The following is a 54,905-nucleotide window of genomic DNA, read 5'->3' as shown; positions in this document are numbered from 1 at the left end:
CGTGCGCCTGCGCGTGACGAGCTCGGGCTTGCGCACCATTGACAAAAAAGGCATCGACGTGGTGCTGGCCGAGCTGCGCGCGCGCGGCGAGATCTGATCGCCAAAATCCGATCGCATCTTCTTCCTCTCGCCCTTTTTCTTTATCTCCTGGAACTGCACGGAGCCCACTATGGCAACCAAAGGCGGACGCGAAAAAATCAAGCTGGAATCCTCTGCGGGCACCGGCCATTTCTACACCACCACCAAGAACAAGCGCACCACCCCGGAAAAGATCGAAATCATGAAATTCGATCCGGTCGCGCGCAAACACGTGAATTACAAGGAAGGCAAGATCAAATAAGTCGATCTGCCCCCTGGAAACGACGATCCGCCGTGCTGTCCGCAAACCTTCAGTGGGTACGGACAGCACGGCGGATTTTTCTTGGGTGCATCCCCCCAGACTGCCTCCCGGGTGCGTTCAGACCTCAGCCGGGGCATAACGCCGCATCCGCAGCGACAACTCCTTGAGCGCGGCCACGCCGCTGTCTTCGGCGCGATGGCACCAGTCTTGCAGCTTGAGGCGCAACTGCTCGGCATTCAGATTCGTCTGTTCCCACACGGCCTTGAGTTCCTCGCGCATGCGCAGCAGCTTACCCAGGTTCGGGCTGGCGTTGGCCGCGGCATCCACCAAAGCACGAGTGCGTTCACACAGAATCTCGCGCTCCACAGCGATCCAGCGCCTGGCTGCACGCAAGGCGGGCAGATTGCTGGCCGTGCCCTGCTCCGCCGCCCGCGCGAGTTCCACCTTGAGCGTGGATTTCAGCCCTGTCGCATAGCGCGCCATCACCTCGTAGCGATTGGCGATGACGGCCTGCAGGGTGAATTGATCGACCTCGGCACGCACCTCGCCCAGTCGGAACTGCGGAGGCAGCTTGCGCGGCTTGGCCAAACCGACCAAGGACAAAGCGCGGATATAGGCCCAGCCGATATCGAACTCCCACCATTTGACCGACAGTTTCGCCGAGGTGGGATAGGTGTGGTGGTTGTTGTGCAGCTCCTCGCCACCGATCAGCAGGCCCCAGGGCAGGATGTTATGGCTGCGATCCCGCACGGAAAAGTTGCGATAGCCCCACCAATGACCGAGGCCGTTGATCACTCCGGCCGCCCAGATCGGAATCCACAACATCTGCACGGCCCACACCGTGGCGCCTATGGCGCCAAACATCAGCACGTCGAGAATGAGCAACAGCCCGACGCCCTGCCAGGCAAACCGGGAATAAACGTTGCGCTCCAACCAGTCGTCGGGAGTGCCGCGGCCGAATTTGCTCAGGGTTTCGGCGTTTTTCGATTCGGTTCGATACAACTCGGCGCCGCGCAACAGCACCGTGTCGATGCCGCGAGTGACCGGACTGTGCGGGTCGTCGACCGTCTCGCACCTGGCGTGATGCTTGCGGTGAATCGCCACCCATTCCTTGGTGACCATGCCCGTGCTGAACCACAGCCAGAAACGGAAAAAGTGCGACGCTGCAGGATGCAATTCCAGCGCCCGGTGCGCCTGGGCGCGGTGCAGAAAAATGGTGACGGACGCAATGGTGATGTGCGTGGTGATAAGCGCAAACAGTACGATTTGCCACCACGATGCACGCAAAAAACCCTGTGCGGCCCAAGTCAAAAAAACATCAAACATCAGAAACTTTCAGATTGACACGAACCCGTTGGAACTTCGCCGCCGGCGAAAGTTGCATGGATTATCGACCCTGCTCGGCGCGGCGCGCTCAGGGCAAACGCGATGCCCTTGTCAACTCGCAGTTTTGTCAACCCGTCATAGCGACATCGACCTCACCCCCCCGAGGAAGAAGCGGGACGCCTCTGGAGCACGGCCGCGTAAAAGCCGTCGGTGGCATGGCGATTGGGCAGCAACTGTAAATCGCCCTGGGTCACCAGATTCTCGCCCTCTACGCCTTGCTGACGCAGCACTGCATCTGCGGGAATGCGTTCGAAATCGGGATGCGCGGACAGAAAGGCGTTGACGATGCCGCTGTTTTCTTCCGGCAGGATGCTGCAGGTGGCGTACACCAAGCGCCCGCCCGGCTTCAGCAGCGTTGCTGCAGATTGCAGGATATTGGCTTGTTTTGTCGTCAACTCGGAAATATCTTCCGGTTTCTGCCGCCATTTCATGTCTGGATTACGTCGCAAGGTGCCCAAGCCGGAACACGGCGCATCCACCAGTACCCGGTCCATCTTGCCCGCCAGACGCTTGACTCGCTCATCGCGTTCGTGCGCAATGGCCACCGGATAGACGTTGGACAGCCCGCTGCGAAGCAAGCGGGGTTTGAGCTTGGCCAGGCGGTAATCGGCGACGTCGAAGGCATAGAGTCGGCCCGTGCTGCGCATCATCGCCCCCAGCGCCAGCGTCTTGCCGCCCGCCCCGGCGCAGAAATCGACCACCATTTCGCCGCGCCGCGGCGCCAGCAGCACGGCGAGCAACTGACTGCCCTCGTCCTGCACTTCCACCCAGCCTTCGCGGAACACGGTGAGATCCTGCAAGGCGGGTTTGCCCTCCAGCCGGATGCCCCAGGGCGAGTAGGGCGTGACGCGCGCGGGCAGACCCAGACGGGCGAACACATCGAGCACGGCCTCGCGTCGCGCTTTGTGCACATTCACCCGCAAATCCAGCGGCGCGGGGCGCAACAGCGACTGTGCCAGCGCGGCGTATTCCGCGCCGTAGTGGGCCTGCAAGGCGACAGCCAGCCACTCCGGCAGACTCCAGCGCACCGCCTCGGGCAGCGCCATCGCATCCTGTGCCAGCAGACGTTTGCGCCATTCGAGCTGCTCGGGAGAAAGCGCGGCGTGCAGCGATTGCGCGTTGCCCGACCACCCCAGAATGGCCAGCCGCAGTTCCATGGCGCCGCCGATGCTCTCATCTGACGCGGCAAGCGTCTGAAACAGGCGCAGATGCCGCAGCACCTGATAGAGCGTGTCGGCCAGTACCTGGCGATCGGCCTTGCCCAGTTGCGGCCTGGCGCGAAACAGCCGCGCCAACACGGCATCGGCGGCAGCGTCGAAGCGCAGCATCTCGCGCAGCACGTCGCGTGCGGTGTAGAGCAGATCACGCGGTTTCATGGCGCTCTTTCAATCAAGGTGAAGAATCGGCGGCCGGATGGATGCGGGTGCGCAGGCCGTCGACCTGCACCCGCCCTTCGAGCAGTGCGCGCACGACGGCCGGGTAGATGCGATGCTCCTCGATCAACACCCGCGCGGCCAGCGTCTGCTCGGTATCCCCATCGAGCACCGGAACGACGGCCTGCTCCAGGATCGGCCCGTGATCGAGCGCATGGCTGACCAGATGTACGGTGGCGCCATGCCATTTCACCCCCTCTTCGAGAGCGCGGGCATGGGTGTGCAGGCCCGGGAAAGCCGGCAGCAGCGAAGGGTGGATATTCACCAGGCGGCCAGCAAAGCGCTCGACCAACTCCGCACCCAGCACCCGCATGAATCCGCACAGCGCAATCACATCGGGCTCCAGCGCGGCAAGGGCTTCGGCGAGCGCATGGTCGAACGCTTCACGGCTGGGAAAATCGGCGTGCGCGATCACCTGCGTGGGCACGCCGTAGGCGCGGGCGATCTCCAGGCCTTTGGCATCGGCCCGGTTGCTGATGACCGCGCGCACGTTCGCCCCCCAGCGCTGCTCGCGCTCGGCCTGAAGAATGGACTGCATATTGCTGCCGCGCCCGGAAATGAGAAGAACCAGATTTTTCATCGCCGGGCAGTGTAGCCGCCGCGTCGCCGGCCTTGCCACGCAGCAAACACCCGAAGAGGCGCGAAAACCCCGCACTGCGTGAATAATGGAGCGTTTATCCATTGCTCACGCCGCCATGAAATGCCCTTTTTGCCAAAGCGACGACACGCAGGTGATCGAAACCCGCGACGTGGAAGACGGCGCCGCGCTGCGCAGGCGGCGGCGCTGCGGCCATTGCGACAAGCGCTTCACCACGTATGAGCGCGCCGAGGTCAGCTTTCCGGTGATCGTGAAAAAGGATGGGCGGCGCACCGAATACGACCGCAACAAACTCCGCGCCTCCTTCCTGCTGGCCTTGCGCAAGCGGCCCGTCAGCGCCGAGGCGGTGGACACCGCCATCGGGCATGTCGAACAGCAACTGCTGCAAAGCGGAGCACGCGAACTGCCCTCGGCGCAGATCGGCATCTGGGTGATGGAGGAATTGCGCGCTCTCGACGGCATCGCCTATGTCCGCTTTGCCTCCGTCTATCACAGCTTCAAGGATCTGAGCCAGTTTCTCGACGTGCTGCAGGAGGTGCAGCCCGCGTCGCCTGCTTCCAGGCCACTGCGTGGCAAAAGCACGGCATGAGCGCCCCCGCCCGGCCGCCCGAAGGGAGCGTTCAACTCCCTTGGAGGGTCGAGCGTAGCGAGGAGGGTAGTCCAGTGAGCGCAACCGAGGTTTCATTCAGCGACGAGGATCGGCGCCACATGCGCCGGGCGCTCGATCTGGCGCGCGGCGCGATGTACCGTACCAGCCCCAATCCGCGCGTGGGCTGCGTGCTGGTGCGAGGCGGTCATGTGCTGGGCGAAGGCGCCACGCAGGCGGCGGGGCAGGACCACGCCGAAGTCCAGGCGGTGAAACAGGCCTGGGAGCGCGGCCACGACGTGCAGGGCGCCACCGCCTACGTCACGCTGGAGCCCTGCGCACACCATGGCCGCACGCCGCCCTGCGCCGATCTGCTGGCCACTCAGGGCGTGGCCCGGGTGGTCGCCGCGCTGGTCGATCCCAACCCGCTGGTGGCGGGCCAGGGATTGCAGCGTTTGCGCGAGGCCGGTGTCCAGGTCGATGTCGGCCTGTTCGCCGACGAGTCGCGCGAGATCAACCTCGGCTTCATCTCGCGCATGGTGCGCGGCACGCCCTGGGTGCGGCTGAAGGTGGCCGCCTCGCTCGACGGCGTCACCGCCCTGCCCAATGGGGCAAGCCAGTGGATCACCGGCGAGGCGGCGCGCGCCGACGGTCATCACTGGCGCGCTCGCGCCTGCGCCGTGCTCACCGGGCTGGGCACGGTGCGCGCCGACGATCCGCAGCTCGATGTGCGCTCGGTGTCCACGCCGCGCCAGCCCGTGCGCATCGTCATCGACAGCCGCCTGGAATGCCCGCCGACTGCGCGCCTGTTGCAAAACGCCGCTTCGCCGCTGTGGATCGTCCACGCCCTGCCGCCCGAGCTGGCCGCCCCGCGGCTGGCGGCATTGCGCGGCACAGCCAGCGCCGCGCTCGACCTGCAGGACATCGCCCTGCCCGCCGACCCGGACAAGCCGGGCAAGACCGATCTGCGCGCGCTGATGCGGGTTCTCGGCCGGCGCGGCATCAACGAATTGCACTGCGAGGCGGGGGAAAAGCTCAACGGCTCGCTGCTGCGCGCCGGCGTGGTCGACGAATTACTGCTGTATCTTGCGCCGCTGTTGCTCGGCCAGGGCGCGGGGCTGGCGGCGCTGGGGCCGTATCAGCACCTGACCGAAGGGCTCGCGCTGCGCTGGCATGCCGTCGACCCTGTCGGCGACGATCTGCGCATCCTCGCCCGCTTTTGCTCTTCCTCCTCCACCTTCTCACCCTGACCCGTCATGTTCACCGGACTCATCACCACAGTCGGCCGCATCGCCAGCGTCACCCCCCTCGGTCCCGAAGCAGGTCACGGCAGGCGCGTGCGCCTGCAGGTCGATCCCGCCTGGCTGCAGGGCATTCAACTCGGCGAGAGCATCGCCGTCAGCGGCGCCTGCATGACGGTAGTCGACCTTCGGCCTGACGGGTTCGCCTTCGACATCTCGGCAGAAAGCCTGGCGCGCACCACGGGGCTGGACACACCGGGGTCGCTGGTCAATCTGGAGCAGTCGGTCTCGCTGTCGACCAAGCTCGGTGGTCATCTGGTCACCGGGCATGTGGACGGCGTCGGTCGAGTAGCGACCTTCGAGCCCGTCGGCGAATCCTGGCTGCTGGAAGTGGACGCGCCGCCCGCTTTAGGCAAATTCTTCGCCTACAAGGGTTCCATCGTGGTCAACGGCGTCAGCCTGACGGTCAACCGCGTCGCAGACCTGCCGGGGCAATGCCGCGTCAGCATCAACCTCATTCCGCACACCCTGCAGCACACCAATCTGCACAAGCTGCATCAGGGTGCGGCGGTGAATCTCGAAATCGACCTCATCGCCCGTTATGTCGAGCGCATGCTGGGCGCGCCTGAGGACTACAAAGATGTGTGAGCTGTTCGCCTACTCCAGCCGCGTGCCCGCGCGGGTGCGGTTTGCCTTTCGTGAATTCGCCCGCCACGGCGGGCCGCACGCAGCCAATCCCGATGGCTGGGGCGCGGCGTATTACGAAGGGGAGGATGCCCATGTGCTGCGCGAAGCCCAACCCGCGCTGACCAGCGCCTTCGTCCCCGTGCTGGAAAGGCACGATTTTCACAGCCCCCTGGTCATCGCACACATCCGCCGCGCCTCGCGTGGCCCGGTGACGCTGGTCAACACCCAGCCTTTCGCCCGCGAACTGTTCGGCCGCCGCCACATCTTTGCGCACAACGGCGATCTGCCCGACATCGAGCAAAAGCTTCCACTGGCGCATGCGGCGCACCGCCCGATGGGCCAGACCGATTCGGAACATGCGTTCTATGCGCTGATGCAATCGCTGCAAGGGCTCGATGCAACGGGGGAAAGCGGCGACCTCAAGCGCCGCATCGAAGTGGTCCGGGATTTCGCCGCCCGTTTGCGCGCGCTCGGCCCGGCCAACTTCCTGTACACCGACGGTGATCTGCTGTTCGCCCACGCGCATCGGCGCCGCAGCCATCCGGACAACGCCTGGGTTCCAGGCCTGCACCTGCTCATGCGCGAAGCCGCGAGTGCGCATCAAATGCGCGCCTCTGGGGTGCACGTCCAAGGCCACGACGACAAGCCCGCGCCCGCCGTGATGCTGGCCAGCGTGCCCCTCACGCCGGAAGATTGGGAACCCCTGCCCGAAAACACCCTGCTCGTGCTGCAACAGGGCCGATTGATCGCCCGCGTCAGTGCACCGATCAGCCCATGAATCAGCCTTCTTCCCTTGCAAACGCTCACAGCCACGGTGCCTCCTGCTGCTGCATACTTTCAGGCTTCCCAGAGCACTTGCCGTATCGCGTAAACCTGTGGCGCGCATGAAACCGCTCCGATCCAGCCTGTTTCCCCTGATGGCTCTTGTCTGGCTGGCGCTGCTGCCCAGCCCGAGCTGGGCGCTCGGCCTGAACGACGTGTCGGCCTGGGCGCAAACCACCTGGAACGCCGCGGTCGATACCGCTCGCACCGGGCAGGACGACCTGTATTTCAGCGGCTACACCTGGCACGATCCCGGCACCTACACCGCAGCCAAGCGCGCAACGCTCAACAGCCATGCCTGGGGCGTCGGCTGGGGGCGGCACCGCGTCCACGCCGACGGCAATGAAGACATGGTGTACGCCATGGTCTTTTCCGACTCGCACTGGAATGCCGAGCCCGTGGTCGGCTATGCGTATCAATGGCGCTATTTCAACGACTCGCCGGTGGGCGTCGGGCTGGGCTACACCCTGGCCGTGACCTCGCGCGCCGACATTTTCAACAACATCCCCTTTCCCATCGCGCTGCCGCTGCTGTCGCTGCGCGTGGGGCGCTTCTCGATCTACGGCACCTTCATTCCCAAGGTGAACAACAAACTCAACAACGGCAACGTCGCATTTTTCTTCGGGCGCTACGAGTTCTGACAAGGCAGGTGGCACAGGCGCGCCGGGCGAGGCGCTTTTAGAATGGTGAGCTTTTCAGCAGCGTCGCCCATCATGCCCCTGTCCCCCGTTCCCGACATCATTGCCGAGCTCAAGGCCGGGCGCATGGTCATCCTGGTCGACGAGGAAGACCGCGAAAACGAAGGCGATCTGGTCATCGCCGCCGAGCACATCACCCCGCAGGCGATCAATTTCATGGCCACGCATGCGCGCGGTCTGATCTGCCTCACGCTCACCGCGCAGCGCTGCGCGCAACTCGGCCTCAGGCATATGGTCGAGCGCAACGGCGCATCGCACGGCACAGCGTTCACCGCGTCCATCGAGGCCGCCGAAGGCGTGACCACGGGGATCTCGGCGGCCGACCGTGCGCGCACCGTGCAGGCCGCCGTGGCGCGCAACGCCAAACCCAGCGACCTCGTGCAGCCGGGCCACGTCTTCCCGCTCATGGCTGCCGAAGGCGGCGTGCTCATGCGCGCCGGTCATACCGAGGCCGGATGCGACCTCGCGGCCCTGGCCGGACTGGAGCCCGCCGCCGTGATCTGCGAGGTGATGAACGCCGACGGCACCATGGCCCGGCTGCCCGATCTCGAACGCTTCGCCGCGCAGCACGATCTGAAAATCGGCGCCATCGCCGATCTCATCGAATACCGCAGCCGTACCGAATCGCTGGTGCAGCGAGTCGGCGAACAGGCGATGCAAACTCCTTTCGGACCCATGCGCTGCGTGGCCTATACCGATCGTGCCGGTCATGGCCTGCATCTCGCGCTGGTGCATGGCGCTCTGGCCGGCCAGAGCGCGCCGCTGGTGCGCGTGCACGAGCCGCTGTCCGTCCTCGACCTGCTCGACAGCGAATGCCAGCGCCATTCCTGGAATCTGCCGCAGGCTCTGCAGCGCATCGTCCAGGAAGGCAGTGGTGTGGCCGTGCTGCTCAACTGCGGCGAATCGGCGCAGCAACTGCAAATCCAGTTCGAACGTCTGCGCGAACCCGCGCCGACTCCACCGAAATCCGGCGTCTCAGCCTTGCGCGACTACGGCATCGGCGCCCAGATCCTGCGCGATCTGGGCGTGCGGCAGATGCGGCTGCTCGGGCCGGCGCGAAAAATGCCCAGCATGGCGGGCTATGGCCTGGAAATCCAGGGATTCGAGTCCGCGCCGCAAACTCGCTGCACCGCCACGCCCAGCGCGTAAGCTGTGTGCCCGGGTACCGCGTCGCGGCGCCCTTCCCGACCACCCCAAAGCTGCTTCACGCCCTCCACGCCATGCAAAACGTCCAGAATCGCATTCTTTCCGAACAACTCGACGGCCGCGATCTGCGCATTGGCGTGGTGCAGGCCCGCTTCAACACCGCGCTGACCGACCGGCTCACCCAGTCCTGCCTCGACGAACTCCAGCGACTGGGCGTGAACGAGGACGACATCGGGCTTTATACCGTCCCCGGTGCGCTGGAACTGCCGCTGATGCTGCAGGCACTGGCCGAGAGCGAGGCCTTCGATGCGCTCATTGCCATCGGCTGCGTCATCCGCGGCGACACCTATCACTTCGAAGTCGTCTGCAACACCAGCGCGGCCGGCATCGCTCAGGTGGCGCTCGACTACAACATGCCGGTGGCCAACGGCGTGCTCACCGTGGAAAACGAAGCGCAGGCCGAAGCCCGCATCGACAAGGGCGCCGAATGCGCCCGCGTCGCCGTGGAAATGGCCAATCTGTTCATCGACATCAGCGACAACGACGACGAAGACGCATGACCGCATCCACCGCCCCCAAAAGCGCGCGGCGCAAGTCGCGCGAACTCGCGTTCCAAGGCATTTACGAATGGCTGCTCGCCGGCAGCGATGCGGGCGCCATCGAAGCCTTTCTGCACGAGCGCTATCCCACCATCAAGCTCGATGACGACCACTTTCAGTCTTTGCTGCATGGCGCGCTGGCCGAGGCCGGTGCGCTCGACGGCCTGATCCAGCCGCACATCGACCGCCAGACCAGCGAGCTTTCGCCGGTAGAACACGCCCTGCTGCTGATGGGCGCTTTCGAGCTGCAGCGCCATCTCGACGTGCCCTACCGCGTGGTCATCAACGAAGCGGTCGAACTCGGCAAGGTGTACGGCGGCACCGACGGCTACAAATACGTCAACGGCGTGCTCGACCGCATCGCCGCCGATGTGCGCAAGTCCGAGGTCGAAGCGGTCAACCTGTCGCATCCGCAAGAGCCGTCCGCCGCCGACCTGAGCCCGCCGACCAACCCCTACGCGAATGTGCCCGTCAGCCACAAGGCCAGGGCCCCGGCGCAACGGAAAGGCGCTTCTTTCCCCCGGCGCGCCAGCGCCAGCCCGCGCCCGCCGCGCAAAGACTGATTTCCTTCGAATGGCCGCCATGCGCATAGCCCAACGCAATCAATCCATCGAACCCTTCTACGTCATGGACGTGGTGCGCGCCGCCGCCGAGCAACAGACGGTCTGGGAGGCGCAGGGCAGGCGCATGATCCACCTCAGCGTGGGCGAGCCCGACTTCACCGCGCCCGAGCCCGTCATCGAGGCCGCCACCCGCGCCCTGCGCGACGGGCGCACCGGCTACACCCTGGCGCCGGGTCTGCCCGCGCTGCGCGAACGCATCGCGCAGCACTATGCGCAGGCGCACGGCGTGACGATTGATCCCGCGCGCGTGTTCGTCACCGCAGGGGCCTCGGGCGCACTCACCCTGGCCAGCCTGCTGCTGTTCGACCCGGGCGACGAAGTGCTCATGCCCGACCCGAGCTATCCGTGCAACAAGAATTTCGTCGCCGCAGCCGGTGCCCGGGCACGCATGCTGCCCGCTCCCGCCGCGCAGCGCTTTCAGCTTACGGCCAGCGAAGTCGAAGCCGCGTGGACGCCGCAGACTGCCGGGGTGCTGCTGGCCTCGCCGTCCAACCCCACGGGCACGTCCATCGCGCCTGACGAGTTGCGCCGCATCGCCGACGTGGTGCGCGGGCGAGGTGGAGTCAGCATCGTCGATGAAATCTATCTGGGCCTGAGCTATGAAGCCGGTTATGGCCACACCGCGCTGGCCGCGGGCGACGACATCATCACCGTCAACAGCTTTTCCAAATACTTTCAGATGACCGGCTGGCGGCTGGGTTGGCTGGTCGTGCCGCCCGAGCTCGTCGCCCCGCTGGAGCGCATGGCCGGCAATCTGTTCATCTGCGCCAGCAGCGTGGCGCAGCATGCCGCGCTGGCCTGCTTCGAGCCCGACGCGCTGGCCGAATACGAACGCCGCCGCGCCGAATTCCAGCGCCGCCGCGACCTCATCGTGCCGGGCCTTGAAGCGCTGGGCCTGCGCGTGCCCGTGCGGCCCGATGGCGCCTTCTACGTCTACGCCGACTGCTCGGCCTACAGCGCCGACAGCTGGGACTTCTGCTTCGAGGTCATGCGCGACACCGGTGTGGTGCTCGTGCCCGGCAAGGACTTCGGCACCGCCGAACCGCAGCGCTACTTCCGCCTGAGCTACGCCAACAGCATCGCCAACCTGCAGCAAGCCCTCGACCGACTGCTCGGCCATCTGGAGCGCAAGGCGGCATGAAGGCAGACGCGACCGTTTTCCACTGGCCCGTGCGGGTGTACTGGGAAGACACCGACGCGGGTGGCATCGTTTATCACGCCAACTACCTCAAGTTTTTCGAGCGCGCGCGCACCGAGTGGCTGCGCAGCCTGGGGCTGGAGCAATCCGAACTGGCGGCGCAGGCCGGGTTGGCGTTCGTCGTGGCCGAGATGCACCTGCGCTACAGCGCCCCTGCAAAGCTCGACGATGCGCTGCAGGTCCGGCTTCGCTTGCAGGACATCGGCAGCGCCAGCCTCACCGTCGCGCAACAGGCCTGGCGCTGCGACGAGCGTGGCGCGCTCGCCGCGCTGCTGTGCGAAGCCACGGTGCGCGTGGGCTGCGTGGCCGCGTCCACCCTGCGGCCGTCACGCATGCCCAAGGACGTCCACGAACGTGTCACGCAATGGGCGGCAGCTTTAGGAGCCTGTCGGACTTGAGGAACGTCCTGAACCGCGGCCCGGCCCTGTCGTGAACCTTTCTCCCGCGACGCTGTCTTTCTGGGGCCACCCCCGTCCGTTGCGGGATTTGTTGTAATGCAGCTTTGCGCATGGACTTGCGCACTTTGCGCCGCTCCCTCCCACAACTCCTAGCCAAACCTCCCTATGGATCAAAACTTCTCCATCGTGTCCATGGTGCTCGGCGCCAGCATCGTGGTGCAGCTCGTGCTCGCGCTGCTGCTCTGCGTCTCACTGGCGAGCTGGACCGTGATCTTCCGCAAGTATTTCGTCATCAAGTCGGCGCGCATCAAGTCGGAAGATTTCGAGCAGGAATTCTGGTCGGGCACGGGGCTGAACGACCTGTACCAATCGGCACTGAGCATCGGCCGCCACGGTAGCCCGCTGCAGCGCATCTTCGCCTCGGGCATGCGTGAATACCTCAAGCTGCGCGAACGCCATGTGCTCGACGGCTCCACCCTGGTGGACGGCGCCCGCCGCGCCATGCGCGCCGCCTTCCAGCGCGAAATGGATGCGCTCGAAGCCAATCTTTCCTTCCTGGCCTCGGTCGGATCGGTCTCGCCCTATGTCGGCCTGTTCGGCACGGTGTGGGGCATCATGCACGCCTTCGTCGGCCTGTCCAACCTGCAGCAGGTGACGCTGGCCACGGTGGCCCCCGGCATTGCCGAAGCGCTGGTGGCCACCGCCATCGGCCTGTTCGCCGCCATTCCCGCGGTGATCGCCTACAACTTCTTCGCCCGCGACATCGACCGTCTGGCCAACCGCTTTGAATCGTTCACCGAGGAGTTCTCCAACATCCTGCAGCGCCAGAGCGCTCCATCCCCCACTGCGGCGCAAATGAATGCCGCGGCAAGCGCCGGACGCGCCGGGCCCGCTACCGGCTTTGGCGGAGCGCGCTGAGATGTTTGCCCCCACGCTCACTGTGTTCGCTGCCCCCCGAGGGGGCGCAGGCCTCCCTAGGGGCGGCCCGTCGGGAGTCCTGATGTTGCCCCTACGTTCACTGTGTTCGCTGTTTCCTGGAGCGTTCTGATATGCCCGCCATCCAATCCAGCAGTCGTGGACATCGCTCGCGCCGCGCGCTGGCCGACATCAATGTCGTGCCCTATATCGATGTCATGCTGGTGCTGCTGATCATTTTCATGGTCACCGCGCCGCTCATCACGCCCACCATGGTCAAGCTGCCCACCGTGGGCAATGCGCCGCAGGCGCCCAGCATCCTGGTGCAGGTCACCATCCAGAAGGACGACCTGCTCGAAGTCTCGCTGCGCGACCCCAAGAGCAAGACCGCCAATGCCGCACCGCAGCCCGTCGCCCTCAAGCAATTGCCGCAGACGGTGCAACAACTTGCGCAGCAGGCAGGTCAGACGCTGCAGACCATGCCGGTGCTGATCGCCGCCGACAAGAACGTGAAGTACGACGCGGTGATGCGCGCGCTCGATCTGCTCAAACAACACGGTGTGGAACGCGTGGGCCTGGCCGTGCAGTCGAATCCGTCCTGATGCTTTTTTTCACATGAACACCGCGCGCTTATCTCCGGGCGACCCTTCTGCGCTGCGGCCACCGCACGAGCGCGGCACGCTGCGCGCCTTTGGTCTGGCCGCCCTGTTTCACCTGCTGCTCATCGCCCTCATCGCTTTTGGCGTGCACTGGAAAAGCCATCCGCCCGAAGCGATAGAGGCCGAGCTGTGGTCACCCACGGTGCAGCGCGCCGCGCCCCGGCCCACCGCGCCGATGGAACGCAAGGCGCCGCAACCCCAGCCGCAACCCGCTCCGCCGCCCCCGCCGCCGCCCAAACCCGTCGCCGCGCCCAAGCCCGAGCCGCAGGCGCAACAGGCCGACATCGTCTTGAAGCAGGAGCGCGAGGCCGCGCTCAAAAAGCAGCAGGCCGAGCAACAGGCGCTGATCGAAAAGCGGCTCAAGGAAAAGCAGCAAAAGCTCGCCGCGGAACAACAGCGCCTGGCCGAGCAGCAGCGGCAAGAAAAACTCAAGCAACAACAGCTCGCCGAACAACGCCAACAGCAGCAGGAAGAAAAACTGCGCCAGGAAAAACTGGCCGAGCAGAAAAAACTCGCGGAACAAAAGCGGCTGGCCGAGTTGAAGCAGAAAAAGCTGGAACAGCAGCAGGCGCAATTGGCCGCTTCCTCGCGCGACGATTACATGAAGCAGTTGATGCAGCAGGCGGGCACCGGCGCGGCCACCAGCACGGGCACGGCGGCGCGCACCTCCGGGCCATCGGGCGCGTATGCGGCGCGCATCGCCAGCCTGGTGCGGGAGAACGTGACTTACCCTGAAATCAACCAGATCACCGGCGATCCGCGGGTGACGGTGCTGGTCAACCTGGCGCCGGATGGCACGGTGCTCACCGCCAAGATCGATCGCTCCAGTGGCGTGGCGAGCTGGGATCAGGCGGTGTTGCGCGCCATCGAGCGCGTGCACCGCTTCCCGCCAGACAGCAACGGCAAGATCTGGACGCCCATGTTGGTCAAGGCCGGGCCGCGCGATCCGGGCTGAACTCCGCGTCGGGAAGAAGAAAGGAAGAAAGCCGCCCTCAGCAGCTCATCGCGTGGACAGCAAGAGTCTGATGCCCAGGCAAGCCAGGACGAAACCCACCGTGCGATCGATTGCTGCCTTGGCCTTGAGATACGCGTCGCGCGGCCGGGACGAACTCAGCGCGAAGGCCACGAACAGATACCACGACACTTCCAGCAGGAACACGGCCGGCGGCAACAGCAGCGTCAACGCGAGAGACGGCGACTGCGGCAACATCGCAGCGAAGATCACTCCGTACTGCACTGCAGCCTTGGGGTTGCTCAGCATGGTGCCGGCTGCCAGCGCAAAATGCCTGCGCCGCCCAGGCTGTGACGACAACGCAGCCTCGGGCGGGACAAGCGGGGCCGCAGCGCCTCGCCAGGCCTTGAACGCCAAGTACAGCAAATAGCCGCCGCCGCCCACCTTCAGCGCCAGGTAGAGTTCCGGGATCTGGCTCAGCAGCGCATGCAGCCCCAGCAACGCGGCGACGCACAACACGGCTGCGCCGCTTGCCATACCGAACGCGGAGGTGATGGCCGCACGGCGCGAGTCGGCGACCGCCGTGCGTGCGACCATGACGAAGCTGGGGCCAGGACTGACCACGCCAATCGCAAGGACAGCGAGGATTCCGATCAGGGTCAACAGGGTGTGCATGCGAATGGCTCCAAGTATCGCGGTCATGTTGAAAACCCAGAAGCAGACAAGCCGACGCGCCTGCGATCAGGCTCCAACCCTGGAAATCTCCCTTCCGTTTTCATCATAAACGACCTGCACCCTGCCCTCCATAGCCAGTTCGCGCAGCGCCGCCAGTGTCTCGTCGTCGGGACGCAGACGCACGCGGTCCAGTCGCAGACTGACCTGCGCGCCGCCGCGTTCGATGTCGAGCAGCAGCGGCAAGCCGGTTTCACTGGCGTACTGCCGCGCGATTTCCGTCAGCGGTTCGGCAGTGCTGCTGCCGTTGAGCCGCAGGCGGATGGACTTGCCCAGGCGGGCGCGCGCCTCTTCGAGCGTCCACACCGCATCGGCGTTGAAGCGCAGCCCGCCGTTGAAGCGGTCGGTCTGCGCCTTGCCGCGCAGCACCAGCAGCGCGTCGTCGCGCAGGCGGTCGCGCACGGTGTCGAGCAGGCTTTCGCCGATGACGATCTCCATTGCGCCCGATCGATCTTCCAGGGTGAGGATGGCGATGCGCCCGCGCTGCGACTGCACCAGCCGCACCCCGCTCACGATGCCGGCGATCAGCACCGGGTCGCGCGAATCCACCAGATCCATCAGCGCAGTCGGGGCGAAGCGCCGCACCTCCTCGGCGCAGGCGTCGAACAGATGGCCGCTGAGGTAGTAGCCGATGGCGGTTTTCTCAAAGGAGAGCTTGGTGCGCAGATCCCAGGGCTCGACCTCGGGCAGCAACGGCTCGTGCGCCGGGTTGTGTCCGCCATCGGCGGCATCGGCGGCGAACAGGTCGAACAGCCCGGCTTGCTGGCGTGCAGCCTCGCGCTGCGCGGCGTAATCCATCGCCGTTTCCACCGCGGCCAGCACCGCGGCGCGCTCGGGATGCAGGGTATCGAAAGCGCCCGCCTTGGCCAGGGCCTCGAGCACGCGCTTGTTCAGGCGGGTGCGATCCACCCGCTCGGCAAAGTCGAACAGCGAGGTGAAGGGCCGTTCCCGGCGGGCCGCAATCATGGCTTCCACCGCACCCTGACCATTGCCCTTGATGGCCCCCAGCGCGTAGCGGATGGTCTTGCCGTCCACCGGATCGAAGCGCCACTGCGAGGCGTTCACATCGGGCGGCAGCACGGCAATGCCGCGCGCCTGCGCGTCTTCCACCAGCACCTTGAGCTTGTCGGTGTCGTCCAGCGCGATGCTCATGTTGGCCGCGAGGAATTCGGCGGGGTAATGCGCCTTCATCCAGGCGGTCTGCACGGCGAGCAAGGCGTAGGCGGCGGCGTGCGATTTGTTGAAGCCGTAGCCCGCGAACTTCTCCATCAGGTCGAAGATCTCGTTGGCCTTCTCCGGCTCGATGCCATTCCTGGCCGCGCCTTCGGCGAAGATGCCGCGGTGCTTGGCCATCTCCTCGGGTTTTTTCTTGCCCATGGCGCGGCGCAGCAGGTCGGCGCCGCCGAGCGAGTAGCCGCCGATGACCTGCGCCACCTGCATCACCTGCTCCTGATAGACCATGATGCCGTAGGTTTCCTCCAGCACCGGCGCCATGCGCGGGTCGGGGTAGACCACGTCTTCCTTGCCCGCCTTGCGCGCGCAGTAGGTGGGAATGAGGTCCATCGGGCCGGGGCGGTACAGCGCCACCAGGGCGATGATGTCCTCGAAGCGGTCGGGCTTCGCGTCGCGCAGCATGCCCTGCATGCCGCGCGATTCAAGCTGGAACACGGCCACGGTGTCGCCCTTGGCCATGAGCTGGTAGCTGGCCGCATCGTCCAGCGGTATGTCTTCGAGCTTGAAGCCGGCGCGCTCGGGGTGGTTGCGGCGGATCAGCTCGGCGCCGAGTTCGAGTATGGTCAGCGTGGCCAGTCCGAGAAAGTCGAATTTCACCAGCCCGGCGGCTTCGACATCGTCCTTGTCGTACTGCGAGACGGCGTCGGTGCTGCCCGGCTGCGCGTAGAGCGGGCAGAAGTCGGTGAGCTTGCCCGGCGCGATGAGCACCCCGCCGGCGTGCATGCCGATGTTGCGCGGCAACCCTTCGAGTTGCTGGGCGAGATCGAGCAACTGCCTGACCTCCTCTTCCTCCTCGTAGCGCTGCGCCAGCATGGGCTCCTGCTTGAGCGCATCGGCAATCGTGATGTGCTGACCCGGCTTGGCGGGAATGAGCTTGGCGATGCCGTCGCAGAAGGTGTAGCTCAGGTCGAGCACCCGCCCGACATCGCGCACCGCTGCGCGTGCGGCCATGGTGCCGAAGGTGGCGATCTGCGACACAGCGTCGACGCCGTATTTCTCCTTTACATAGTCGATGACGCGGTCGCGGTTCTCTTGGCAGAAGTCGATGTCGAAGTCGGGCATCGACACCCGCTCCGGGTTGAGAAAACGCTCGAACAGCAGCGCGTACTCCAGCGGATCGAGGTCGGTGATGCGCAGGCTGTACGCCACCAGCGAACCCGCGCCCGAACCCCGTCCCGGCCCCACCGGGCAGCCGTGGTTCTTCGCCCAGTTGATGAAGTCGGCGACGATGAGGAAGTAGCCCTCGAAGCCCATCCTGGCGATGATGCCCAGCTCGTACTCCAGCCGCTCCTGATAGCGCGCACGGGCGGCCTCGCGGCGGGTGGCATCGGGATAGAGCACGGCCAACCGCTGCTCCAGCCCGCCCTGCGCCTGCTGGCGGAAGTATTCGGTCGTCGTCATCCCCGCGGGAATGGGAAACAGCGGCAGTTGCGGCCTGCCTAGGTCGAGCACCAGATTGCAGCGCTGCGCAATCGCCACGGTGTTGGCCAGCGCCGTGGGCACATCGGCGAACAGCGCCTCCATCTCGGCCTGCGACTTGAAATACTGCTGGTCGGTGAACTTGCGCTGGCGGCGCGGGTTGCCCAGGGTTTCGCCCTCGGCAATGCAAACCCGTGCCTCGTGGGCGTCGAAATCGTCGCGCCGCAGGAACTGCACCGGATGCGTGGCCACGACCGGCAGCCCGAGTTCCGCGGCAAGCGGCACCGCCGCCTGTACATGCGGCTCGCAGGCGGCATGGCCGCTGCGCTGCAATTCGATGTAGAAGCGCCCGTCGAACACGGCGGCGTGCTGTCTGGCCAAGTCGCGCGCGGCGGCCGTATCGCCCTGCAGCAGCGCAGCGCCGATGGCGCCTTCATGCGCGCCCGAGAGCGCGATCAGCCCTTCGGCCAGCCCGCCTTCGAGCCATTCCCACTGCACCACGGCGCGTCCGCGCTGCTGATTTTGCAGCCAGGCCCGGCTGAGCAAATCACAGAGGTTGAGATACCCCGTTCGGTTCTGCACCAGCAGCAACAGGCGCGTGAACTGCCCCGGACGGCGGGCGCTGCCCAGCAGCACGTCGCAGCCGATGATCGGCTTGACCCCGGCATCCAGCGCGGCCTTGTAGAACCGCACGGCGGCAAACAGGTTGTTGAAATCGGTGATCGCCAGCGCCCCCTGCCCGTCGCAGACGGCCGCTGGCACCATATCGTCCACGCGCAGGGCGCCATCGACAATGGAGTACTCGGTATGGGTGCGGAGATGGGCGTAAGGCATCGGGGCATTTTAGGAGCCTGTCGGACCTGAGGAACGTCGGCTGCAAAACAGCGGTGCGGCGCCCTGCGGCAGCGGCTACGCCCCACAACTTGGGCCATGTGGCGGCAAATCCGCCGCCACATGGCATCCACACCGCCCTTTTTCGCTTTCCGCACCTCGAGTCCGACAGCCCCCCCCGCTTGCCGACGTCTGCCCTGACCCCCGCTAAGATGTCGCTTTTTACTGTCACCTTTTGCGCGCTACATTCCCGCACCGCCCAACAAGTAGGGCCGTTAGCTCAGTTGGTCAGAGCAGAGGACTCATAATCCTTTGGTCGCTGGTTCGAGCCCAGCACGGCCTACCAAACCTCACATTGGCACGGCGGATCGCACCACGCATCGCACTACCCATTGTCGCCATGCCCAGCGGGACGACTTACCTGCTCTTCATCAGCTTTGCGCTGGCCGCTGCGTTCACGCCAGGGCCGGCGGTCATGCTGTCCATCCATAACGCCATGCACCATGGCTGGCGGCATGCCATCCTGTCTTCGCTGGGCAATATCAGCGGATTGCTGGTGCTGTCGTCACTCAGCGCCTTGGGGCTGGATGCCGTCCTCCAATCCTCCGAATGGGCCTTCACTGCGGTGAAGGTCGCGGGGGCGGCCTATCTGATCTGGCTGGGCGTGCAGCAATGGCGAAATGCGGCGCAGCGTCCCGCGGCCACGCAGACTGCATCGAACCTGCACATGCAAACTGGACATGCGAACAAACCGCACAAGTTATACGTCAAGGGTTTGATGGTGGCGCTGAGCAATCCGAAGGCGATCGTGTTCATCGCAGCCTTGTTTCCGCAGTTTCTCACCGCCTCGCGCCCGCTCGGGCCGCAATATCTGGCCCTTACGCTGACCTTCATGGCGATTTCGTTGCTGGCGCTGAGCACCTACGCGGGACTGGCCGTGATGGCCCGCAGGCGGCTGAAGGTCTGGTTCGCCTCGGGCTGGCCGCAGCGGGTGTCGGGTTCGGTATTCTGCGCCTTCGGTCTGAGTCTGCTGCGTCTGCAGAGAGGCTGAACGCCTTTTCAGCGCGGCAAGCCGCGCACGATCAACCCGACCCAGACGGTATGTCGCCTGCGCTCGATCACGCCCAGCCGGGCGGCGCCCAACATTCCATCATGCGCAGCCGGGCGGCGTGCAAGCGTTCGGACATGAGCCCGGCGAAAATTTTCATCAGCGCATAGCCCAGGTCGGTGTCGTGCTCGCATTCCTTCAGGATGGCCTTGCCGTCGAAGCGCAGCAGCGTGACCGGAGTGAGCGCCTTGGCTTCGAAGGCCCAGCGGTAAGGCGCAATGAGCCAGGACCAGCCGATCACATCCCATTTGCCCAGAGTCTGGACGTCGACACCGGGACCATTGATCGCAGGCACCTGTATCTGTACCTTGCCCTCGAGCACGACGTAAAACGCATCGGCTTCTTGTTCCTGCAGAAAAATGACGCCATCCACCGGAATCTGCACCTCGGAGGCATGGGATAGCAGTCGTCCAAGCTGTTCAGGCTGCAGGGCCGACAAAATGGTGTGGGTCTGCAGGTCGTGCAGTAGGGAGGTCGATGGCATGGCTGGGCTCCTTGGGTTGCATCAATCCAATCATTGCATGCTTTCTCTCGGAAGGCGAGTTGACTTATCTCAATGCGTCGGGATAAGCATCAATCCCGATACGTCGGTTGCGCCTCAGGCAAACAATCGCAAACCGAGGAATGGAAATGGCTACATCCACGACAGGCTACAAAAAGGCCACCTTGAACAGGGTGGAAAACTTCGAGTGTGCAGAGAATACGCCACCGCTTCACCCGGCTCGGCTGAAAACCCGTTGCATCCACTGGCTGCGCATGACGACGCGGGCGATGCATCCTACCCTGCACAGTTTCTGGACTGGGCGCAGAACGTGTTGCCGCAAACTGATCTGCGTGCGGCCATCACCGCGGCCTGGAATCGGCCTGAGCCGGAATGTCTGCCCATGCTGATCGAGCTGGCGCAGATTCCAGACGCCACACAACGCGCGGCAGTACGCCAACTCGCCGGGCGACTGGTCGAAGGGGTGCGGGCGCGGCGCGAGATGGGCGCAGGGGAAGCGCTGCTGCGCATCCCCGACAACGCCACCCGCGATGCCCTCATGCGCGACAAGACCGGCGCGGCCACTGGCAGTCCCATCTCGGCCACTCGCCCTCGCTGTTTGTCAACGCCGCCGTCTGGGTGCTGATGTTGACTGGCAGGCTCACGGCGACCACCAGCGAGAAGGGTTTGGCCTATGCGCTGTCGCGAATCATCGGCAAAGGAGGCGAGCCGCTGATCCGCCAAGGCGTGCAGCGCGCCATGCGGCTGATGGGCGAGCAGTTCGTCACTTGGCAGACCATTGCCGAGGCGCTGCCCAACAGCCGCTCGCAGGAGAAAAAAGGCTTTCGCTACTCCTACGACATGCTGGGCGAGGCGGCGATCACCGAGGCCGATGCGCAGCGCTACTTCACCGCCTACGGGCAGGCGCTGCACGCCATCGGCAAGGCCTCGCACGGGCGCGGCATCTTCGAGGGCCCCGGGCTTTCGGTCAAACTCTCCGCCCTGCATCCACGCTACAGCCGCGCCCAGTATGCGCGGGTGATGGACGAGTTACTGCCGCGCCTGACCGCGCTGGTCGAACTCGCGCGGCGCGACGACTTAGGCATCCATATCGACGCCGAAGAAGCCGATCGGCTCGAACTCTCGCTCGACCTGCTCGAAGCCCTGTGCCTCAACCCAGCGCTCAAGGGCTGGAACGGCATCGGCTTCGTGGTGCAGGCCTATCAGAAGCGCGGCCCTTTGGTCATCGACCATCTCATCGACCTCGCCCGGCGCAGCGGACACCGGCTGATGGTGCGCCTGGTGAAGGGCGATTATTGGGATAGCGAAATCAAGCGCGCGCATCGACGGGCTCGACGGCTATCCGGTCTACACCCGCAAGGTGCGCACCGATGTGTCCTACCTGGCCTGCGCCCGCAAGCTACTGGCCGCGGCGATCAAACCGATCTACACGGCGACCAGTGCCGAGGCGGCGCAGGCCGAGCTCGACGCCTTCGAGCAGGGCCTCTGGGGCCAGAAGTTCCCCACGGTCGTGTCGGCGTGGCGCCGCGCCTGGGACCGCGTGATCCCGTTCTTCGCATTCCCGCCGGCGGTGCGCCGAGTGATCTACACCACAAACGCGATCGAGAGCATCAACGCGCGACTGCGCAAGATCATCAAGACCCGCGGGCACTTCCCCAGCGACGACGCAGCCGCCAAGCTGATCTGGCTGGCCCTGCGCAACATCACGGCCGACTGGGGCCGCGCGGCGCACAACTGGAAGGAGGCCATGAATCAATTCGCCATCCTCTACGCCGAACGATTCACCCGACCCATTGCGTAAGATGACCACCGACTTTCCCACCGCGTCGCTCGGTTCGTCGCAAGCGCCGACCGACGCCGTGGAAAAGTCTCCCAGCGCCTCGAACACAAAAATTCAGACACCCCCGGCCCTGGAGCGCTCATGAGACCCTGGGCCGATCGACCGACTCCGAACGCACGACAAGCTCCTATGCCCCATTCCCCTTGCGCCGCTGCACTCGGCACGCCCGTTCCCGGATTTACCGCCCCGCCCCCACCAACGAGAACCGCGTTGATCGGTGCGACCTGCACGCTGGAACACGCAGACCCGCAGCGCCACGCCGCCGACCTCTACGCCGCGCAGACCCTGGATGCCCGCGGCGACGGCTGGAACTATCTGCCTTACGGACCGTTCGCCTCGGCGCTCGACTACCAGGCCTGGATGCAGGCCAATTGTCTAGGCCAGGACCCGCTGTTCTTTGCCATCATCGACTCCAGCACCGCACGCGCCGCTGGACTGGCGAGTTATTTGCGCATCACCCCGGCGGCGGGCAGCATCGAGATCGGCCATCTCTATTTCTCGCCGCTGCTGCAACGCCAGCGCGCGGCAACCGAAGCCCTGTTCCTGCTGATGGATCAGGCTTTTGCGCTGGGCTACCGTCGGCTGGAATGGAAGTGCAATGCGCTCAACGCCGCCTCGCGTCAGGCGGCGCTGCGGCTCGGATTCAGCTTCGAGGGCGTCTTCCGCCAGGCCGCCGTGGTCAAGGGCCGCAACCGCGACACCGCCTGGTTCAGCATCATCGACAGCGAATGGCCCGCACTGCGCGCCGCCTTCACACGCTGGCTGGCTGCGGAAAACTTCGACGAAAAAGGGCGGCAGCGCGAGCGCCTGTCAGCGCTCACCGCCGCCGCCCTGGGACGCGTGACTGCCGCTCAGGCGGAATAGACCGGGAAGGCGTCGGTCAGCTTTTTCACCTCGGCGCGCACCCGCTCCAGCGTGGCCGCATCCTGCGGGTTGTCCAGCACGTCGGCGATCAGGTTGGCAGTCTTCTCGGCCTCGGCCTCCTTGAAGCCCCGGGTGGTCATGGCGGGCGAGCCCACACGGATGCCTGAAGTGACGAACGGCTTTTCCGGATCCTTCGGAATGGCATTCTTGTTGACCGTGAGGTGGGCCTCGCCCAGCACCTTCTCGGCATCCTTGCCGGTGATGTGCTTGGAGCGCAGATCCACCAGCATGAGATGCGATTCGGTGCGTCCGCTGACGATGCGCAGGCCGCGCCGCGTCAGCGTTTCGGCCAGCACGAGCGCATTGGTCAGCACCTGCTGCTGGTAAGCCTTGAACTCGGGGGCGAGCGCCTCCTTGAACGCCACCGCCTTGCCCGCGATCACATGCATCAGCGGCCCGCCCTGGATGCCCGGAAAGATGGCGCTGTTAATGGCTTTGGCATGCTGCTCTTTCATCAGAATCACCCCGCCGCGCGGGCCGCGCAGGCTCTTGTGCGTGGTGGTGGTCACGACGTCGGCATGGGGCACGGGATTGGGGTAGACGCCGGCGGCGATCAGCCCGGCGTAATGCGCCATGTCCACCATGAAGTAGGCGCCCACGGCCTTGGCCACTTTGGCGAAACGTTCGAAGTCGATGCGCAGACTGTAGGCGCTGGCGCCGGCGATGATGAGTTTGGGCCTGTGCTCGTGCGCCAGGCGTTCCATCGCGTCGTAGTCGATCTCTTCCTGCGCATTCAGGCCATAGCTCACCACCTTGAACCACTTGCCGCTCATGTTCAGCGCCATGCCGTGGGTCAGGTGGCCGCCCTCGGCCAGACTCATGCCCATGAGGGTGTCGCCGGGTTGCAGCAGGGCGAAAAACACGCCCTGATTGGCCTGCGAGCCGGAATTGGGCTGCACATTGGCTGCCTCGGCACCGAAGAGCTGCTTGACGCGGTCGATCGCCAATTGCTCGGCAATGTCGACGAACTCGCAGCCGCCGTAATAGCGTTTGCCGGGATAGCCCTCGGCGTATTTGTTGGTGAGTTGCGAACCCTGTGCCTGCATGACGGCGGGCGAGGTGTAGTTTTCCGAGGCAATCAGCTCGATATGGTCTTGCTGGCGCTGGTTTTCGGACTGAATGGCGGCCCAGAGCTCGGGATCGGTCTGGGCAAGGGTGATGCGGCGGTCGAACATGGCGAATTTCCGTCTGAACGGCCCGCGCCGGCTTCCTTCAAGCCGTGGAAGGGCGCAAGCCTGGGCTGATGAAGATCATTGACAGCGATGGCGCTGGCCCAGGCGAACGGCTTAAAGTCCAGCACTCCCCGGTGGTTCGTCCCACCTCGAAACCGCGGATGTTGCCGGTTTCTATCGCCAGTCGTGCAGGTGAAGATGGTAGCGCGTCGCGTCAGGTGAGTGAGGCGTGTTTTGGCTCAACCGTTGACGGCTCGGTGGCCACCGTCGATTTCGGTGCGGCCGGGGTCTCCTGCGGCGCCGCGATATGCCCCGCGCTGGCCGTCATTGGCGTGGCGACCTGCCTGGGCGACAGGCCCGCCACCCGTTCGAGCTGCGCCTGCTCGGCCAGCACCTTGCTGGCATAGCCGCCCTCGCTCGCATCGTTCGTGGCGCCGACGTAGTAGCGCAGGCCCGCGCGCACCGAGCCGCCACGATGAATCGCGTCCTTGAGTACCAGCGCGCCCACGCGCATATTGACCAGCGGATCGATGCTGGCCTGCGGGCCGCCGAAAGGCGCGAATTTGTCACGGTGCACATTGGCCATCACCTGCATGAGACCGGTGGCGCCCACGCCGCTGGCCGCGTAGGGGTTGAAGGAAGACTCGACCGCCATCACCGCCAGAATCAGCAGCGGATCGAGTTTCTCCTGCCCGCCCACGGTCCAGGCGGCGCTGACCAACTGCGCCATGGCATTGGGCGCAATGCTGTAGCGCCGTGCCAGCCAGTTGGAGACCGTGCGCTGTTGCGGCGTGAGCACTGGCAGGCCAGCGCCCGGCGTGGGCTCGGCCTGCGCCACAGACAGCAAAACACCGGCCGGTTTTTGCGCCAGCGCCCGCAGTTCGTCAGACGCCGTCTTGCGCGCCATGACCCACTGAGTGAGGCCGCGGTCCAGCGAGCTCATCGCCTGAGGCTGGAAGTACAGATACGCCCCCCCGGCCACCACAAACAAGCCCACCATCATCAAGGTCTGATGGGTCAATTCCCAAAAACCTCCCACCAGCCGACGCAAGCGCGGCAGGGAAGACTGCATGGCATTCAACATGGAACACTCCTGTGTCTAAGTGGAATGGAGAAGGCGTCTGAAGACAGCCAGCGCCCATTCCCAAGGGCACAGATCCGACAGCACAGGCTCACCAGGGGAGCCCGACGGCCTAAGATGCGGCCTTTGCAGCAGGCCTGCATCGACTGCCGCGTTCGATCTGTATCGTGTTCGCGGCAAGGCGTGCTTCGGGGCGAGTGTGTTGCCCGCCTGAATTCAGGATTAAGGAACTAGGGCAAACACGGAGCGGATTTTAGGAATGTCGTTATTCCAGGTCAACGCATAAGGTCTTATCTTTCAGTTCTATTGGTTATATGAAATACCGGGATCTGCGTGACTTTCTTTCCCAGCTTGAGGCGCTTTCGCTGCTGCGACGCACGGCCGAGCCCGTGTCCCCGCAGCTCGAAATGACGGTGGTGTGCGACGCCCTGCTTCGCGGCGGTGGCCCGGCCGTGTTGTTTGAAAACCCGACGGGCTATGCCATGCCGGTTCTGGGCAATCTGTTCGGCACCCCGCAGCGCGTGGCACTGGGCATGGGCGCGCAGGACGTGAGCGAACTGCGCCGCATCGGCGAAGTGCTCGCCCGGCTGAAGGAGCCTGAACCGCCGCGCGGCATGAAGGACGCGGGCGAGTTGATGCGTCTGGTCAAGGCGGTGTGGGACATGCGCCCGAGCACGGTGTCGCGCCCCGCCTGCCAGCAGGTCGTGCTCCAAGGCAGCGAGGTGGATCTGAACCGCCTGCCGCTGCAGACCTGCTGGCCGGGCGACGTGGCGCCGCTGCTCACCTGGGGGCTGGTGGTCACGCGAGGCCCGCAAGACGTGCCTCGGCCCCGCAAGCGGCAGAATCTGGGCATTTACCGCCAGCAGCGCATCGGCCGACGTCAGCTCATCATGCGCTGGCTCACCCATCGCGGCGGCGCCCTCGATTTCCGGGAATTCGCTCTGGCCAACCCGGGGCAACCCTTCCCCGTGGCCGTGGCGCTGGGCGCCGATCCGGCCACTACGCTGGGTGCGGTCACGCCTGTGCCCGACACGCTGAGCGAATACCAGTTTGCCGGCCTGCTGCGCGGAGCACGCACCGAGGTGGCTCGCTGCGTCGGGCTCGATCTGCAGGTTCCGGCCTCGGCGGAAATCGTGCTCGAAGGACATTTGCCACCCGCCGCAACCGGGTGGCAGGGCGAGAGCGAAACCGGCGTGCCGCTGAAGGAAAAAAACGGTTACCTCCATGCGCTCGAAGGTCCGTTCGGCGACCACACCGGTTATTACAACGAGCAGGACTGGTTTCCGGTGTTCGAGGTCGAGCGCATCACCCACCGCGAGCAGCCGATCTACCACTCCACCTATACCGGCAAGCCGCCCGACGAGCCCGCCGTGCTGGGGGTGGCGCTCAACGAGGTGTTTGTCCCCATCCTGCAAAAGCAATACCCCGAGATCACGGATTTTTACCTGCCGCCCGAAGGCTGCAGCTACCGGCTGGCGGTGGTGTCCATCCGCAAGGCGTATGCCGGCCACGCCAAGCGGGTGATGTTCGGCATCTGGGGTTTTTTGCGGCAGTTTCTCTACACCAAGTTCGTCATCGTCACCGACGACGATGTGAACATCCGCGACTGGAACGACGTGATCTGGGCCATCACCACCCGCATGGACCCGGTACGCGACACCGTGCTGGTGGACAACACGCCGATCGATTATCTGGACTTCGCTTCGCCGCAATCCGGACTGGGCGGCAAGATGGGGCTGGACGCCACCCACAAGTGGCCCGGCGAGACCCAGCGCGAATGGGGCCGCGCCATCGTCCCCGATGCCCAGGCGAAAACGCGTATGCAAGACCTGATCGACGCGCTGCTGGCACGTCCGGCAGCGAAATAAACTGACATGAATTCAAGATCTTGCGCAGAGGCTGTTGCGCCGATTCAACCATATCCCTTTGCGCCAGTCATGTTTCGTCTTGACGACGGCGGCGCAAGAGGCGTACCTTTGTTTCGCCGTTGCAGTTCGGCTGTTTCGGCAAACAGACCGGGCCAAACCCGGACTGTAGTTAGACCCCCCTCATGCATCCCTGCGTGAGCTTGACAGGCGGCAGCAAACCCGACTGTCGGACCCCGGGCCGCATTCCTTCAGGATTGCGGCCCGCTTCGTTTTGATACGTGTGTATCAATGCATGCCGCCGTGCATCCCCTTGCCGGGCAGCGGCGCGTCGTCCGCAATCTTGTCGCGCGGCTCGACCTCGAGCTGTAGTTCCATCTGCCCGCCGTTGGCGAATTTCACCGTCACCGGCACCATCTCGCCCACCTTGAGTGGAGCTTTCAGATCCATGAACATCAGGTGATAGCCGCTGCCTGGCTGCATGCGCAGGGTCTTGCCTGCGGGCACAGGAATATCGCCGACCTCGCGCATGCGCATGATGTTGTTTTCCATGCTCATGGTGTGCAGCTCGACATGGCCGCAGACGGGAGAGGCGGCGGCCACGATCTTGTCATCGGTCTTGCCGTGGTTGACAAGGGTCAGAAATCCGCCGCCATTGCGCGCACCGGGGATCGACGGCAGCGCCTGCGCCCGCGTCACTTCAATATCACCCGTGCGTTGCGCCAGGGCGGCCGGAGCGGTAGCCAGCATCAGCAGGGCGGAAGTCATCACCAGCACCTGGCGGCGGGTCAAAGCGCGACTATTCATCAAAGAACTCCTCATATTGCGAGCAACACAGCCGCTATGGTTTGTCGGCGAAAATCGCCATAGAAAAGTTGCGGATTTTGTCACCTTTGGACAATCTCCAGACCGCGGCAAATTGCCGCATGCCGGACTCTCGCACCATGACCGATTTCCATCTGCCTGCTTTGCCCCAGCGCATCACCCTCGCCGGCGGCTGTTTCTGGTGCCTCGACGCCGCCTATCGCCCGCTGCGCGGCGTGCTGAGCGTGGAATGCGGCTACAGCAACGGCACGACGCTGCACCCCAGTTACCGCGAGGTCTGCACCGGACAGACCGGCCACGCCGAAGTCATCCGCCTGGATTTCGACCCGGATGTGCTGAGTCTGGACACGGTGCTCGATGTGTTCTTCGCCCTGCACGACCCCACCACCCTGAATCGGCAGGGCAACGACATCGGCACGCAATACCGCTCGGGCATCTACACCCACGACGCGGCGCAACTCGCCACCGTGCAAGCCTTTGTGCAACGCCTGCGCGACCAGGCGCTGTTCGCCGACCCCATCGTCACCGAAATCGCGCCGGAATCGAATTACAGCCCCGCCGAACCCGAGCACCAGGACTATTTCACCCGCCACCCCTACCAGGGCTACTGCGCGATGGTGATCGCGCCGAAGGTCGACAAGCTCCGGCGCCAGTACGCCGCCCTGCTGCGTGCGCAAGGCGTATGAGAAATCACCCCTGACGCCTACTTGGCCTCTTTGAGCATGATTCGAATCTGCGCGTCAGAGGGCACGCCGATGATCATGTCGGCGCGGCCATCGGCCTTGCGCCAGACCACCACTGGCACGCCAAACAGCTTTTCGCTGTTGTAGAGCGCAAGGTTGGCCGCCAGTGCGGCGCGCACCTTGGGGGTGATGGCCGCAGCCGGTTCGATGCCGCCGCCGGGCTGGCCGTTGGCAGCGAAGTCATAGTCGTCCTCGTTCTTGTAAAACGCCTTCAGCGGGTCGGGCGATTGCAGAATGGCGGCCGCCTTGGGCAGGCTGCTGGGGGTCAACATGCCCAGCGCAATCCAGCGCAACTGCACCCCATCCCTGCCCACGAAGCCGCGCAGCTTCTTGTAGAGCTCATGGCAGAAAGGACAGTTGGGGTCGAAAAAAATATAGATCGCGCGCTGCCCCTTGCCTTCTGCGATGAACGTGGCCTTGCCGATATTCGCCAGAATGCCCTCGGCCTGCCGGGCGCTTTGCGCCTGGGCTGCAGGCCAAAGGGCGAGCAAGGGGGCAGCAGCCAAGGCCCGCAACAGATGGCGGCGATGGATGAAAGGCAACGAAAGCATGAAAGTTTCCCTGTTGTAAGAAGCGGTCAGCGGAATCAATAATGCCGCAAAACGACCCGATCAGCACACCGCCCGCGATGACACTCACCCTGCCCGCCGCACAAGATGCCTGGAAGCAGCCCGATTTCGGCGCCGTGCTGCTGGCCGAACTGCAACGGGCCGGGGCGCTGATCGGCCCGCTGCAGCGCGGCATCCGTCGCGGCAGCCACGCCCTGACCGACGACGTCAGCCTGATGGTGCTGCAGCGCAGTGAAAGTGCCGACGACCTGCGGGTGAAAGCGGGGCTGAGTTACTTCAGCATCATTCCGGGCTGCGCCTGCGAGGCCGACCCGACGCCGATGAGCGAGCTGCCCGAATATGTGGAATTGTGCATCGCCATTCGTCGCGCCGACAGTGCGGCCACGCTCGAACTTCTCGACGATTGACGCCGCCTGTTCAGGGCGCCAGTCGCTGGCGTTTCCAACTGCCGTCGGCCTGCAGCGCATACGCCAGCCGGTCGTGCAGACGCGAAGGCCGCCCCTGCCAGAACTCCCAGGCATCGGGTATCAGGCGATAACCGCCCCAGTGCGGCGGGCGGGGTGGGCTGATGCCGTAGCGCAGGCCGAATTCGGCGGCGCGCCTGAGCAAGACGCCGCGCCCGCCGATGGGCTCGCTCTGCGGCGAGGCCCAGGCGCCGATGCGCGAAGTCAGCGGCCGAGTGGCGAAATAAGCATCCGACTCTTGCGCGCTGACCTGTTCCACGCGCCCCTCGATGCGCACCACGCGCTCGAGCTCCACCCAGTGGAACTGCAGCGCCGCATAGGGGTGCACCGCCAGCTCGCGCCCCTTGCGGCTGTGATAATTGGTGTACCAGACGATGCCGCGCGCATCGACCTGCTTGATCAGCACCACCCGGGTCGAAGGCCGGCCGTTTTCGCCCACGGTGGCCAGGGTCATGGCGTTGGGCTCAGGCACCTGCGCATCCAGGGCCTGCTGCAGCCAGTGCTCGAACTGCTTGAACGGGTCTTGCTCGGCGTGGGCCTCGTCGAGTTCGGCACGGCTGTAGTCTTTGCGCAAATCGAAAAGGGATTTCATGGAGAGAGTATAGAAATGACGTCCGCTCGACATGGGATGTGACTACAGTCACAATCATGTATCAAAATTTTTCAATATTGCGTTCAATCAATATCGAGCTGTGAACGCAAGCCCACAATGCCGTACCGTTTTTCTCAACTATTTTCCCTTACCTGCCATGTCCACGACTCCCGCCCCGCATTCCGCCGAACCGGCGCACGCCAGCAGTTGGCTGGCGCACTTTCCCATCACCCTGTTCGCCACGATCATGGGTACGACCGGCCTGGCCATCGCCTGGCACAAATCGGCACAGGTGCTCGCCATGCCGCCTGGCGTGGGCATCGGCCTGAGCTACTTCGCACTGGCGCTGTTCATCGTGCTGCTGTTGGGCTACGGCGCCAAGATGGTGCGCTATCCCGGCGAATTCCTCGACGAATTCAACCATCCGGTGCGCATCAGCTTCTTTCCGGCCATCTCCATCAGCGCCATTCTGCTGTCCATCGCCTTTCTGCACATTCTGCCGAGCCTGTCGTGGGCGCTGTGGTGGGGTGGCGTGGCGCTGCATCTGGTGTTCACTCTGGTCATCATGTCCTCGTGGATTCACCACACGCATTACCAGATCCAGCATTCCACCCCGGCCTGGTTCATCCCCGTGGTGGGCAACATCCTGGTGCCCATTGCCGGCATGACGCACGGCTCGCCCGAAATCTCGTGGTTTTTCTTCAGCGTCGGCCTGGTGTTCTGGATCGTGCTGCTCACGGTGATGATGAACCGCTTTTTCTTCCACCCTCCGGTGGCCACCAAGCTGCTGCCCACGCTGTTCATCCTCATCGCGCCTCCGGCGGTCGGCTTCCTGTCGTATCTGGCGCTCGACGGCGGCGTGGTCGACAACTTCGCCCGCGTGCTGTACTATGTTGGATTGTTCACCACGCTGCTGCTGTTCTATCAACTCCCGCAGTTCCGCAAGGTGCCTTTCTTCATGTCGTGGTGGGCCTATTCCTTTCCCTTGGCCGCCATCACCATCGCCTCGTTGTCCATGGGCAGCATCATCGGCAGCGGCTTTCTGATCGGTCTGGGCGGCACGTTGCTGGCGCTGACCACCGCGCTCATCGCCCTGCTCGTGGTGCTCACGCTCAAGGCCATCGCCGACGGCAAGGTGTTCATCCCGGAATGAGGTCTGCTTGCCTCTGCACGGCAAAACCCGGCTCTGCCGGGTTTTTTGTTGGCAGCGCCAGACTATGAACGTCTGGGTCAAGGCGGCTTTGCTTCGGTTGGGGTAACTGTGCTTTACAGGCGACGCGGTGCTGCTTAATGTCAAGTCGTCTTTGGTGAAGCCGGAACTCCAGGGAGGATGCCATGCCCGACAAAAGCGCCCCCGTTCCCCATGCGCGGTGTTCGCAGCGTCCCTCGCTGCCACGACGGCGTCTGCTGTGGCTGGGTCTGTCGTGGCCCGCCGCTGCCCTGCCTCTGCTGTGGCATGCTTGCGCGACCGATGCGGCGACTTCCGGCGCCGAATGGTCGGCAAACCCCGAGGCCGTGCGGGCGGCCAGGCTGCTCGCTGCGATCCATACGGCGCGCTGGGTGCAGGAAGGTTCCGGGCCACGCATCGTCTATATCTTCTTCGACCCGAATTGCCCCTTTTCGCACAAACTCTATCTGGCCACGCGCGCCGAAGTCGGCAGAAGCGGGCTGCAGTTGCGCTGGATTCCGGTCGGTCAGCTCCAAGCCAGCAGCCCGGGCAAGGCAGCAGCCATTCTCGCTGCGCCTCATCCGCTCAAGGCCTTCCACAAAAACGAGAATGACTGGAACTTCGGCGACAGCCCCGCAGGCGGCATCCGCCCGCTTGAACACCCCAGCGCCAAGGTGCTGCGCCAGCTTCAGACCAATGCCGCGCTGATGCGCCAGGCGGGTTTGCACACCTTCCCGGTGATGCTGTATCGCACCGTGGACGGCCGTGCCCACCTTGTCGTCGGACTGCTGCCGCAGGACGCCATCGCCACCGTGCTGCGCCAGGCGAAGTAATGTGACCGGCCAGACCTGCGCTTGCCGAACCGCCGACAGTCCGTCTCTTTACAGTCGGAATGACACGATCTATCGTGTGATCTCAAATCTCAAAATTCGAAGCGGTTATTCGAGTCTGTATAGGCTCAACACCGAGAGAGGTATCGTGGCCATGTTGCATCCCCCGATCGCACTCGACAGGGTTGCGGGACGCGACTCGCCTACGGGGCCGAGGTAGCGAACGACGGCGTAAACCGCGCGCAGATCGTCGTTCGACATGTCGCGCAATGCGAACCAGGGCATCGGCGGACGCATGGGCTGACGTGCCGATTGCAGCCATTGCGACTCGGTCAGGCGCATCATGGACAGCCGCAGATTGGCGGGATAGGTGGTTCCCCAAGGGCCCCGAAAACCCACCGTGTCGCCGGTCAGCCAGGCCTCTCGGGGAATGTTGCCGCCGCTTTGGGCATGGCCCGGGGTGTGGCAATCGTTGCAGCCCGAAATCTTCACGAGATACAGGCCGCGAATCACTTGCTGGCTTGGGCTGCTCACGCCGATCGCGGCGTGGCTCGAACGGGATTCCTGCGCTTTCGCAGATGTCAGACCCAGACCTGCCGCCAGGCCGAAAAGTCCGATGGCGAACAGGGGTTTGATGCACTTCATGACAACGTCCTCCTGACTGGAAAGACCACGCTTGACCACGTGGCCGTGGCTTTCGAATGCCACGGGGAGAACGATAAACGAACGGTCGTGCCTTTGTTACTTAAAGTATCTTCAAGGTTTGCTATGAAATGACTAAACACCAGCCACAACAAGCAAGACGGTGCATTTCAGCTTCAATCTGGGCAATGTGAGTTGGACTTGAGCGCCGAAAACCTACTTCACGCTCGCGAGAATGTCCTTGAGCTGCTGCGCGTCGGGCGGGCCGACGACGAGCATGGCGTCGCCCTGTTTGTCGCGGTAGAGCAGCGTGGGCACGCCCGGTGATTTCGTGGCTTCGAGCAAGGCGTTGTTGGCGTTGAGGATGGCGCTGGTGGCGGGCAAGACCTTGCTGGCCGGGGCAATGCCGCCACCCGGCCCTGTCGGCCCTTTGCCGTAGGTGTTCTCGTTTTCGTGAAACGCCTTGAGGCGGTCTGGCGCCTGAAGAATGGCGGCGCCCTTGGTCACGCTGGTGGGAGTGAGCACGGCCACGGGTACCCAGCGGATTTCCAGGCCATCCTTGCCGACTCGTGGGCGCAGCTCGGTGTAGAGCTGATGGCAATAAGGGCAGTTGGCGTCGAAAAAGATGTAGATCACACGCGACCCATGGCCTTCGGCGATCACCGTGGCCTTGCCCATCTTGCCGAGCACTTTGACGGCGTCTGGGTTCTGCGTCTGTTGCGCGGCGGCCAGCGGGGCCAGACCGATGAGGCTGGCGCCGAGGGTTGCAACGAAGGCCATGCGCAGCGCAGCGCGGCGGGTGGAATGCATATGATGCCTCCTTGTTTTGTAGAGCGTGATAACGGCGCAGTATGCAGCAAACCGGGCGAGCCTATTGGTCAGGCGATCTCAGGGCCCGATCGACTGTAGCCACGCACTCAAAGCGGCCTGACCACGCGGAGTGCCCATCTCGAGTTGGGGCTGGCCGTTGCGGTCGCGATAGACCGCCAGCGGCACGCTCTCATACACCCCGGTCTGCTTGAGCACGCGAGCATTGGCGGTGAGGATTTGGCGAGTCGCCGCCGTGATTTGCCCCGCGCTCGGCAGCGTTGGTGCGGGGCGGTTGGGATCGAGCCCGTGATCTTCTGTGGCGCGAAACGCCTGCAGTCGGTCCTTGGCCTGCAGGATGGCGGCCGCCTTTGCCGCGCTGCTGGGCGCAAGAATGGCCACGGGTACCCAATCGACCTGCAAACCGTCTTTGCCAACGTAGGGACGCAGCGAGCTGTAAAGCTGTCGGCAATAGGGACAGTTGGGGTCGAAGAACACGGTGAGCACGCGTGGGCCGCTGCCCTCGGTGATCACGGTGGCTTTGCCGATTTCCGCCAGCGCCTTGGCAGCAGCCGAGTTCTGCGCCAGAGCGGTTCTGCCGACCAGCGTGCAGAGCACCGGGGCCAGAACCAGCGAAAAAAATTGACGTCGTCTCATGCGATTCTCCCGCTGCGGCGAAGGTCGCCTGGGTTCATAAGGCGGCGCTGCACCGCTGTCCAGCGACAAAATGCGCCGCCGCGCCCGCACCGGCATCGGCGGCGTGGGCAGCAGGTAGCGGGCCAGATCGACGATGTTGCGCAAGTCGTAGCGATGCCCGAGACGCGCGCGTGCGGCGGCAATCACGCGCTGCGCATCATCGGGCCGCAGCGCCACGGCGCGGCATAGACGCAGGCCCATGCCCTCGAATTCACTCCAGCCCACCGCGCGCACACCTTCCACCACGTCGGCCTCGATGAAGCCGCCCCGGTCCTCGCCCACATACAGCGCGGCATGCGACCAGTTGGAATGGGTGAGATATTTGATGGCGCTGCTCAACCGGCTGTTGCCCTCGACGAGCAGCACGTCGCCCGGACGGATGGCCGCCCGTATCGCCCGAACATCGGTTGGCACCATCGCGCGGGCGCAGTGGCTGGGCGCGGCCAGATACCGCGCCAAGCGTCCACCCAGGGCTCCGAGGATGCGGTTCATGGTCATTGTCCTGAGGTACTCGCCGATCCCGGTGCAAAGTGCGTACCTCGGAGTCAGGGCTCCACGCAGGCGGGCAGTGAAGTCGCCTGCAGCACCTCGCCATCGACACGGTTTTCGACGAATGCGGCCACGCCCAGATGCGCGGGATTCCAGCCCGGCTCCAGCGGCACGCTGCTCGCAATTCGTCCCTGGCCCGACGCCAGCGCGATGGGCCCGATCCAGCGCCGCACGGCCTGGGTGTGATGCAGCGTAGCGCCGCGGTTCTCACCGGCGCCGATGACGCGCGTCAGATCGTTTTCGTAGACCGCCACATAGGCCTGCAGATCGGCAGGCGACGCTGTTTTCGATTTCGCGCCTGCGTTCATGGCGGAGTCTGCGGTGGGCGTGAAGCGGGCTTCGAGGTTCAGCGTCTTCGGGTTCGGGCTGTCCAGCCGCAAGGTGATGCGCTCAGGTGCGGCTTGTCGAGCGACGACGTCGAGTGCGGCGTTGAAGGCAGCCTCCGAGCCCCACTTGCGGAACTCTCGACCGTTGATGAAGACCTCGGGCGTGTAGATCAGTGTCGTTTGCGCGAGGGCTGAGAGCTGACGCTGCCGCTGCGTGAACGCAGGCTGGGCGAAGGCGTCTTTCCACCCCAGGCTGTCCCAATAATCGACATGCAGCGCCAGCGCCACAAGGCGCCCGGCCTGAGCCGCGTTGGCGCGCCCCGAAGCCTCACCGAGCGCGGTCTGATGCGCCAGCCAACGATCCGCCGGCGGGCAACTGCTGCAGCCTTCGGAGGTGTAAAGCTCTACCAACGCAACGCGGTGCGCCGGGCTGGTCTGGCTGCAGGTGGCGGCCTGCAGCGGCGCGGCTGCGAACAGGCTGATGGCCGCCCATGCCAAGGTTCTGCTTGAAGTCGTCATGATGGGATGGCCTTTGCATCGCCCGGGTGGGATGAGCCTTCACGATGAACGCAAATGATCGACCGACCACTTGCCCGGCCCCCACAGCGCCACCACGGCGATGAGAATGCCCCAGATGAAATGGAACATGATGGCCGGCGGCTGCAGCGCATACAGGTAAGAAAGCAGGGCCACCGCGTTCACCACGAACAGGCCCAGCGCGCCGAAGCGGCCAAACAGTCCCAATGCCAGCAGCGGCGGCAGCAGGATTTCACCGGCCGTTCCAGCAACTGCCGCAATATGCGGCGGCAGCAAGGCGACGTGAAATTCGTTCTCGTACAGCCAGACCGTGCCCGCCCAGTCGCGCAGACTTTGCAGCCCCGAGTTGAAAAACACGTAGGCCACATAGAGTCGCGCGGCGAGCAGCGCCGGGGCCTGCAGCCAGTCGAGCCAGCGCACGAGCGTGTCCCAGGCGCGGGAAATCGAATGCAAATGCAGATTGCAGGCGCTCAGACGCTGCTGCAGGGTGGTCGTGGTCATGACAGTCTCCTTGGGTCGAGTGATGGGTTGATGGATTCGACGGCGGCGATCCACCCTTGCATCGCCGCCTGGTGCAGCCAGGCCGACAGATCGAAGTCGTCCGGCAACACATCGAGCGCGGCGGCCAGCGTGGGTGCTTCGGCCAGCGCACGAAGCCAGCGTGCATGCGGCTCATCGGCAGCAAGGCAATGCGACTGCAGGGCGTCTCGCCACACCCAGGCGGTTTCTGTCCCGCGGCTGAAGGCTGCACGCAGGGCTTCGGCCTGCGGCTGCGGCTCGCGGTGCAACTGCCAAAGGGTGACGATGGGCCAGGGCGAATCGATGCGGCGCGTGCCCGGCGCCAGACGCAAGCGCAAGGTTGCCGGGTCGTTCTCGGCCAGCCGCTGCAGGTCGATTGGGCTCAGTGCTGCGGGTGCATCGAACAGCACCGCCCACAGCGCCAGATCGAGCCGAGCACTGTCGCCCAGCCAGGGCCAGGGCTGCAACTCGGGCTGCAACGCGACGAAGTCGGGCAGACGTTCGCCAAGGCGCGCGAGATCGCCCACCCGGGGTGGCAGGGCATGCCAGTAGCGGGCGCACACCGCATCGAAGGCGTCTTGGCCCAGCATGGCCATGAGGGTGGGGAAAAGGGTGCGCAGCGCCGCGCGGGCATGCTCCAGGCCGTTGCCACGGTAGGCGGCCAACCCGGCCTGCCATGCCGCGCCTTGTTCCCAGGGCTGCAGCCGCGGGTCGGGTTCCGTGCCAGGTTGTGTCTGGAACAGCGCATGCACCAGGGCTTGCTGGCGCTGCAGTTCCTGCTGCCAGGCGGCGCTCATCATGCGACCTCCAGCATCGGTTGTTGTGCGGTACGCGCCAGGGGTAACCCCTGCGACCGAGCCACATCGTCCAGCAGAACGCGGGCCTGTGCCGCCTCGTCGAGCAGCACATCGAGCGCGGGCAGGGCGGTGTCCCATTCGATCAATACGGGCGCCGTTCCAAGCCGATGCAGCGCATACGCATACGCCATCCACACCGGCAGCGACACGCGCGTGGAGTGGTCGTCGATCACCAGACCCTTCTGCTCGCTGTGCCCGGCCAGATGAATCTCGCCGACCACGCCCGGCGCCGCGATGGCGGCCAGGCGATCGAGCCAGTCGCACACGGCTTGCAGCGGCTCGGCCTCATGGGCGTTGCGGGCGTTGACCATGAGGTTGTTGACGTCGAGCAACAGACCGCAGCCGGTGCGCTTGCACAGCGCGGCGAAAAATTCAGTCTCGTGCATTTCGCTGTCGCCGAAGTGCAGATAGGCGCTGAGGTTTTCAACCAGAATGGGCCGACGCAGCCGGTCCTGCACCTGCTGCACATGGGTACAGAAGATGTCGAGCTGCGTCTCGGTGAAGGCAACGGGCAGCAGATCGTTGGCATGCACCTCGCCGCCCGCAGCCCAAGGCGCGCGGGCAAAGCAGGCATGGTCGGATACCTGCACCGGCTCGATGCGCGCCACCAGCGCGGCCAGTCGTTCCAGATGATCGCCATCGAGTCCGCAGGCCGAGCCCAGCGCCAGACCGACGCCATGAAGACTGACCGCATGATCGGTGCGCACCGCGGCAAGCACCTGGGCGGCGGCGTCATGCGGGTTGAAAAAATTCTCCGAATGCACCTCGACAAAACCGACATCGGGCTGCGACGCACGAAACTCGCGGTAATGCGGCTGACGCAGGCCGATACCGGCGCATGGAGTTTGGAGGTTCATGGTGCCTTGTCCTGCGCAGTGCAGCCGGGAGGCCGGGAAAGCGCGACGAGGAGGACAGCATTCGCCGCGCGTCTGGCACCCCGGCTGCGGGTTCATCACATGGCCATCTTGCCCATCTTCTCTTCGAAGGCCTTGGTCTCGGACGGGCTTTTCAGCACGGCTTGGGCCTGCTCCATGGTCAACCCGCCGAGCTTCTCGCAGGTGCCGGTGGGTTTGACCACGAAGTCGCCCGGGTTGTAGTTCATGGTGGACGTACCCTTGCACGAATGCAGCCCCGACAGACCGGCGCAGTCGTTGTGGCCGGCAGTGGCCACACCGAAGCACTTGCCCATGCTCTCGGCATGCGCCGCGGGTGCGATGGCGAGCACGCCCATGGCCAGCATGGAAGCGGCGGCGGTGTTGAGGAATTGACGCTTGTTCATGGTGAAGCTCCTTTGGTGAATGAGTGCAAACTGCGGGCGCCTTGCCTGCGCAGGCCCGGAGATGTTTGCCGCTGGATCGCTCCGGGTTGCGGCTTTGTCGCACCGCGGGCCCGGTTCCTTACAGCCGCTCTCACCGCACTCTCCTGGGGTTTTCCCTGATGCCAGGATGCATTTCGCCCGATGGCATGCGACGGTTCCCGTGGAAGAATGCCGAACGATAAGGGCCGTTGCGCTCAGCCCGATCGATTTCTGGAACTCGCGCAATGGCAGCTCCATCCACCGAACATCGGCAAGACGATCTTGCCGCACGCCTCCAAGCGCTGCGGCCCACCCTGCTGCGTCTGGCGCAACTGCAGTTGCGCAATACCGCATGGGCAGAGGACGCGGTGTCCGAAACGCTGCTGGCGGCGCTGGAAGACGCGGCGCGCTTTGCGGGCCAGTCGCAGTTCAAGACCTGGGTGGTGGGCATCCTCAAGCACAAGGTGCTCGACCAGCTTCGCCTGCGCAAGCGTGAAGTGGGCTACGACACCGACGAGGAAGGCGAGGTGCTGGAAGAACTGGTGTTCATCCCGGACGGCCATTTCCGCACCATGCCGCAGACCTGGGAAACTCCGGCAGACGCCTTGCAGCAGCGCCAGTTCTTTGAAGTGCTCGAAGCCTGCATGGACGCGCTGCCCGGGCAGATCGGCCGCGTGTTCCTGATGCGCGAATGGCTCGAACTCGATACAGAAACCATTTGTCAGGAATTGTGCATTACCTCGTCCAATGTCTGGACGATGTTGCACCGCGCCCGTATGCGCCTGCGTGAATGTCTGCAACTCAACTGGTTCGGGAGCCCTGCAGCGTGAATTACCCTTTTCGCCGCACCTGCCGCGAAGTCGCCGGGCTCATCCTGGCGCGGGAAGACCGTGCGCTCAACTTCACCGAGCGACTGTCCATCCGCATTCACTTCCTGGTGTGCAAGGCCTGCCCCAACTTCGCGCAGGAAGTGCAGACCATGCGCCGTGCGCTGGACGGCTGGAAAAACTACCGCAACAACGACGAGGAATAGTCCGCAGTCAGACGATCTGACTGCGGACAGCAGGCCGCACCGCCAGGCGGACGCGCTGCCGAAAGCCGACGATCACGGACTGAAGTGACAGCGACACCCGTCAGCCGCAAGCAGACCCGATCAGCGCTGCGGCGGTGCGTCCGCCGCGCCCTCGCTGCGCTCACCGCCGGAACTCTGGTCAGGCTGGGTCGGCGCGCCGGGCGCATTGCTCTCGGGTTTGTTGGCCTTGCGCTGCAGTTTTTCCTGCTTCTTGCGTTCTTTGGCCAGCTCTTTCTGACGTTTTTCGTAGGAGTAGTTTGGTTTGACCAATGGGATTCCTGGTGAGTGAGAGGGAGGATGCGGCGCACCTCGAAGCAACGTCGCGGTGTGCAGGCAAGGCCACATGCTATCGGCGAAGCGGCCATGCCGCCCCGGATCAGATGCGACCGCGTTCGTCTTCTTGCGCCTCGCCGTGTTCCCCGAGGCGATATGGCGCCGCCAGCCGCATGATGCGCTCGAGCTCGGCGTCGCGGATGCCGATGTCGCGCAGCGCGCGGGCGGTGCGCATGACGTAGTCGAGCGTCGTGCCATAGCGGCCGCGGCTGGTATGAAGAATGTGGAGCAACTGCGCGTCGTCGATCTCGCCGACATAGCTCGGACTGGAAGGCGCGAGAGTGAATGCCAGCGCCTGCACCACGCCCTGCGGAGTGCGGCAGGGTATCCAGCGCGGGTCGTACACGGCGCGAGGCATTTCCCGCTTCCACAACTGGCGCAATTCGCGCTCGGCGCGATGCTGGGGTACGCGCAGCGCAATGCCGCGGCAGGAGCCGCCCGCCATCAGCGCGAACACCAGACCGGGCGCTTCTTCCGTGCCACGGTTGATGCGCGACCACATGCGCAGCGTGCGCCGCCAGCCCCACACCCGCGCAGGGCGCACTTCGTCATGCACGACTTCCGGGTTCCAGATCAGCGAACCGTAGCCGAACACCCAGAGGTCGCCCCGCGGGCGACTGCCCAGCGTGTGCTCCAGCATGTCCTGCGGGTCCCGCCCCAAAAATTGAGGCGGGCTGTGATCGTCATCGGCCTCGCGCATCATCCTCGCATTGTGCAAAAAACCGGCGGCACCGGCGCTTCCCAGATCAAAAAAACAGGCGATGCGCGAAGAAACGGTTGATTGCTGTCGTTCATCCCCACCCCAACCCTCCCCACCAGTGGGGAGGGATCTGTATTCAGCCCTTCCTCATCGCGGCAGAACGGTGCTGCCGGTGAGGAAGCGATCGATCTCGCGCGCGGCCTGGCGGCCCTCTCTGATCGCCCAGACGACCAGGCTCTGCCCGCGGCGCATGTCGCCCGCGGCATAGACCTTGGGCACGTTCGTGGCATAGCCGGTTTCGTCTTCGGTGCCGGCCTTGGCATTGCCGCGCGCGTCCTTGTCGATGCCGAACGCCTCCAGCACGCTGCCCACCGGATGCACGAAGCCCATGGCCAGCAGCACCAGATCGGCCTGCAGGGTGAACTCGCTGCCGGGCACTTCCTGCATGCGGCCGTCTTTCCATTCGACGCGGCAGGCCTTGATCTGCTTGACCTTGTTCTTGTCCTTGCCGGTTCCGGGGATGAACTCCTTGGTGGCCACGGCCCAGTCGCGCGAGCAGCCTTCCTCGTGGCTGCTGGAGGTGCGCAGCTTGATCGGCCAGTACGGCCAGACCAGGGGCTTGTTCTCTTGCTCGGGCGGCTGCGGCATGACCTCGAACTGGGTGATGCTGGCCGCGCCCTGGCGGTTGCTGGTGCCCACGCAGTCCGAGCCGGTATCGCCGCCGCCGATCACCACCACATGCTTGCCGGTGGCCATGATCTGGTTCTTCAGCTTGTCGCCGGCATTGACCTTGTTCTGCAGCGGCAGGAATTCCATGGCGAAGTGAATGCCATCGAGCTCGCGCCCGGGCACGGGCAGATCGCGGGGAAATTCGGCGCCGCCGGTCAGCAGCACGGCGTCGAAATCGGCCAGCAACTGCGCGGGGGTGACGCTCTCTTTTGACCAGTTGGTCACGGTGGCGCCGGGACCGTCCTTGGGCATCTCGCCCACGAGCACGCCGGTGCGGAAGGTCACGCCTTCGGCCTGCATCTGCGCCATGCGGCGGTCGATGTGGCTTTTCTCCATCTTGAAATCGGGAATGCCATAGCGCAGCAGACCGCCTGCGCGATCGTTCTTTTCGAACACCGTCACGGCATGTCCGGCGCGGGCAAGCTGTTGCGCTGCGGCCAGACCCGCCGGGCCGGAACCGACGATGGCCACGGTCTTGCCGGTCTTGTGCGCAGGCGGCTGCGGAGTCACCCAGCCTTCGTTCCAGCCGCGGTCGATGATGGCGTGTTCGATGGACTTGATCCCCACCGGCGGCTCATTGATTCCCAGCGTGCACGCCGCCTCGCAGGGCGCGGGACAGATGCGGCCGGTGAACTCGGGAAAGTTGTTGGTCGAGTGCAGCACGTCGAGGGCGCGCTGCCAGTCGCCCTGCCACACCAGGTCGTTGAAGTCGGGGATGATGTTGTTGACCGGGCAGCCGTTGCTGCAGAACGGAATGCCGCAGTCCATGCAGCGCCCAGCCTGAATCCTGGCCTTGTCTTCGGGCAGTTCGTGGACGAATTCCTTCCAGTGCTTGAGCCGCACGGCCGGCGCTTCATACTCCTCTTCCTGCCGTTCGAATTCCATGAATCCGGTGATTTTTCCCATGGTCAATCCTTGTTTGATGTCTGAACACTGGAGCCGATGAGGCGAAACCCGCCGGGCCGCCCCAAGGGTTTCGCGCCCCTTGAGGGGGGAACCCAGCGCAGCGCAGGTTCTCGGGGTGGGCTTCATTTCGCGGGCACGCTGGCGTTGCCCACGGGCGCCTTGGCCTTGGCGGTAGCGGCCTGCGCCTCGCGTTTGGCGGCCAATTCGCCCAGGGCCCGCTTGTATTCATACGGGAATACCTTGACGAAGCGGCCGCGCGCCTGTTCCCAGGTATCGAGCAGTTCACGCGCGCGCAGCGAGCCGGTCCAGCGCAGGTGGTCCTGCAGCAGCTTGCGCAACTGGGCCTCGTCGGTCTGACCGCGGTGCCACAGGGCCTCGGCCATCTGCGCCTTCTGCTCGGCCGCCGGCAGCACCTTGTCGAGCGCCACCATGGATGTGTTGCAGCGCTTGGCGAACTGGCCGTCCACATCAAAGACGTAGGCGATACCGCCGCTCATGCCCGCAGCGAAGTTGCGCCCGGTCTCGCCCAGCACCAGCACCGTGCCGCCGGTCATGTATTCGCAGCCGTGGTCGCCCGTGCCTTCGACCACCGCGGTGGCGCCGGAATTGCGCACGGCAAAGCGCTCGCCCGCCACGCCGCGGAAGAAGGCCTCACCCTCGATCGCGCCGTAGAGCACGGTATTGCCGACGATGATGTTGGCCGGCGCATCGCCGCGGAAATCCAGGCTGGGGCGCACGACGATGCGCCCGCCCGACAGCCCCTTGCCGGTGTAGTCGTTGGCTTCACCGATCAGGTAGAGCGTGATGCCACGGGCGAGGAAGGCGCCGAAACTCTGGCCGCCGGTGCCTTCCATCTGGATGTGGATGGTGTCGTCGGGCAGGCCGTCGTGACCATAGCGCCGCGCCACTTCGCCGGAAAGCATGGCGCCGACGGTGCGATTGACGTTGCGCACGTTCTGGATGAACTGCACCTTCTCGCCGCGCTCCAGTGCGGGACGGGCGCGCTCGATCAGCACGTGATCGAGCGCCTTGGCCAGGCCATGATCCTGCTCCTCAACCTGACGGCGCGCCACATCGGCGGGCACATCGGGCTGATGGAACACGCGCGAGAAGTCGAGCCCGCGCGCCTTCCAGTGTTCGATGCCCTTGCGCGCGTCGAGCAGGTCGGCGCGGCCGATCAGGTCGTCGAACCGGCGAACACCGAGCTGCGCCATGATGGCGCGCACTTCCTCGGCGACGAAGAAGAAATAGTTGACGACATGCTCGGGCTTGCCCGAAAACTTCTTGCGCAAGACCGGGTCCTGCGTGGCCACGCCCACCGGGCAGGTGTTGAGGTGGCATTTGCGCATCATGATGCAGCCCTCGACCACCAGCGGCGCGGTGGCGAAGCCGAATTCGTCGGCGCCGAGCAGCGCGCCGATGACCACGTCGCGCCCGGTCTTGATCTGGCCGTCGACCTGCACCCGGATGCGGCCGCGCAGCCGGTTGAGCACCAGGGTCTGCTGCGTCTCGGCCAGGCCGATTTCCCACGGGCTGCCGGCGTGCTTGATCGACGACAGCGGCGACGCGCCGGTGCCGCCGTCGTGACCGGCGATCACCACATGGTCGGCCTTGGCCTTGGCCACGCCGGTGGCCACCGTGCCCACGCCGCTTTCGGCCACCAGCTTGACGCTGATCGAGGCGCGGTCGTTGGCGTTCTTCAGGTCGTGGATGAGCTGCGCCAGGTCTTCGATGGAATAGATGTCGTGGTGCGGCGGCGGTGAGATCAGCCCGACTCCGGGAACCGAGTAGCGCAGCATGCCGATGTATTCGGACACCTTGCCGCCGGGAAGCTGCCCGCCCTCGCCGGGCTTGGCGCCCTGCGCCATCTTGATCTGGATCTGGTCGGCCGAGGCCAGGTATTCGGCGGTGACACCGAAGCGCCCCGAGGCGACCTGCTTGATTTTCGAGCGCAGCGAATCGCCTGCCTTGAGTGGAATGTCGCTGACCACGCGCTGCGGCCCGAGCACCGAAGCCAGCGTGTCGCCGTCCTGGATGCCGCTCGATCCGGTGCGCATTTCAGGCCGGTAGCGCAGCGGATCTTCGCCGCCCTCGCCGGTATTGCTCTTGCCGCCGATGCGGTTCATCGCCACGGCGAGCGTCGCGTGCGCCTCGGTGGAAATCGAACCGAGCGACATCGCCCCGGTGGCAAAGCGCTTGACGATTTCGGACGCCGGTTCGACCTCGTCGACGGGAATGGCCTTGGCTGGATCGATCCTGAATTCGAACAGCCCGCGCAGGGTGAGCATGCGCCGCGACTGGTCGTTGATGATCTGCGCGTATTCCTTGTAGGTGTTGTAGTTGCCCGCGCGGGTGGCATGCTGCAGCTTGGCGATGGCGTCGGGCGTCCACATATGCTCCTCGCCGCGGCTGCGCCAGGCGTATTCGCCTCCGGCGTCGAGCATGGTGGCGAGCACCGGGTTGGCGCCGAAGGCATCGCGGTGCAGGCGCAGCGCCTCCTCGCCGACCTCGAACACGCCGATGCCGCCGACCTGGCTGGCGGTGCCGGTGAAGTATTTATCGACCAGTTCGCGCGACAGCCCCACTGCCTCAAAAATCTGCGCCCCGCAGTAGCTCATATAGGTCGAGATGCCCATTTTGGACATGACCTTCTGCAGCCCCTTGCCGATGGCCTTGATGTAGTTCTTGATCGCCTTGTCGGGCCCGAGCTCGCCCGGCAGGTCGGCCGCCAGCGCCGCGACGGTGTCGAGTGCGAGGTAGGGGTGGACCGCCTCGGCGCCGTAGCCGGCGAGCACGGCGAAATGGTGGGTCTCGCGCGCGCTGCCGGTCTCCACCACCAGCCCGGTCTGGGTGCGCAGCCCGAGCGAAATCAGGTGCTGGTGCACCGCGCTCATCGCCAGCAGGGCCGGAATGGCCACCTGCTGCGCGCTCACATGGCGGTCGGTGACGATCAGGATGTTGTGGCCGCTGCGGATGGCGTCGACCGCCTCGGCGCAGATCGACGCAATGCGCGCCTCGATCCCCTCCTTGCCCCAGTCCACGGGATAGCAGATGTCGATTTCATAGCTGCGGAACTTGCCGCCGGTGTGCTGCGCGATGGAGCGCAGCCGCGCCATGTCGTCGTAGTCGAGCACCGGCTGGCTGACTTCGAGCCGCATCGGCGGGTTGACCTGGTTGATGTCGAGCAGGTTGGGGCGCGGGCCGATGAACGACACCAGCGACATCACCATGTTCTCGCGGATCGAGTCGATCGGCGGGTTGGTCACCTGCGCGAACAACTGCCTGAAGTAGTTGTACAGCGGCTTGGCGCGGTTGGACAGCACCGCCAGCGCGGCGTCGTTGCCCATCGAGCCGACGGCCTCGTCGCCCTTCTCGGCCATCGGCGCCATCAGGAACTTGAGGTCTTCCTGCGTGTAGCCGAAGGCCTGCTGACGGTCGAGCAAGGGAATGGGCGAGGGCTCGGCACGACCCAGATGATCGAGGTCGTCGATGCGGATGCGCAGGTTCTCGATCCACTGACCATAGGGACGCGCGCCGGCGAGCTGGCTCTTGATCTCCTTGTCGTCGATGATGCGGCCCGCCTCCATGTCGATGAGGAACATCTTGCCCGGCTGCAGTCGCCATTTCTTGACGATATGGCTCTCGGAAATGGGCAGCACGCCCGACTCGGACGCCATGATGACCAGGTCGTCGTCGGTCACGATGTAGCGCGCCGGGCGCAGCCCGTTGCGATCGAGCGTGGCGCCGATCTGGCGGCCGTCGGTGAAGGCGATCGCCGCCGGGCCGTCCCACGGTTCCATCATCGCCGCGTGGTATTCGTAGAAGGCGCGGCGGCGCGCGTCCATCAGCGCGTGCTGCTCCCACGCCTCGGGGATCATCATCATCATCGCGTGCGACAGCGGATAGCCCGCCATCACCAGCAGTTCCAGACAGTTGTCGAAGCTCGCGGTATCGCTCTGGCCGGGATAGATCAGCGGCCAGAGCTTTTGCAGATCGCTGCCCAGCACCGGCGAACTGACCGCGCCCTCGCGTGCGCGCATCCAGTTGTAATTGCCCTTGACAGTGTTGATCTCGCCGTTGTGCGCCACCATGCGGTAGGGGTGCGCCAGCGGCCACTCGGGAAAGGTGTTGGTCGAGAACCGCTGATGCACCAGCGCCAGCGCCGACACCAGCCGCGGATCCTGCAGGTCGCGGTAGTACTGGCCGACCTGGTCGGCGAGCAGCAGCCCCTTGTAGACCACGGTACGCGCCGACATCGACGGTACGAAGTACTCCTTGCCGTGACGCAGGTTGAGCCGCTGGATCGCATGGCTGGCGACGCGGCGGATGACGAACAGCTTGCGCTCGAGCGCATCAGTGACCATCACGTCCGGGCCACGGCCGATGAACACCTGACGGATCACCGGCTCCTTGGCGCGTACCGTGGGCGACATCGGCATTTCGGCGTCGACGGCCACGTCGCGCCAGCCCAGCAGCACCTGACCTTCGGCGCGAATGGCGCGCTCGATCTCCTGTTCGCACGCCAGGCGCGAAGCCTGCTCGCGCGGCAGGAAGATCATGCCCACGCCATACTCGCCCGGCGGCGGCAGTTCCACCCCCTGCGCCGCCATTTCCTCACGGAAAAAGGCATCGGGTATCTGGATCAGGATGCCGGCGCCGTCGCCCATCAGCCTGTCGGCGCCGACGGCGCCGCGGTGGTCGAGGTTCTTGAGGATCAGCAGCCCGTTCTGGACGATGTCGTGCGATTTCACGCCCTTGATGTGCGCCACGAAGCCCACGCCGCAGGCATCGTGCTCGTTTTGCGGGCCATAGAGCCCGTTGCGGGACAGCGCGGAGATTTCGGCGCGGGAGGCGGAAGTTTGGGGCGTGGACATGGCAGGCTCCGCAGTGAGTCGACAAGAAGTTGCGAATTTACTGCATCGCAACACTGGGTGCAACAAAAATTCAACAATCTGTCCCCATTAAAAAAGCGATACCAAGAAGATCAAGAATAAATAGGGACAGATTATTGCGCTTCCCCAATGCAGTATTTCACGCTTGATGGAACCCATAAAAAGGATGGATTTGGCGTCAGGGCAAGGCGCCTTTTCATGTTCCAGATAACGTGAAACACAGCACCAATGATCGACCTCATGCAACTTTCGTGCGAGGGCGGCCACGCGGGACGGGCAGCAGTCTGCGCCCGCTCTCGAACTCCAGTTGTCGCACAAACGCTGCGTCGCCTGCGGCCCGACCACTGCGCAGTGCGGCCTCCAGCGCATGCATTTGCTGCGGGGAAAGGCCTTGGGCCAGCCGCTCGCGATAGACGGACTCCCGGGCAAAAGGGGTATTGCCCAGCCGCCAGTAAGCCTCTGGGTCTGTGAGCACGAGGGGGGGTGCGCTTGTCGGCGATACCTCTCCGCAATGCGCGGCCCGGCTGCTCCAGGGCCAGGCGACGGCATTCGACAGCCCCGTGGACAGGCCCGCGCGCTCTGCCGCGCAGTCGATCCACATCATCGCGGCCAGTTCCCAATCACCCGGCTGCACCAGCGCACTCTGAAACCGCCCGGCCCAGGCCGGCCCGATCTGCGGCGAATCCCCGGTGGATGCGAACGAAGCGGGTGTCCGCGCACGGCTGCTGCGCCGCGCCAGGCCCTGGACATAACGGGAAAGATCGGCGGCAGTCCGGGGGGTGAGCAGCAGCAGCGCCGAGTCGGGCAACACGGCATAGCCATGCAGTCGCACCGAAGCCAGGCTCAGCCCCTGCGCCATCCACTGCCTGAACCGATCGCGCTGGGCAGGCGTGGCCAGCGGCGAGGCGCTGGACGCCGCCTGCAAACGCACCAGATGAGCGCGCCCGGGGCTGCAAAAACGGGCTTGCCGCGCCATCAACCAGCTTTTAGCGGCGCAGCGCAGCGCGCAACGCGGCGACTTCGTCCAGCAGATCGAGCACCAGCGCAGCGGCGGCGGCATTGAGTTCGAGATCGCGCTGCAGCCGTAGTGCGCGTCGGGCTCGCGCCAGCGCCTCGCCGCTGAAGCGCCATTGCGCCACAGGGCTTGCGGGCTGCAGCGGGTCGATCACGCCTTCTTCGACCAGATGCACGATCTGCGTGCGCTCCACCCGGCAGATGGCGCAGACCTGATCCACGGTGATGTCGACCTGATCTTCCAGCACCACGCCGACCAGCGGCACGGCATTTGCGTTCGTGATGGCACTCATGACTGGGCTCCTTGGTATAGCGCGGCGCGCGGGTTGAATGCCTCGAAGTCTTTCTTCAAGCGCTGGTAGGCCGAGCGAGCGGCCTCGGTATCCGCCGGGGGCAGCACGACTTGAGCGACTACGTACAGATCGCCGGGTGTGGCCCCCGGTATGCCCCGCCCTTTGAGCCGCAGCCGCCGCCCGCTGGCCGTGGACGGCGGAATCTTGAGCGCCACCGTGCCATCGGGCGTGGGCACGTTCACCTCCGCGCCCAGCGCCGCCTCCCACGGCGCCAGCGGCAGGTCGATGAACACATCGCGCCCCTCCACGCGGTAAAGCCCATGAGGATTGAAGCCAATCTCCAGATAGAGATCGCCCGCCCCGCCCTCGCCGATACCCGGCGCGCCCTGTCCCGCCAGGCGGATGTGCTGTCCGGCGCGCACACCCTTGGGGATCTGCACCTTCAGGGTGCGCTCACGCATCACCACATGGCCGTGCGCATCCACCTCCGGCATGCGCAGGCTGAGGGTGCGGGTTGCGCCGCGGTAGGCGTCCTCCAGATCGATGAGGATTTGCGCGTGGTGATCCTGCCCGCGCAGATGCATGCCCTGCGCACCCGGCCCACCGCCCGCGCGCCGCGCTCCTGTCCTGCCGCGCGCGAACAGCGCCTCGAAAAAGTCGCTGAAATCGGCCTCGTGATCGGGCATGCCGCCGCGCTGCTCGAAGCCCGCGCCCCAGCCGGGCGGCGGCTGAAAGTCCTGCCCGGCGCGCCAGTTGCTGCCGAGCTGGTCGTAGGCGGCGCGCTTCTCTGGGTCTTTGAGCACCTCGTAGGCTTCGCCCAATTCCTTGAATTTGGCCTCGGCCCCGGCCTCCTTGCTGACGTCAGGGTGATATTTGCGGGCGAGCTTGCGGTAGGCGCGCTTGATCTCGTCTTGCGTTGCGCTGCGCTCCACGCCCATGATTTGGTAGTAATCCTTGTAATCCATCGTGCGATCCCGTGCGGAGGAATGATGCGACAAGTGGGGGACAAATCCGAATTTTCAAAATGCGCGTTCAGCATCGACGCATCGGCATTTTCTTCCCACGCGGGCCGGATCGACAACACGGCCTAGAATATTCGGCTTGTCAATCCGCTGCGGCAGGGGCCAGGCCCCTGCAATCGTCCTGCGCTCCATTGGGCAGACATCAGGCGGACTTCAGCGCAGTGCGGGCGCTTCGCCCTGCGCGTACGCAGGCGGTCGGACCCGACGCGTCATCCGCCATTCGCAGCCTTCTTTTGCTGCACTTTTGCCGCACATTTGCCGCACGCTTGCCGCCCTCACCACAGCCCGGATGAACACCACCACACCCCCGACCGAAGACACCTCCCTGCCCGAGCGCTTCTCCGACCTGGCGCTGGACGCGCGCATTCTGCGCGCCGTCAGCGACATGGGCTACGAAAAGCTCACGCCCATCCAGGCCAAGGCCATTCCGCTGCTGCTGGATGGACGGGACATCATGGGCGCCGCGCAGACCGGCACGGGCAAGACCGCCGCGTTCTCGCTGCCCATCCTGCAGCAGCTTTTGCCGCTGGCTTCGACCAGCGTGTCTCCGGCGCGCCATCCGGTACGCGCGCTGATGCTGGCGCCCACGCGCGAGCTGGCCGATCAGGTCTACACCAACCTCAAGGCCTACGCCCGGCACACGCCGCTGCGCTGCGCCTGCGTATTCGGCGGCATGGACATGAACCCGCAGAAGGAAGAACTGCGCAAGGGCGTGGATCTGCTGGTCGCCACCCCCGGGCGACTGCTCGATCACCTCGAAGCCAAGAGCGTGAATCTGGCGCAGGTGCAGTTCGTGGTGCTCGACGAGGCCGACCGCATGCTCGACATCGGCTTCCTCCCCGATTTGCAGCGCATCCTCTCCTATCTGCCCAGTCAGCGCACCACCCTGTTGTTCTCGGCCACCTTCTCGCCAGAAATCAAGCGCCTGGCGCAGAGCTATCTGCAAAACCCGCTGCTGGTCGAGGTGGCCCGCCCCAACGCCACCGCGACCAATGTGGAACAGCGCGTCTATCAGGTCGAAGAGGACGACAAGCGCGCCGCCCTGGTGCAATTGCTGCGCGACAACCCGCTGCCGCAGGTGATCGTGTTCGTCAACAGCCGACTCGGTGCCGGCCGGCTGGCCCGCGCGCTCGAGCGCGACGGCATCAAGGCCGCGGCCATGCACGGCGACAAGTCACAGGCCGAACGCCTGACCACGCTGGACGCCTTCAAGCACGGTGAAATCCAGGCGCTGGTGGCCACCGACGTGGCCGCGCGCGGCCTGGACATCGCCGAGCTGCCCGGCGTGGTGAATTACGACGTGCCCTTCAGCGCCGAAGATTATGTGCACCGCATCGGCCGCACCGGCCGCGCCGGCGCTTCGGGTCTGGCCATCACCCTGGCCACAAGCCGCGACGCGCGCTCCCTGGCCGACATCGAAAAGCTGATCAAGCGGCAGTTCGACAGGCAGCCCCTGATGATCGAGCGCCCGACCCGCCCGCGCCGCGATTCGGGCGAAGGGCGGGATGAAGGACGGGAATCCCGCAGCCCGCGCGCGTCACGTGGATGGGCCGCCGAAGGCCAGGCGGCATCGCCGTCTGCCGCGCGCGGCGCACGCTCTGCCCGGCACGACCCCTGGTTCGACAAACCCTACGAGGCCGACCCGAATGCCCGGCCCGTCTGGGATACCTCGTCGGCATCCACCGCAAGCAGCGCGCTTTCATCATCGCCGAACACCCGCCCGCGACGCAAAGTCGCCGCCCTGCTGGGCGGGGGCGACCCGAAGTAAGCCCGACCGAACCCCCTTCAAGTCGAGCGCGCAGCGCCTGGAGATACGCCCAAACCCGCTCCCACTCCCAGCCTCCCCCGCAAGCGGGGGAGGTTTTCAACGCATCCTTGGCGTCTGGGCCTCCAGCGGCAACTCGAAGTCCAGATCGGCATGCTCCACCTCGGCGGCAGATGGGCTCTGCGCAAAGAGATCGCGCGCCACCGCATACAGCATCAGCAGATCGCGGCCCTGCGATTGCTGCAAGGCCGCGGCATCCGCGCCCCAAGGCGGCACGGCGACGTTGAAGCGGCGCTGAAAGCGGGCATAAAGCGCCTCGAATTCAGCCTTGCGCCCATGCTTGCGGTAGAGCTCGAACAACTCGTGTGAAATAGTCGACAGACGCCCGATTTTCTGTCGGAAACGCCCAACAGCCCGAGGCGTGCGTCGGCTTGCTGTCTATCATGCAGGCGCCACTGACCCCAACAACCCGCATCGCATGAGCGCCGAACTCCAAGCCGAACGTCAGGGCGACAGCCTGGTGCTGCGCCTGCACCACCCAGAAAGCCGCAACGCCCTGAGCGCGGCGCTGTGCTCGGCCGCACTGGAGGCGCTCACCACGGCGCAGCGCGATGGCGAGATCCGCGCCGTGGTGCTCACGGGAAGCGCGCAGCACTTCTGCAGCGGACTGCACGATCTCGATGCGACCGAAGCCCTGCACGACTGCATCCTCGCCCTGCGCGACTGCGAGCCGCTGGTGGTCGGAGCGGTCGAGGGCCTGGCGCGAGGCGCCGGGGCTGCACTGGCGCTGGCCTGCGATTTGCTCGTGGCGGCAGACGACGCCCGCTTCCAACTGCTCGACCCGCTGCTGCCGCAGCGCGACGTGGGCGGCGCGCAGTGGCTGGCCGCACGACTGCTGCCGCAGCCCGCCTTCAACGAAGCCTGCCTGCCCGGCCTCGGGCTCGACGCGGCGCGGCTGCACCAGCTCGGCGTGGTCAACCGTCTGTGCCCGCCCGCAGACGCGCTGCAGACCGCGCTGCGACTGGTCGATGCCATTTCCGCCCAACCCGGCGGACCGCGCAGGCTTTTGCCCGATCCGCAAAGCCATGCCAGCGCCCTGCACGTTCACCTGAGCAGCCAACTCCCGCCGCGGCCTGGCGACTGAGAGGGTGTGAACGCGCCCATGCCGCCCAGACTCATCGACGCCGCGCCGTCGCCGCGTGTCAGCACGCTGCAAACCCGCCTGCACCGTTTTCTCCACACCGTGGTACTGCCGCAGGAAAGCGCCATCAACGCCGCGCTGCGCCTGGCTGCTGCCGGGCCGCAGGCCACCGCCACCGCGCAGCTCGCTTCCATCCGCCAGAAAGCCCAACTGGCCGGTCTGTGGAACCTGTTTCTGCCCGCCTCGACCCGCGCGCCGCAGGGGCTGAGCCACTGGGAATACGCGCCGATGGTCGAAGCCATGGGCCGCATCCCCTGGGCCACCGAGGTGTTCAACAGCGCCCAGCCCGACGCGGCAAACATGCAGTTGCTCGACAGCTACGCCAGCGAGTCCATCAAACAAGCCTGGCTCGACCCGCTGCTGCGCGCCGAGACGCGCAGCGCCTGGGCCGCCGCCGAGCCCGGGGCCGAACTGCACCACCCGGATTCGCTGCAGTGTCGCGCCGTGCCCGAAGACGGCCACTGGCGGCTGACCGGCCACAAGACCTGGGTGCAGAACCTGCTGGACCCCCGCACCGCCAGCCTGCTGGTGCTGTGCCGCACCGATGCGCAGGCGCCGCTGCACCGCCAGTTCAGCGTGCTGCTCGTGCCGCTCAAGACCGCCGGCGTGTTGATCGGGCGGCAGTTGCACGGCTGGGGCATGGCGCAGTCGCCACCGGCCGAAGTATCTTTCGATGCCGCGCGCGTGCCCGCCGATCATCTGCTGGGCCAGCCCGGACAGGGTCTGGAAATGCTGCAGACGCACCAGCGCATCGTCGGTCTGCATGAGGCGCTGAGGTGTCTGGGCGCGGCCGAGCGCGCGCTCGGCCTGCTGATCGCCCGGCTGCAGACGCGGCGCAGCGGCGAGCGACTTGCGGTGCATCACCCGGTCTGGCAGCAGCGCATCGCCCGCATCCGCACCGAAGCCGACACGACCCGCATGCTCGCACGCCGCAGCGCCTGGCAGATGGATCAGAACGACAGCCATCTGCCCACGCAGGAACTCGCCATGCTGCAAAGCCGGGCGCTGCCGCTGGCCGTCGATGCGGTGCAGTGGAGCATGCTGGCGCATGAGGCCGACGCGCTCGACGACAGCCTGCCGCTGGCCGGGCTGTCGGCACAGTTGCGGCTGATGCAGCAACTCACCCCGCCCATCGAAGTGCTGCACGCCCAGATCGCCCAGGGCGAGCTGCTGCGCTGAAAAAGCGCGCCCGCCAGGCGCGTCTGCAACATGGCGGCAACCGTCGCACAATGCGCTGACCTGATCCGTTCACTCCGCCGCGCAGACGGCCCGCCCGCATGATCGACCTCTATTCCTGGGCCACGCCCAACGGCCACAAAATCCACATCCTGCTCGAAGAACTCGGCCTGCCCTATCAGGTGCATGGCGTGAACATCGGCCGCGGCGAGCAGTTCGCGCCCGACTTCCTCATCATCAGTCCGAACAACAAGATTCCCGCCATCGTCGATTCCGACGGCCCCGACGACCAGCCCATCAGCGTGTTCGAGTCGGGCGCCATCCTGCTCTATCTGGCCGAGAAGACCGGACGCTTTCTGGGCGCCGGGGCGCGCGCGCGCATCGCCACGATCGAATGGCTGATGTGGCAGATGGGCAGCATCGGCCCCATGCTCGGGCAGGCGCATCACTTCCGCCAGTACGCGCCGGAAAAGCTGCCCTACGCCATCGCCCGCTACACCAACGAGGCGCACCGGCTCTACGGCGTGCTCGACCGGCGGTTGGCATCGCAGCCCTGGCTGGCGGGGCCCGACTACACCCTCGCCGACATCGCCACCTTTCCCTGGTGCCGCAGCGCCGCGAATCAGGGCATCACCTGGGACGAATTTCCGCACGCCAAGCGCTGGTTCGACGCCATCGCCGCGCGGCCCGCGGTGCAGCGCGGGGTGCGGGTGCTGGCAGACGCGCGCCCGCCCGAGATGGATGCCGCCGCGCGCGAACACTTGTTCGGCAGCACCCAGTATCAACGACGCTGAATCACCCGCCCATCCCTGCCAAAGAAGGAGACCGCGATGAAGTTCGTCCGCTACGGCCGCAACGGCCAGGAGCAACCCGGCCTGATCGATGCCCAAGGTCGCCTGCGCAGCTTGCACGGCATCGTCTCCGACATCGACGCCCAGGTGTTCGGCCCCTCGGGACGGCAGGCACTGCGCGGCGTCAACGCCGAAGACCTGCCGATCGTCAAGGGCAAGCCGCGATTGGGCGTACCCTTCGTGGGCGTCAGCAAGTTCATCGCCATCGGCCTGAACTACCGCGACCATGCCGAAGAGTCGCACATGGCGATCCCCACCTCGCCCATCGTGTTCAACAAGTGGACGACCTGCATCAGCGGCCCCAACGACGCAGTGCTGCGGCCGCCCGGCGCGCACAAGCTCGACTGGGAAGTCGAACTGGGCGTGGTCATCGGGCGGGAGGCGCGCTTCGTGCGCGAGGCCGATGCGCTCAAACACGTGGCCGGCTATTGCCTGGTCAACGACGTGTCCGAGCGCGCCTATCAGCTCGAACAAGGCAGCCAATGGAACCTCGGCAAAGGCTGCGACACCTTCGGCCCGGTCGGCCCCTGGCTGGTCAGCCG

The 54,905-nt window shown here is 65.3% G+C and carries 57 protein-coding genes, 1 tRNA gene, 2 pseudogenes and 1 riboswitch (2 of these 61 cut by a window edge); of the genes and pseudogenes, 33 read left to right on the top strand and 27 right to left on the bottom strand.

The features are described 5' to 3' along the window. Nucleotides 1-97, top strand: the 3' end of a protein-coding gene (gene rpmB, locus RBR52_RS03830) for a 50S ribosomal protein L28 (RefSeq protein ID WP_320375869.1). Its footprint begins 137 nt before the window's first position; the window shows 97 of its 234 coding nt (coding positions 138-234); its start codon lies off the left edge, out of view; it ends in the stop codon at nt 95-97. A gap of 72 nt (nt 98-169) precedes the next feature. Next, the gene (gene rpmG, locus RBR52_RS03825) at nt 170-340 is read left to right on the top strand and encodes a 50S ribosomal protein L33 (RefSeq protein WP_013106705.1); all 171 of its coding nucleotides are present in this window, start codon (nt 170-172) and stop codon (nt 338-340) included. Nucleotides 341-457: 117 nt separating this feature from the next. Here rpmG and RBR52_RS03820 read toward each other — a convergent pair whose 3' ends face one another. The 3 genes from RBR52_RS03820 to purN form a co-directional block, all read right to left on the bottom strand. Next, entirely contained in the window at nt 458-1,666 is a 1,209-nt protein-coding gene (locus RBR52_RS03820; protein ID WP_320375867.1) for a fatty acid desaturase, read from the bottom strand. Between the two features lie 152 nt (nt 1,667-1,818). Next, a complete protein-coding gene (locus RBR52_RS03815) occupies nt 1,819-3,102 on the bottom strand; it encodes an RsmB/NOP family class I SAM-dependent RNA methyltransferase (protein WP_320375866.1) in 1,284 nt (427 codons plus the stop codon). A 13-nt stretch (nt 3,103-3,115) separates the two neighbouring features. Further along, nucleotides 3,116-3,739 carry a phosphoribosylglycinamide formyltransferase gene (purN, locus tag RBR52_RS03810; protein WP_320375865.1) on the bottom strand — a complete coding sequence of 208 codons (624 nt, stop codon included), beginning with the start codon at nt 3,737-3,739 and terminating at the stop codon, nt 3,116-3,118. A 115-nt stretch (nt 3,740-3,854) separates the two neighbouring features. On the opposite strand from purN, the gene nrdR reads away from it, so the two are divergent. The 13 genes from nrdR (at nt 3,855) to RBR52_RS03745 (ending at nt 14,284) form a co-directional block, all read left to right on the top strand. Next, nucleotides 3,855-4,346 (top strand): transcriptional regulator NrdR, encoded by a 492-nt coding sequence (nrdR, locus tag RBR52_RS03805; protein WP_320375864.1) that lies wholly within the window; start codon nt 3,855-3,857, stop codon nt 4,344-4,346. Between the two features lie 119 nt (nt 4,347-4,465). Further along, nucleotides 4,466-5,593 carry a bifunctional diaminohydroxyphosphoribosylaminopyrimidine deaminase/5-amino-6-(5-phosphoribosylamino)uracil reductase RibD gene (gene ribD / locus RBR52_RS03800; RefSeq protein ID WP_413818289.1) on the top strand — a complete coding sequence of 376 codons (1,128 nt, stop codon included), beginning with the start codon at nt 4,466-4,468 and terminating at the stop codon, nt 5,591-5,593. A 6-nt stretch (nt 5,594-5,599) separates the two neighbouring features. Next, nucleotides 5,600-6,232 carry a riboflavin synthase gene (locus tag RBR52_RS03795; RefSeq protein WP_320375862.1) on the top strand — a complete coding sequence of 211 codons (633 nt, stop codon included), beginning with the start codon at nt 5,600-5,602 and terminating at the stop codon, nt 6,230-6,232. Further along, on the top strand, nt 6,225-7,049 hold the full coding sequence (locus RBR52_RS03790) for a class II glutamine amidotransferase (RefSeq protein ID WP_320375861.1): 825 nt from the start codon (nt 6,225-6,227) through the stop codon (nt 7,047-7,049). The genes RBR52_RS03795 and RBR52_RS03790 overlap by 8 nt, the downstream gene beginning before the upstream one ends. Before the next feature lie 106 nt (nt 7,050-7,155). Next, nucleotides 7,156-7,734, top strand: coding sequence for a peptide ABC transporter permease (locus RBR52_RS03785; protein ID WP_320375860.1), 579 nt, complete (start codon nt 7,156-7,158; stop codon nt 7,732-7,734). Between the two features lie 72 nt (nt 7,735-7,806). Next, on the top strand, nt 7,807-8,940 hold the full coding sequence (gene ribBA, locus RBR52_RS03780) for a bifunctional 3,4-dihydroxy-2-butanone-4-phosphate synthase/GTP cyclohydrolase II (protein ID WP_320375859.1): 1,134 nt from the start codon (nt 7,807-7,809) through the stop codon (nt 8,938-8,940). 71 nt (nt 8,941-9,011) lie between these two features. Then, nucleotides 9,012-9,497: a 6,7-dimethyl-8-ribityllumazine synthase gene (gene ribH / locus RBR52_RS03775; protein WP_320375858.1), complete on the top strand. Its 486-nt coding sequence runs from the start codon at nt 9,012-9,014 to the stop codon at nt 9,495-9,497. Then, complete coding sequence (nusB, locus tag RBR52_RS03770; RefSeq protein WP_320375857.1) at nt 9,494-10,099, top strand: transcription antitermination factor NusB; 606 nt, start codon at nt 9,494-9,496, stop codon at nt 10,097-10,099. The genes ribH and nusB overlap by 4 nt, the downstream gene beginning before the upstream one ends. A 19-nt stretch (nt 10,100-10,118) precedes the next feature. Next, nucleotides 10,119-11,300 carry a pyridoxal phosphate-dependent aminotransferase gene (locus RBR52_RS03765; RefSeq protein ID WP_320375856.1) on the top strand — a complete coding sequence of 394 codons (1,182 nt, stop codon included), beginning with the start codon at nt 10,119-10,121 and terminating at the stop codon, nt 11,298-11,300. Then, entirely contained in the window at nt 11,297-11,755 is a 459-nt protein-coding gene (gene ybgC / locus RBR52_RS03760) for a tol-pal system-associated acyl-CoA thioesterase (protein ID WP_320375855.1), read from the top strand. Before RBR52_RS03765 ends, ybgC begins: the two co-directional genes overlap by 4 nt. A 165-nt stretch (nt 11,756-11,920) precedes the next feature. Beyond that, nucleotides 11,921-12,673, top strand: coding sequence for a protein TolQ (gene tolQ / locus RBR52_RS03755; protein WP_320375854.1), 753 nt, complete (start codon nt 11,921-11,923; stop codon nt 12,671-12,673). Nucleotides 12,674-12,804: 131 nt separating this feature from the next. Continuing rightward, nucleotides 12,805-13,272, top strand: coding sequence for a biopolymer transporter ExbD (locus tag RBR52_RS03750; RefSeq protein ID WP_320375853.1), 468 nt, complete (start codon nt 12,805-12,807; stop codon nt 13,270-13,272). A gap of 13 nt (nt 13,273-13,285) precedes the next feature. Further along, the gene (locus RBR52_RS03745; protein WP_320375852.1) at nt 13,286-14,284 is read left to right on the top strand and encodes a cell envelope integrity protein TolA; all 999 of its coding nucleotides are present in this window, start codon (nt 13,286-13,288) and stop codon (nt 14,282-14,284) included. A gap of 45 nt (nt 14,285-14,329) precedes the next feature. Here the strand turns inward: RBR52_RS03745 and RBR52_RS03740 are convergent, their stop codons facing one another. Both RBR52_RS03740 and dnaE read right to left on the bottom strand, forming a co-directional pair. Beyond that, complete coding sequence (locus tag RBR52_RS03740) at nt 14,330-14,956, bottom strand: LysE family translocator (protein WP_320375851.1); 627 nt, start codon at nt 14,954-14,956, stop codon at nt 14,330-14,332. A gap of 66 nt (nt 14,957-15,022) precedes the next feature. Further along, on the bottom strand, nt 15,023-18,499 hold the full coding sequence (gene dnaE / locus RBR52_RS03735; RefSeq protein WP_320375849.1) for a DNA polymerase III subunit alpha: 3,477 nt from the start codon (nt 18,497-18,499) through the stop codon (nt 15,023-15,025). A 266-nt stretch (nt 18,500-18,765) separates the two neighbouring features. On the opposite strand from dnaE, the gene RBR52_RS03730 reads away from it, so the two are divergent. Together RBR52_RS03730 and RBR52_RS03725 are read left to right on the top strand one after the other, a co-directional pair. After that, nucleotides 18,766-18,842: transfer RNA gene (locus RBR52_RS03730), tRNA-Ile, on the top strand. Between the two features lie 54 nt (nt 18,843-18,896). Then, nucleotides 18,897-19,547, top strand: a complete 651-nt coding sequence (locus RBR52_RS03725) for a LysE family translocator (RefSeq protein ID WP_320375848.1) — start codon at nt 18,897-18,899, stop codon at nt 19,545-19,547. A gap of 67 nt (nt 19,548-19,614) precedes the next feature. On the opposite strand, the gene RBR52_RS03720 is transcribed toward RBR52_RS03725, so the two are convergent. After that, nucleotides 19,615-20,088, bottom strand: a complete 474-nt coding sequence (locus tag RBR52_RS03720) for a cyclic nucleotide-binding domain-containing protein (RefSeq protein ID WP_320375847.1) — start codon at nt 20,086-20,088, stop codon at nt 19,615-19,617. Between the two features lie 253 nt (nt 20,089-20,341). Between RBR52_RS03720 and RBR52_RS15420 the strand changes: the two genes are divergently transcribed. From RBR52_RS15420 to RBR52_RS03705, 4 genes and pseudogenes are all read left to right on the top strand, one after another. Continuing rightward, a complete protein-coding gene (locus RBR52_RS15420; protein WP_413818288.1) occupies nt 20,342-20,731 on the top strand; it encodes a hypothetical protein in 390 nt (129 codons plus the stop codon). Next, nucleotides 20,701-21,475 (top strand): annotated as a pseudogene (locus RBR52_RS15415) (proline dehydrogenase family protein); the annotation flags it as partial. The gene RBR52_RS15420 and the pseudogene RBR52_RS15415, both read left to right, overlap by 31 nt. A gap of 24 nt (nt 21,476-21,499) precedes the next feature. Further along, nucleotides 21,500-21,907 (top strand): annotated as a pseudogene (locus RBR52_RS03710) (transposase); the annotation flags it as partial. 249 nt (nt 21,908-22,156) lie between these two features. Further along, nucleotides 22,157-22,810 carry a GNAT family protein gene (locus RBR52_RS03705; protein ID WP_320375846.1) on the top strand — a complete coding sequence of 218 codons (654 nt, stop codon included), beginning with the start codon at nt 22,157-22,159 and terminating at the stop codon, nt 22,808-22,810. On the opposite strand, the gene glyA is transcribed toward RBR52_RS03705, so the two are convergent. Both glyA and RBR52_RS03695 read right to left on the bottom strand, forming a co-directional pair. Next, nucleotides 22,798-24,045 (bottom strand): serine hydroxymethyltransferase, encoded by a 1,248-nt coding sequence (gene glyA / locus RBR52_RS03700; RefSeq protein WP_320375845.1) that lies wholly within the window; start codon nt 24,043-24,045, stop codon nt 22,798-22,800. The two genes, RBR52_RS03705 and glyA, sit on opposite strands and share 13 nt — an antisense overlap. Nucleotides 24,046-24,134: 89 nt before the next feature. Then, nucleotides 24,135-24,240, bottom strand: a riboswitch (ZMP/ZTP riboswitch). Nucleotides 24,241-24,256: 16 nt separating this feature from the next. Next, nucleotides 24,257-25,126: a transglycosylase SLT domain-containing protein gene (locus RBR52_RS03695; RefSeq protein WP_320375844.1), complete on the bottom strand. Its 870-nt coding sequence runs from the start codon at nt 25,124-25,126 to the stop codon at nt 24,257-24,259. Between the two features lie 311 nt (nt 25,127-25,437). Here RBR52_RS03695 and ubiD point away from each other — a divergent pair, with 311 nt between their 5' ends. After that, nucleotides 25,438-26,991: a 4-hydroxy-3-polyprenylbenzoate decarboxylase gene (ubiD, locus tag RBR52_RS03690; RefSeq protein WP_320375843.1), complete on the top strand. Its 1,554-nt coding sequence runs from the start codon at nt 25,438-25,440 to the stop codon at nt 26,989-26,991. A 285-nt stretch (nt 26,992-27,276) separates the two neighbouring features. On the opposite strand, the gene RBR52_RS03685 is transcribed toward ubiD, so the two are convergent. Then, entirely contained in the window at nt 27,277-27,795 is a 519-nt protein-coding gene (locus RBR52_RS03685; RefSeq protein WP_320375842.1) for a copper chaperone PCu(A)C, read from the bottom strand. A 137-nt stretch (nt 27,796-27,932) separates the two neighbouring features. Between RBR52_RS03685 and msrA the strand changes: the two genes are divergently transcribed. Further along, nucleotides 27,933-28,499, top strand: a complete 567-nt coding sequence (gene msrA, locus RBR52_RS03680; protein WP_320375841.1) for a peptide-methionine (S)-S-oxide reductase MsrA — start codon at nt 27,933-27,935, stop codon at nt 28,497-28,499. A gap of 17 nt (nt 28,500-28,516) precedes the next feature. Here msrA and RBR52_RS03675 read toward each other — a convergent pair whose 3' ends face one another. Further along, nucleotides 28,517-29,107, bottom strand: a complete 591-nt coding sequence (locus RBR52_RS03675; RefSeq protein WP_320375839.1) for a thioredoxin fold domain-containing protein — start codon at nt 29,105-29,107, stop codon at nt 28,517-28,519. 41 nt (nt 29,108-29,148) lie between these two features. On the opposite strand from RBR52_RS03675, the gene RBR52_RS03670 reads away from it, so the two are divergent. Beyond that, complete coding sequence (locus RBR52_RS03670) at nt 29,149-29,532, top strand: hypothetical protein (protein WP_320375838.1); 384 nt, start codon at nt 29,149-29,151, stop codon at nt 29,530-29,532. 10 nt (nt 29,533-29,542) lie between these two features. On the opposite strand, the gene pdxH is transcribed toward RBR52_RS03670, so the two are convergent. Beyond that, nucleotides 29,543-30,181 carry a pyridoxamine 5'-phosphate oxidase gene (pdxH, locus tag RBR52_RS03665; protein WP_320375837.1) on the bottom strand — a complete coding sequence of 213 codons (639 nt, stop codon included), beginning with the start codon at nt 30,179-30,181 and terminating at the stop codon, nt 29,543-29,545. Between the two features lie 157 nt (nt 30,182-30,338). Here pdxH and RBR52_RS03660 point away from each other — a divergent pair, with 157 nt between their 5' ends. Together RBR52_RS03660 and RBR52_RS03655 are read left to right on the top strand one after the other, a co-directional pair. Further along, nucleotides 30,339-31,334 (top strand): SLAC1 anion channel family protein, encoded by a 996-nt coding sequence (locus RBR52_RS03660; protein ID WP_320375836.1) that lies wholly within the window; start codon nt 30,339-30,341, stop codon nt 31,332-31,334. A gap of 182 nt (nt 31,335-31,516) precedes the next feature. After that, nucleotides 31,517-32,182, top strand: a complete 666-nt coding sequence (locus RBR52_RS03655) for a thioredoxin fold domain-containing protein (RefSeq protein ID WP_320375835.1) — start codon at nt 31,517-31,519, stop codon at nt 32,180-32,182. A gap of 105 nt (nt 32,183-32,287) precedes the next feature. Here RBR52_RS03655 and RBR52_RS03650 read toward each other — a convergent pair whose 3' ends face one another. The 8 genes from RBR52_RS03650 to RBR52_RS03615 form a co-directional block, all read right to left on the bottom strand. Next, nucleotides 32,288-32,824 (bottom strand): cytochrome c precursor, encoded by a 537-nt coding sequence (locus RBR52_RS03650; protein ID WP_320375834.1) that lies wholly within the window; start codon nt 32,822-32,824, stop codon nt 32,288-32,290. A 213-nt stretch (nt 32,825-33,037) separates the two neighbouring features. Then, on the bottom strand, nt 33,038-33,631 hold the full coding sequence (locus tag RBR52_RS03645) for a thioredoxin fold domain-containing protein (protein WP_320375833.1): 594 nt from the start codon (nt 33,629-33,631) through the stop codon (nt 33,038-33,040). 78 nt (nt 33,632-33,709) lie between these two features. Continuing rightward, nucleotides 33,710-34,816, bottom strand: coding sequence for a thioredoxin fold domain-containing protein (locus tag RBR52_RS03640; RefSeq protein WP_320375832.1), 1,107 nt, complete (start codon nt 34,814-34,816; stop codon nt 33,710-33,712). Nucleotides 34,817-34,869: 53 nt separating this feature from the next. Beyond that, on the bottom strand, nt 34,870-35,697 hold the full coding sequence (locus tag RBR52_RS03635; protein WP_320375831.1) for a DUF1223 domain-containing protein: 828 nt from the start codon (nt 35,695-35,697) through the stop codon (nt 34,870-34,872). A gap of 60 nt (nt 35,698-35,757) precedes the next feature. After that, nucleotides 35,758-36,237, bottom strand: coding sequence for a DoxX family protein (locus tag RBR52_RS03630; RefSeq protein ID WP_320375830.1), 480 nt, complete (start codon nt 36,235-36,237; stop codon nt 35,758-35,760). After that, nucleotides 36,234-37,052 carry a DNA-binding domain-containing protein gene (locus tag RBR52_RS03625; protein WP_320375829.1) on the bottom strand — a complete coding sequence of 273 codons (819 nt, stop codon included), beginning with the start codon at nt 37,050-37,052 and terminating at the stop codon, nt 36,234-36,236. Before RBR52_RS03625 ends, RBR52_RS03630 begins: the two co-directional genes overlap by 4 nt. Continuing rightward, nucleotides 37,052-37,969, bottom strand: coding sequence for a DUF692 domain-containing protein (locus RBR52_RS03620; RefSeq protein ID WP_320375827.1), 918 nt, complete (start codon nt 37,967-37,969; stop codon nt 37,052-37,054). Before RBR52_RS03620 ends, RBR52_RS03625 begins: the two co-directional genes overlap by 1 nt. A gap of 95 nt (nt 37,970-38,064) precedes the next feature. After that, nucleotides 38,065-38,391: a DUF2282 domain-containing protein gene (locus RBR52_RS03615; RefSeq protein WP_320375826.1), complete on the bottom strand. Its 327-nt coding sequence runs from the start codon at nt 38,389-38,391 to the stop codon at nt 38,065-38,067. Between the two features lie 263 nt (nt 38,392-38,654). Here RBR52_RS03615 and RBR52_RS03610 point away from each other — a divergent pair, with 263 nt between their 5' ends. Then, complete coding sequence (locus RBR52_RS03610; RefSeq protein WP_320375825.1) at nt 38,655-39,239, top strand: sigma-70 family RNA polymerase sigma factor; 585 nt, start codon at nt 38,655-38,657, stop codon at nt 39,237-39,239. After that, complete coding sequence (locus tag RBR52_RS03605) at nt 39,236-39,442, top strand: zf-HC2 domain-containing protein (protein WP_320375824.1); 207 nt, start codon at nt 39,236-39,238, stop codon at nt 39,440-39,442. Before RBR52_RS03610 ends, RBR52_RS03605 begins: the two co-directional genes overlap by 4 nt. Before the next feature lie 120 nt (nt 39,443-39,562). On the opposite strand, the gene RBR52_RS03600 is transcribed toward RBR52_RS03605, so the two are convergent. From RBR52_RS03600 to RBR52_RS03570, 7 genes are all read right to left on the bottom strand, one after another. Beyond that, a complete protein-coding gene (locus tag RBR52_RS03600; RefSeq protein WP_320375823.1) occupies nt 39,563-39,751 on the bottom strand; it encodes a hypothetical protein in 189 nt (62 codons plus the stop codon). A gap of 106 nt (nt 39,752-39,857) precedes the next feature. After that, entirely contained in the window at nt 39,858-40,517 is a 660-nt protein-coding gene (locus tag RBR52_RS03595) for a gamma-glutamylcyclotransferase (RefSeq protein WP_320375822.1), read from the bottom strand. Between the two features lie 144 nt (nt 40,518-40,661). After that, nucleotides 40,662-42,149 (bottom strand): glutamate synthase subunit beta, encoded by a 1,488-nt coding sequence (locus tag RBR52_RS03590; RefSeq protein ID WP_320375821.1) that lies wholly within the window; start codon nt 42,147-42,149, stop codon nt 40,662-40,664. Nucleotides 42,150-42,271: 122 nt separating this feature from the next. Then, nucleotides 42,272-47,023, bottom strand: coding sequence for a glutamate synthase-related protein (locus tag RBR52_RS03585; RefSeq protein ID WP_320375820.1), 4,752 nt, complete (start codon nt 47,021-47,023; stop codon nt 42,272-42,274). Nucleotides 47,024-47,279: 256 nt separating this feature from the next. Beyond that, nucleotides 47,280-48,017, bottom strand: coding sequence for a hypothetical protein (locus RBR52_RS03580; RefSeq protein WP_320375819.1), 738 nt, complete (start codon nt 48,015-48,017; stop codon nt 47,280-47,282). A gap of 10 nt (nt 48,018-48,027) precedes the next feature. Continuing rightward, on the bottom strand, nt 48,028-48,348 hold the full coding sequence (locus tag RBR52_RS03575; RefSeq protein WP_320375818.1) for a chaperone modulator CbpM: 321 nt from the start codon (nt 48,346-48,348) through the stop codon (nt 48,028-48,030). Continuing rightward, nucleotides 48,345-49,313: a DnaJ C-terminal domain-containing protein gene (locus RBR52_RS03570; RefSeq protein WP_320375817.1), complete on the bottom strand. Its 969-nt coding sequence runs from the start codon at nt 49,311-49,313 to the stop codon at nt 48,345-48,347. Before RBR52_RS03570 ends, RBR52_RS03575 begins: the two co-directional genes overlap by 4 nt. Nucleotides 49,314-49,659: 346 nt before the next feature. Between RBR52_RS03570 and RBR52_RS03565 the strand changes: the two genes are divergently transcribed. Beyond that, entirely contained in the window at nt 49,660-51,138 is a 1,479-nt protein-coding gene (locus RBR52_RS03565; protein ID WP_320375816.1) for a DEAD/DEAH box helicase, read from the top strand. A 96-nt stretch (nt 51,139-51,234) separates the two neighbouring features. Here the strand turns inward: RBR52_RS03565 and RBR52_RS03560 are convergent, their stop codons facing one another. Then, nucleotides 51,235-51,495, bottom strand: coding sequence for a hypothetical protein (locus tag RBR52_RS03560; protein ID WP_320375815.1), 261 nt, complete (start codon nt 51,493-51,495; stop codon nt 51,235-51,237). A 118-nt stretch (nt 51,496-51,613) separates the two neighbouring features. Between RBR52_RS03560 and RBR52_RS03555 the strand changes: the two genes are divergently transcribed. From RBR52_RS03555 to RBR52_RS03540, 4 genes are all read left to right on the top strand, one after another. After that, the gene (locus RBR52_RS03555; protein WP_320375814.1) at nt 51,614-52,279 is read left to right on the top strand and encodes an enoyl-CoA hydratase-related protein; all 666 of its coding nucleotides are present in this window, start codon (nt 51,614-51,616) and stop codon (nt 52,277-52,279) included. Nucleotides 52,280-52,285: 6 nt separating this feature from the next. Further along, complete coding sequence (locus tag RBR52_RS03550) at nt 52,286-53,515, top strand: acyl-CoA dehydrogenase family protein (RefSeq protein WP_320375813.1); 1,230 nt, start codon at nt 52,286-52,288, stop codon at nt 53,513-53,515. 98 nt (nt 53,516-53,613) lie between these two features. Further along, nucleotides 53,614-54,306: a glutathione binding-like protein gene (locus RBR52_RS03545; protein ID WP_320375812.1), complete on the top strand. Its 693-nt coding sequence runs from the start codon at nt 53,614-53,616 to the stop codon at nt 54,304-54,306. A gap of 36 nt (nt 54,307-54,342) precedes the next feature. Next, nucleotides 54,343-54,905: the 5' portion of a fumarylacetoacetate hydrolase family protein gene (locus RBR52_RS03540; RefSeq protein ID WP_320375811.1), read on the top strand. It continues 295 nt past the right edge of the window; the window shows 563 of its 858 coding nt (coding positions 1-563); the start codon lies at nt 54,343-54,345; the stop codon falls past the right edge of the window.

The organism is Thiomonas sp., from assembly GCF_034007205.1.
In the GTDB taxonomy this organism is placed as follows: Bacteria; Pseudomonadota; Gammaproteobacteria; order Burkholderiales; family Burkholderiaceae_C; genus Thiomonas.
This window is presented reverse-complemented; position numbering and strand designations above follow the sequence as displayed.

Excerpts from the sequence above, each read along its gene's own strand:
- rpmG (WP_013106705.1), top strand. The coding sequence starts at position 170 with ATGGCAACCAAAGGCGGACGCGAAAAAATCAAGCTGGAATCCTCTGCG.
- RBR52_RS03820 (WP_320375867.1), bottom strand. The coding sequence starts at position 1,666 with ATGTTTGATGTTTTTTTGACTTGGGCCGCACAGGGTTTTTTGCGTGCA.
- RBR52_RS03815 (WP_320375866.1), bottom strand. The coding sequence starts at position 3,102 with ATGAAACCGCGTGATCTGCTCTACACCGCACGCGACGTGCTGCGCGAG.
- purN (WP_320375865.1), bottom strand. The coding sequence starts at position 3,739 with ATGAAAAATCTGGTTCTTCTCATTTCCGGGCGCGGCAGCAATATGCAG.
- nrdR (WP_320375864.1), top strand. The coding sequence starts at position 3,855 with ATGAAATGCCCTTTTTGCCAAAGCGACGACACGCAGGTGATCGAAACC.
- ribD (WP_413818289.1), top strand. The coding sequence starts at position 4,466 with ATGCGCCGGGCGCTCGATCTGGCGCGCGGCGCGATGTACCGTACCAGC.
- RBR52_RS03795 (WP_320375862.1), top strand. The coding sequence starts at position 5,600 with ATGTTCACCGGACTCATCACCACAGTCGGCCGCATCGCCAGCGTCACC.
- RBR52_RS03790 (WP_320375861.1), top strand. The coding sequence starts at position 6,225 with ATGTGTGAGCTGTTCGCCTACTCCAGCCGCGTGCCCGCGCGGGTGCGG.
- RBR52_RS03785 (WP_320375860.1), top strand. The coding sequence starts at position 7,156 with ATGAAACCGCTCCGATCCAGCCTGTTTCCCCTGATGGCTCTTGTCTGG.
- ribBA (WP_320375859.1), top strand. The coding sequence starts at position 7,807 with ATGCCCCTGTCCCCCGTTCCCGACATCATTGCCGAGCTCAAGGCCGGG.
- ribH (WP_320375858.1), top strand. The coding sequence starts at position 9,012 with ATGCAAAACGTCCAGAATCGCATTCTTTCCGAACAACTCGACGGCCGC.
- nusB (WP_320375857.1), top strand. The coding sequence starts at position 9,494 with ATGACCGCATCCACCGCCCCCAAAAGCGCGCGGCGCAAGTCGCGCGAA.
- RBR52_RS03765 (WP_320375856.1), top strand. The coding sequence starts at position 10,119 with ATGCGCATAGCCCAACGCAATCAATCCATCGAACCCTTCTACGTCATG.
- ybgC (WP_320375855.1), top strand. The coding sequence starts at position 11,297 with ATGAAGGCAGACGCGACCGTTTTCCACTGGCCCGTGCGGGTGTACTGG.
- tolQ (WP_320375854.1), top strand. The coding sequence starts at position 11,921 with ATGGATCAAAACTTCTCCATCGTGTCCATGGTGCTCGGCGCCAGCATC.
- RBR52_RS03750 (WP_320375853.1), top strand. The coding sequence starts at position 12,805 with ATGCCCGCCATCCAATCCAGCAGTCGTGGACATCGCTCGCGCCGCGCG.
- RBR52_RS03745 (WP_320375852.1), top strand. The coding sequence starts at position 13,286 with ATGAACACCGCGCGCTTATCTCCGGGCGACCCTTCTGCGCTGCGGCCA.
- RBR52_RS03740 (WP_320375851.1), bottom strand. The coding sequence starts at position 14,956 with ATGCACACCCTGTTGACCCTGATCGGAATCCTCGCTGTCCTTGCGATT.
- dnaE (WP_320375849.1), bottom strand. The coding sequence starts at position 18,499 with ATGCCTTACGCCCATCTCCGCACCCATACCGAGTACTCCATTGTCGAT.
- RBR52_RS03725 (WP_320375848.1), top strand. The coding sequence starts at position 18,897 with ATGCCCAGCGGGACGACTTACCTGCTCTTCATCAGCTTTGCGCTGGCC.
- RBR52_RS03720 (WP_320375847.1), bottom strand. The coding sequence starts at position 20,088 with ATGCCATCGACCTCCCTACTGCACGACCTGCAGACCCACACCATTTTG.
- glyA (WP_320375845.1), bottom strand. The coding sequence starts at position 24,045 with ATGTTCGACCGCCGCATCACCCTTGCCCAGACCGATCCCGAGCTCTGG.
- RBR52_RS03695 (WP_320375844.1), bottom strand. The coding sequence starts at position 25,126 with ATGTTGAATGCCATGCAGTCTTCCCTGCCGCGCTTGCGTCGGCTGGTG.
- ubiD (WP_320375843.1), top strand. The coding sequence starts at position 25,438 with ATGAAATACCGGGATCTGCGTGACTTTCTTTCCCAGCTTGAGGCGCTT.
- RBR52_RS03685 (WP_320375842.1), bottom strand. The coding sequence starts at position 27,795 with ATGAATAGTCGCGCTTTGACCCGCCGCCAGGTGCTGGTGATGACTTCC.
- msrA (WP_320375841.1), top strand. The coding sequence starts at position 27,933 with ATGACCGATTTCCATCTGCCTGCTTTGCCCCAGCGCATCACCCTCGCC.
- RBR52_RS03675 (WP_320375839.1), bottom strand. The coding sequence starts at position 29,107 with ATGCTTTCGTTGCCTTTCATCCATCGCCGCCATCTGTTGCGGGCCTTG.
- RBR52_RS03670 (WP_320375838.1), top strand. The coding sequence starts at position 29,149 with ATGCCGCAAAACGACCCGATCAGCACACCGCCCGCGATGACACTCACC.
- pdxH (WP_320375837.1), bottom strand. The coding sequence starts at position 30,181 with ATGAAATCCCTTTTCGATTTGCGCAAAGACTACAGCCGTGCCGAACTC.
- RBR52_RS03660 (WP_320375836.1), top strand. The coding sequence starts at position 30,339 with ATGTCCACGACTCCCGCCCCGCATTCCGCCGAACCGGCGCACGCCAGC.
- RBR52_RS03655 (WP_320375835.1), top strand. The coding sequence starts at position 31,517 with ATGCCCGACAAAAGCGCCCCCGTTCCCCATGCGCGGTGTTCGCAGCGT.
- RBR52_RS03650 (WP_320375834.1), bottom strand. The coding sequence starts at position 32,824 with ATGAAGTGCATCAAACCCCTGTTCGCCATCGGACTTTTCGGCCTGGCG.
- RBR52_RS03645 (WP_320375833.1), bottom strand. The coding sequence starts at position 33,631 with ATGCATTCCACCCGCCGCGCTGCGCTGCGCATGGCCTTCGTTGCAACC.
- RBR52_RS03640 (WP_320375832.1), bottom strand. The coding sequence starts at position 34,816 with ATGAACCGCATCCTCGGAGCCCTGGGTGGACGCTTGGCGCGGTATCTG.
- RBR52_RS03630 (WP_320375830.1), bottom strand. The coding sequence starts at position 36,237 with ATGACCACGACCACCCTGCAGCAGCGTCTGAGCGCCTGCAATCTGCAT.
- RBR52_RS03625 (WP_320375829.1), bottom strand. The coding sequence starts at position 37,052 with ATGAGCGCCGCCTGGCAGCAGGAACTGCAGCGCCAGCAAGCCCTGGTG.
- RBR52_RS03620 (WP_320375827.1), bottom strand. The coding sequence starts at position 37,969 with ATGAACCTCCAAACTCCATGCGCCGGTATCGGCCTGCGTCAGCCGCAT.
- RBR52_RS03615 (WP_320375826.1), bottom strand. The coding sequence starts at position 38,391 with ATGAACAAGCGTCAATTCCTCAACACCGCCGCCGCTTCCATGCTGGCC.
- RBR52_RS03610 (WP_320375825.1), top strand. The coding sequence starts at position 38,655 with ATGGCAGCTCCATCCACCGAACATCGGCAAGACGATCTTGCCGCACGC.
- RBR52_RS03595 (WP_320375822.1), bottom strand. The coding sequence starts at position 40,517 with ATGATGCGCGAGGCCGATGACGATCACAGCCCGCCTCAATTTTTGGGG.
- RBR52_RS03590 (WP_320375821.1), bottom strand. The coding sequence starts at position 42,149 with ATGGGAAAAATCACCGGATTCATGGAATTCGAACGGCAGGAAGAGGAG.
- RBR52_RS03585 (WP_320375820.1), bottom strand. The coding sequence starts at position 47,023 with ATGTCCACGCCCCAAACTTCCGCCTCCCGCGCCGAAATCTCCGCGCTG.
- RBR52_RS03580 (WP_320375819.1), bottom strand. The coding sequence starts at position 48,017 with ATGGCGCGGCAAGCCCGTTTTTGCAGCCCCGGGCGCGCTCATCTGGTG.
- RBR52_RS03575 (WP_320375818.1), bottom strand. The coding sequence starts at position 48,348 with ATGAGTGCCATCACGAACGCAAATGCCGTGCCGCTGGTCGGCGTGGTG.
- RBR52_RS03570 (WP_320375817.1), bottom strand. The coding sequence starts at position 49,313 with ATGGATTACAAGGATTACTACCAAATCATGGGCGTGGAGCGCAGCGCA.
- RBR52_RS03565 (WP_320375816.1), top strand. The coding sequence starts at position 49,660 with ATGAACACCACCACACCCCCGACCGAAGACACCTCCCTGCCCGAGCGC.
- RBR52_RS03555 (WP_320375814.1), top strand. The coding sequence starts at position 51,614 with ATGAGCGCCGAACTCCAAGCCGAACGTCAGGGCGACAGCCTGGTGCTG.
- RBR52_RS03545 (WP_320375812.1), top strand. The coding sequence starts at position 53,614 with ATGATCGACCTCTATTCCTGGGCCACGCCCAACGGCCACAAAATCCAC.